This is a genomic window from Clostridium amazonense, from assembly GCF_056431285.1.
The window spans coordinates 1-57,130 of sequence record NZ_JBWKMH010000018.1 but is presented as its reverse complement, the minus strand read 5'-3'; the positions used below and the strand labels follow the sequence as shown (position 1 = coordinate 57,130).

Genomic DNA, 57,130 nt, shown 5'->3' with positions numbered 1-57,130 from the left:
GCCGCTAATCCATTCCCGAAGGAACTTCATCGCTCGACTTGCATGTGTTAGGCACGCCGCCAGCGTTCGTCCTGAGCCAGGATCAAACTCTCAATTTAAAAAGTTTGAAACTTGTATCTCAAGTTTTGCTGACTATAATAGTCAATTTTACATCTTTCGATGTGATCTTCTAACTTAATAGAATCTCAATGAATTAACTGGTTTTACCTATATATTATCTGTTTAATTTTCAAAGACCAATGTGTCATCATCACCTGACGACTTTTCCTATTTTACTAGATTTAAACTTTCTTGTCAACATTTTTTTTAATGTTTTTTGAAGTTTATTTCTACATCGTTTGGCTTCAATTACTTGTTTGCCTCAGCGACAAGATTTATTATATACAATCTACTTTTCTATTTCTATTATTTTGTCACTATTTATAAAAATTATACACGTTATCCTTTTATTTTTTCTTATTTTCTTCTATTTATATTTAATGATACTCTAGGCATAGTGTAAATTATAAAAGTATCAAAAACTAATAATTAATATTTCTTAATTAACTATGTTATAAAATTATTTAAATATATTTTTAAATTTAAATGAGCTATTTAAAAACTTACTTTAATTAGTTAGTTCTTAAATAGCTCATTTTTAACCTAAAAGTTAAAATGAAAATTTAAATTCTGGTATTCCTATTGTATATGGACCTATCTCATTAGCATTAAAATATACATACACATTAGATTCATCCACATAAAAATTAGTTTCATTTTCTATATTTTTTTTAACTTCTCTTTTATAATATTTACTATTATTTTGTATACTCTTATTTACTTCCTCTTCTATTCTTTTTATATTTTTATCTGAAACTACATCTTTAAGTTCTAATAATCTGTTATTTTTCAAATCTATATTATATGTTTTTTGAGTTTCTAAAGAATACTCTCCCCCTATATATTCTTGACTTTTTATTGTTAAGCTTAGTATGTTGCCTTTACTTGTTACATTGTAATCTGATTTAAATTTGTATTTTTTTATATCATAATTATTTTCATTTGCATATTTAAAATCATCAATACTTGTTGATATAATACATTCCTTGTTTTTCTCTAATTCATCTTTTATTTTCTTATTTAAACTATTTTGAAACTTAGAATTCTTCATTCCTGTAACTTCAGGTATGTTTAAATTATATTCATAAGTTTTTTCACAAACATTCTGATTTATTTTTTTTATGTTTACTGTATCTTCAGCTAAAGCAACGTTAAAAAATCCAAGGTTACAGATTAAAGTTATAGAGACTATTGCTATAACTTTATATATTTTTTTCCTCATAATTATCACCTACCCTACATTTGAATATATATATCTTATCATTATATTCCCAAAAAATAACAATTATTCTGTATTCTAAAAAAATTTTTTTCTTACATTTCCTTTGCAATATTGACATGTACTACAGATTTTATTCCTAAATCGCACTTAACTTAGTATTTTTATATTTTTTAATGTCTTTTAAGATAAAAAAATACTATTAAGTATCTATTTAAAAATAAATGCTTAATAGTATTTTAACTTACAATATATTTTATTTAAGTCTCCAAGTAGTTCCTTCTTTACTATCTAGAATTTCAATATTCATTTCTAAAAGCTTATTTCTTATTTCATCAGCTTTTTGATAATCTTTATTTTTTCTTGCTTCATTTCTATCTACAATTAGACTATTTACAAGTTCAACATCTACACTTGATAAATCCTTTTCCACTACCATTAAATCTAATGATAAGACTTTATCAAATTCTTCTACTAAAAATCTTTTTTCCTTATTGTTTAATTCATCGGATTTTAATACATCTAAAAGTACAGTAAATGCATTAGGTATATTTAAATCATCGCTTATTTGCTTTTTGAAATTTTCTCTATATTCTTCTATATTGCTTTGTCTTATTTCTAATGACTCATCAACATTTTCTAATACAGCTGCTACTCTCTTTTTAAGTGCTCTAAATGATTTTCTAGCATCGTCTAAGTTTTCAAAAGTAAATAATAATTGTTTTCTATATCTTGATTGTAGTATAAAGTATCTATAATCTAATGCTGTAAATCCTTCTTCTTCTAGTCTTTTTATAGTTAAAAAATCACCTTTTGATTTTGACATTTTACCATCATTTAAAACTAAAAATTCAGCATGCATCCAATAGTTAACCCATTTTTCTCCAGTGTATGCTTCTGATTGTGCAATTTCATTAGTATGATGAACTGGAATATGATCTATTCCACCACAGTGTATATCTATCTTCTTTCCTAAATATTTCATTGACATTGTAGAACATTCTAAATGCCAACCTGGAAATCCTCTTCCCCATGGTGAATCCCATTGCATTATTTGATTTTTAAATTTTGAATTAGTAAACCATAGAACGAAATCTAAAGGATTTTTCTTATTAGCATCTACTTCTATTCTACTTCCTGCTTCTAATTCATCTATACTTAAATTAGCTAATTTAGTATAGTCTTTAAATTTATCTATTTCAAAATATACATTTCCGTTTGCTTCATATGTATATCCTTTTTCCTCTAAAACTTGAATGAATTTTATCATCTCTTCTATATGGTCAGTTGCTCTACATACAACTGTTGGTCTTTTTATGTTAAGCTTTCTACAATCATCCATAAATGCATCTTCATAAAATCTAGCAATTTCCCATACTGTCTTTTTCTCTCTTGATGCACCTAATGCCATTTTATCTTCGCCTTCATCACCATCTGATTGAAGATGACCTACATCTGTTATATTCATTACATGTTTTACTTTATATCCAACATATTCTAATGACTTCTTTAAAACATCTTCAAATATATAAGTTTTTAAATTTCCTATATGAGCGTAATTATATACTGTTGGTCCACAAGTATACATACCTACTTTATCTTGAACTACTGGAATGAACTCATCTTTATTTCTTGTCATAGTATTGTATACATAAAACTTCATTGTCAACTCTCCTTTTTACAAATTTTTCAATTTTAAATTATACTTAGGCATAATCAAGAAAATAATATGATTATACCTTATATTCCATAAAGATACATAAACATAAAATTTATTTATTAACTATAAAATATACTATATTATACTTTAAATTTCATAAAAATAAATACTAAATTTTAGATTATTATATAAAATTTAATTATTTATATTAAATTTAAACTTTTAAATATAAATTTTCTTATAAACTCTGAACACGAAATGCATAATTCAGAATATTTATTTTAATCATTTTATAAAACAAATATACCCTTATACTTTTTATTACATCTTTATTCATATTAGTCCTATTATTTGCTTCCATGTGCCTTAACTATTTAAATTGTATCATATTGAGATAAATTTACAATAATTAATCTCAATTTATGATATTTTATTCCATATGTTATTACTAAATTTACATAATTTTAATTTTAAAAAGCATTATTAGTCACCTAATAATGCCTTTATATTATTAAACTAATTTTACAATCCATTCTATCAAACTTTTAAACCACTCTTCATTTGATAAATCATCTTTTTTAAAATATTTTTTACCTACTAAATTGGAATATAAAAATATTTTTTCTTCATCCAACTTATTTTCTTCTCCTAACGTAAGTAGGATAATGTTTTTTCCTTTTAAATTATTTACTAAAGAACTGTTTTCCATCTTAAAATATGATTTATAAAACCATATTGGTAATATTACTATCACATTAGTTTTCCCTTCCAATAAAGATTTCTCAACACCTTCAATTTGTAAATTATCACTATAAAATTTAAGATATTTATCCTTTGGTTTATCTACACTATGCACATTTCTTATAGCTTTTGACTCACACTTAATACTATTTTCCAATACTTTTGACATTTTCATTAATATGCTATTATCATAAAATATTATTAAAGTATCCAAAACATCACCTCAGAATTTATTTATAAACTAAATGTGATAAAACTAAATATTCCTATATTATTATTTATATGCTTTTTTAGATTAAATAGTAATAAATAAAATAAAAACACATCACTTTTTTAAGTTAATGTGTTTTTATTTATAGGTTTCTAATTTAACCTTAAATCTTATTCAATTTCAAAGTTCAATTTTTAAATTAAAATACATCTAACTTTAAACTCAAACTTACATTTGTATTTGAATAAGTCTAAATGAATTTTTATCTTCCTATATATCCAAATTATTTATTATTTTTAATTCTATTTGGCTTAGCTTTAGGCTTAATTACTTTATTGTTGCTCTTGTTATACTTATCATAGTACTTGTTATTTGATTCACCTTGTTCCATACCCTTCATAAATCCACATAAATCCATAAACCATAAGAATAGTATGATAAATATAAGTGGAATTACATATCTTGAAACAATCATCGGCATGGTTGGCCATAGTAAATTCGGTACTAAAAACACAGTAAATGCTAGTACTAAAACTATCCATTTGCTGACTTTTATCTTTTGAAGTACATATGTTCTTAATGCAATATAAGCGAACAAAGCAAGAATAGAATAAAGTAGTATTTCTAATATAAGTTTAACTATATGCATATATTACTCCCTCTTTCTTCTTTTATTATGCAATAATTCCATTATATAATCTTATTAACCAACTAACAAGTTTTATTTTTAAAATCACCTTAAATTGTATAAGGAATAATTTATTATTTATTGGTAATAATTAAACTATACTATTTTAAGGAGGTTTAAAAAATGAAATTTTTAGATACAATCGTACTTATATTAGTTGTAATTGGTGCAGTAAATTGGGGATTAGTAGCACTATTCCAATTCGATTTAGTGGCTGCACTATTCTCAGGTTCTAGTGTATTTGGTTCAATAAGTATGGTAAGTAGAATTATTTATGGATTAGTAGGCCTAGCTGGAATATATGCTCTTACATTCTTCAGTAAAATACATAATGAAAGAGATATCTAATATTCCAAAATCACTTTTCAATACTAAATACTATAAAATTAACAAAAAATAAAGCTAAATTTAATTTGGCTTTATTTTTGTATTTTATTTTTCTTTTGTAACTAAAAATTATAGCACATTGGTATCTGACTTTTATTTGGATATAGTTAAAAACATTATCTAATAATACCCTTTGCTAAGCAAATTAATTGAAAACAATATAAAAACGTAGTTTTTAGGTATTTCTATTCATAAATATTAAGAACAAAGTGAATAATATTAACCATCATTGTTAATTGTTAATTGCTAACTGTTAATTGGTTCCAAACATAATAATGGACTTAATTGTAATATAGGTAGTGTCATTTGATAAAGCTATTATTTTTGATTTAAACTTGGAACACTATATTTCATCATAAGGAGTAAACCTAATTTGTACTAATGCACTTTGACTGGTTTTTCTTAAAACTAAAGTACTTATATTTACATTATCATTTTTTATATCACTCATTATTTCACTTATATCTTCATCTAATTCTTTTACTACCTGATTTTCACTATTTGTTATTACAAACTTTTTAGACTTTTTCGATATTTTTAAGTTATCCCACTGTGCTATGCCTTTTACGTTGTCTATTTCAAAAGTTAATCCTCTTTCAACTAATACCTTTTTTAAACTTTTAAATGTAGTTTCTAACTTTTCTTTTTTTTCTACAATGCTATTTATTTCTTTCTTTTCATTTTCAATTCTTTTTTCAGTTTTTTCTATATCTTTTTCTATTTTTTCTTTTTCACATTCAAGTTCTTTTATATGCTTATTTATTTTTCTTAAATATTTTTTACTACTTAACATAAAATTCTTGCCTTTCATATACAAATTTATATACAATTATTGTTGAGGTGATATGATTATGAATGAAATCAACAAAATCTTAGATAAACTTTGTGATTTAACAATCGATTCCACCAAACAAATATGTAAGTCTATACTTAAATATTATAATAGAATTAAATTTGATTTCAACAAACAAAATACTATAAAAAAAATGTATGAACCATCAATTGAAAAAAGATTAACTGCAAATGAAGCTTTATTAGAGAAATTAAAAAAGCTTAAGAATGAAGAAAATACTCTTTCATCCACTATTAAAGGGTATCAAAAAGAAGTATCTACTCTTGATCGTAAAATACATTTAATTCAAGACATATTAAATCCTAAGAAATCTGATATTTAATTTATATTTTTTATTTATGAAATTATAAAGTCTTTATAATTTGCACAATAATTGATAATACTATTACTATCAATTATTAGTGAGGTGAATATTTTGATTGATAATTTTAAAATTAACAACAGCTATTGCAATTTATACAATGGTCAATGGATTTCATGTGAAAATAAAATACCTATATACTCTCCAATAAATAATAAATTTATTGGAGATATTCCTGCTTTTTCTAAATCCGATGTAGATAACTCCATACTTAATTCTAATGAAAGTCAAAAATCTTGGTGTAATGTACCTATTCATGAAAAATGTGAAATATTATATAAAACAGCAGATATTATAGATGAAAATATAGACATATTAACTGAAACATTAATATTAGAAATAGCTAAAGATAAGCTTTCTTGTATTTCTGAAGTTAAAAGAACTGCAGATTTTATTAGATATACTGCAGATATCGCAAAAGATTTAGAAGGCAAAACTATTTCTGCTGATAGTTTTTCTGGATTTTCAAAAAACAAGCTTGCTTTTGTAACTCGTGTTCCTCTTGGAACTATTTTGTGTATTTCTCCATTTAACTACCCAATTAATTTATCAGCATCCAAAATTGCTCCTGCACTTGTTATTGGAAATACTGTTATCCTAAAACCACCAACTCAAGGTTCTATAAGTGCATTATATCTTGCAAAATGTTTTAATGATGCTGGTCTTCCTAAAGGTGTACTTAATACCGTTACTGGTAAAGGCAGTGAAATTGGCGATTATTTAGTAACCCATAAAAATATAGACTTTATAAACTTTACAGGTTCAACTAATACAGGCAGTCACATTTCAAGCATTTCTACAATGACTCCTACTTTATTAGAACTAGGTGGAAAAGATGCAGCCATAGTTTTAGAAGATGCTAATATAGAAAAAACAGCTAAGGAAATAGTTTCTGGTGCTTTCAGTTATTCTGGACAAAGATGCACTGCTATTAAAAGAGTATTAGTTTTAGATACAATTGCTAATGAACTATGTTCTGAGATATTAAAAAATCTAAATAAACTAAAAATTGGTAGTCCATACGATGATTCAACAATAACTCCTCTTATAGATTCTAAAGCTGCCGATTTTGTTATGGATTTAATTTCAGATGCATTAAATAAGGGTGCTTCTTTATTAATTGGAAATAAACGAGATGATAACTTAGTATATCCTACATTACTAGACAATGTATCTTTAGATATGAGAATTGCATGGGAGGAACCTTTTGGTCCTGTTTTACCAATTATAAGAGTAAAATCTATAGATGAAGCTATTGAAATAGCTAACAAATCTGAGTATGGTTTACAATCTTCTATTTTTACAGACAATATCAATGATGCATTTTATATAGCAAGCAAACTCGAAGTTGGTTCTGTACAAATAAATAGTAAAACCGAAAGAGGACCAGATCATTTTCCTTTTGGAGGTATAAAAGCCTCTGGAATGGGAACCCAAGGAATAAAGTATAGTATTGAAGCTATGAGCAGATTAAAAACAGTTATTTTTACATATAATGATTAATAATAAAAAAACATTAAGAAATAGTTATTTTTATTTCTTAATGTTTTTCTATATACTCTATTTAAGTTCACTTTTTATTATTTCATAACATGTTTCTGACAAGTTATTTTGTTCCTCTTTAGATAATTCACTAATATATATTGGTTTATGGAATGTACAAACACAATCTCTATTATCCTTTTTAGCTTCTTTATATCCTTCATAAATTTTATATGTACCATCAATAGTTATAGGTATTATTGGAACATTCGCCTTTATTGCCATTTTTACACTACCTTTTTTAAACTCCTTTATAGGTCCACCTTGACTCCTTGTACCTTCTGGAAATATAAACATTGATTGTCCCTTTTTTAAGTTTTCAGTTCCTTGCAAAATGGATTTTATTCCTTCTCTTGGATTAGTTCTATTTAAAAACACACAGCCTATGCCTTTGCACCAGTAAGATAAAACTGGAACTTTCTCTAATTCTTGTTTTGCTACTGCTCCTACAGGTTTATTTATGGCACTAATTAATAATGGTATATCTACTACACTTTGATGATTTGCAACATATAAGCATGGTCCATCTATATTATTTTCTTTACCATTTATTATTACATTTAGCCCTGTAGCTTTAAGTAAAAGTCTTGCCCATGCATTAGCCTTATGATGACAATACTTCTGAAATTCTTCTTCTGACTTTTTCTTTATACTTTGTGCCTTAGGCATAAGAACCAACGAACAAAGAGTATATATTACAGATTTAAACATAAATAAAAATTTTCTCATATTTAACACCTTCTTTAACTATTATTTGCATCCATAAGGTTTTCAGTCATATTTTTAGTTTATACTTTTATTATTTGATAATTTAAGGTTTGAATCTAATCACTAGATTTGTATTTGAAACCACTTAAAAATTAAAAGTTATATTTAATGTAACCAAAATTTAAAGTTTTCAACTGAAATATGAATAACTTAAAGTTTAAACTTGTTTCCTTATAATTATATCAATATTTTTAGAAAAGTCCATAAAAACGCCCTATACTTAAATATAACTATAGGGTTTCAAGTTCAAAGTTTAAATAATGCCATTATCAAGTGATATTATTAAGCTTACAGTTTATTCTATAATCATGTTTGGAATCAATTAACAATTAAAGATTAACAATGCTGGTTAATATTATTCACTTCGTTCTTAATATTTATGAATAGAAATACCTAAAAACTACGTTTTTATATTGTTTTCAATTAATTTGCTGTGCAAATTTAATAAAAAATCATTGTTTAAAATTGGATCTCAAATTTTTACATTCACTTTCAATTTTCAATTAAATTAATTAGAATTCTAAACTGAAACATGAATAACTTAAAGTTTTAACTTAGATTCTCATATTTTGTTTAAATTAATATTTTTAGTAAATACTAGTATAAAAAGGAGTTATATATAAATGTCTAAATGTCTATTTAAAAGATACAAGTATCTTTTGGTTTTAGCACTATTTTGTGTAACTTTCATTTTATTAATACCCAAATATAATAACACTATAAATGATGAACTTAAAATACATTATATAAATGTAGGTCAAGGTGATGGTATTTTAATTCAACATAATGGGTCAAATATTCTTATAGATGGTGGACCTATTGATAGCTCTAATATGCTTATAGATTATCTTACTAAAAACAATGTAAAAAAACTAGACTATATAATAGCTACTCATCCTCATGATGACCATATTGGCTCATTACCATATGTTCTTAACTACATAAAAGTTGATAATTTTCTAGCACCTAAAATAACATCTAACACTCCAACATTTGTAAATCTGACGAAAAAACTTAAATATAACAACTTAAAAATAACTCCTATTTCTGCACCTAAAACTGTTAATTTAGATGAAAATTTAACATTAAACTTTATATCACCCAAAGAAATTTCATATGATAATATAAATAATTACTCCATTGTACTCAAATTAAATTATCATAATTTTTCTTTTTTATTTACAGGAGATGCAGAAAAGGAAATAGAAAATTTTTTAACTTCATCTAATATAGATTTAAATTCTACTGTTTTAAAAATAGGCCATCACGGAAGTAAAACTTCTTCAACTGAAAATTTTATATCTAAAGTAAATCCTAAAATAGCTATAATTTCTTGTGGCATGGGTAACGACTATGGGCATCCTCATAAAGATGTCCTGAAGAGATTAAATAATCATAATGTAAAAACATATAGAACTGATAAAGATGGAACAGTTCTTGTAAAATGCAACAAAACTAATTTAAAAGTATTACTAGAAAAATAACTTTTAACTACTGTAAAATTCTTAATAACCATTAGTATATTTTATAGGGTTCCAAGTTCAAATTTAAAATAATAGCTTCATCAAATGATACTACTAAAATTACATGTTATTCCTATTTTTTATATTTGAAACCAATTAAGAACTAAGAGTGAAAAGTGAATAGTTATGGTATATATTACTCACTTTGTTCCTAATATCTAAAAATAGAAACACATAAAAACTAGTTTTTATGTGTTGTTTAAATAATTTTAAAACTGAGATTTCAGTTTTATCCTTAATTTATAATTGTTGATCGCTAATTGTTAATTTTATACAACACTTTAAATTTCTCTTTTTCAATTTAAACAAGCATAATTGTATTTTTCAACTTGTTTCCCAAACTTATATCTTTTTAGTAAGTTTTAAAAATTAAAATAAACAAAACTATAGACACAATAATTCTATATATAGCAAAAGATTTCATAGGCTTTTTCTTTAAATAATTAATAAACTTTTCAACAACAACTAATGCAACCACAAACGCAACTAAAAAGCCTATTACTAAAACTAATATTTCCCCACTAGAAAACATTCCAAAGTTTTTGTATAATTTTAGACCAGTCGCACCTACCATTATAGGTATTGCTAAAAAAAATGAAAACTCTGTAGCTGCTACTGTAGATACTCCACTTGCCCATCCACCTATTATAGTTGATGATGAACGTGACATACCTGGCCATAAAGCTAAACATTGAAAAACTCCTACTCTAAATGCTTGCCTAGTGGTTAAATCATCTACATTTCTTGTAACAAACTTATTTTTAAAGTAATTCTCTGTAATTATAAGTAGTATTCCTCCCACCAAAAGTCCTATTGCTACAGTAAATGAATTAAATAAATACTTGTCTATAAAATCATCAAATAAGAATCCCATTATTGCTGCTGGTAAACATGCAACTAATATATTTTTCCAAAATGTAATTCCCTGTTTCTCCTTTTCATTTAAAACTTTTTTCTTACTTTTAGGTAAAAATATATTTATACATATATTTTTTATAAATAATATTATTCCTTTCAAAAATTGAATTATAGATTTAAATAACTTGTCCCAATACAAAACTATAATAGCTAATATTGCCCCTAATTGAATTACAACTTCAAAAACATTGCTAAAACTTCCTTTAAAATTAATTACATCTCCCACTATAATCATATGTCCAGTAGATGATACCGGTATAAACTCTGTAATTCCTTCTACTATAGCTATAATAATAGCCTTAAATATTAAAATAATATTTATATTCACTTTTCTCCCCCCAATATATTTACATAATAAAAAAAGGAAATTAATTATAATTTCCTTTTTATTATATTAACTATATTAAGCTTTTATACTTTATTCTCTATTTTCCCATCTTTTTAAGAACTATTTCTCGAATTGGATTAACTCCATCTTCTGATAATGTTATTTTAGTGCTACCTTCTACTAATGATAAATCATAATAATTTTTAACCTCATAATATTTACCACCATTTATACTTATATAGAATTTTTCTAACATAACACTATCCTTAAATGCTCCTATAGTAAATCCTACTGCTCCTTCTTTATCCTCTTTTAAATCTTTTTTAGACAAAATCATTGCAGCTTTTGTATCTTTGTTTCTATTTCCATTTATTATTTCTGGATTTAAATCAAAAACATCTCTCTTATTAACAAATATCATTGGAGATATGAATCCCTTTTGATTTTCTAGCTGTACATCATCTAAATTTTTAACATATGTTACATATGAATTACTTTTTAACTCTCTATATTTATTGCTATCTATAGGCATAGTATACATATTAAAATACTTCTTCATATCTTTTTTGTATTTTTTTACTTGTTTTTCATTTTTTAATCCAACAATGTTTACTTTATCTAGCCCATTTTCTATTATTTCTACTGCACTTAAAGGTACATCATCTAATGTCATATAACATTTGTTTCCCGCATCTATCATTACCCATTTAGCATGTACTTTACTCCAAACCTCTATAACTTTATAACTTTGACTTGGATCTGGTTTTACAGTATTAGCTGTAAGATATGTTCCTTTTCTTACAAATACATCTAATGTTGATAAAGTCTCTTCTAGTACAATTGAATACCCTTCATCTGAAAGAGCCTTACTATTTTCTAACTTTTCCATAATCTCATCAGTTGTTTTTCCAACTTCCATAGCACTTACATTAAATTCAGCTTTTTCATTTACCCAATCAATAATAGCCATAGCTTTCTCAATTTCATTTCCTGCTGAACCTATAACTTCATTTAATTTATATTTTTCTTTTAAATTTTTTTGATAATCATTTTTTCCATCCATATAGTAAAATCTTATATTATTACCTTCATAAATATTATCAAAACTTTCTACCTTAACTTTATAATCATGTTTATATTCTCCAAATTTTCCACTATTACCAATAACATATATTGCTATACAAACAGCTATAACTAATACTCCTAATAAAACTTTTTTGCCGCCCTCACGTTTACTCATATTATCCTCCTAATCTAATGTTTATTTATACATATGTTTTATCGCCCTAAATGGGAATTAATTAATATTATATATAAAATTTAATTAATTTGTTCACTATAATTTCACAACTTAACAATAAATATTATATAATAAAAAAGCCAAAATATCACACAGATTTTTCTATGTGATATTTTGGTTTTAAGAGGCTCTTATTAATAATTTTTGGTAACAATAAGTATAGACATAGGAATTTCTTTGCCAATTATAGAAATTCCATCTATATTTAAATTTACAAATTGTGAGTTTTGTAAATTAATTATAGCTTAACACTTTTGCTTTTGGACCTGCTGAAGCTATATCTTCACTTACTTCTTTAAATTTCTTAAAGTTTTCATTGAATTTATTAGCAAGTTCAATTGCTTTTTCATCATATTTATTTCCATCACTCCAAGTATTTTTTGGATTTAATATTTCACTTGGAACGTCTTTTATACTTTGTGGAATTAAAACTTTAAATATTTCATGTTCTTCATATTCTGCATTTCTAAGTTCTCCATTTAATGCAGCTTTTACCATAGCTCTAGTGTATTTTAAATCCATTCTCTTTCCAACGCCATATTCTCCACCAGACCATCCAGTGTTAACTAAATAAACTTCTGTGTTGTGTTTAACTATTTTTTCACCTAATAATTTTGCATAAACTGCTGGATTCATAAGCATAAATGGCTCACCAAAGCATGCTGAGAATGTAGCTTTAGGTGATGTTATTCCTCTTTCTGTACCTGCAAGCTTACTAGTGTATCCAGACATAAAGTGATACATTGCTTCTTCCTTAGTAAGCTTAGATATTGGAGGTATAACTCCAAATGCATCTGCTGTTAAGAATATTACAGTGTTTGGATTTTGTCCTACTCCACTTAATTCTGCATTTTCTATATATTCAACAGGATATGCTCCTCTTGTATTTTCTGTTAATCTATCATCATCAAAGTTTGGAACTCTGTTTTCATCTAAAATTACATTTTCAAGTACTGCACCAAATTTAAGTGCATTAAATATTTGTGATTCTTTTTCTTTATCTAATCTTATAGTTTTTGCGTAGCATCCACCTTCAAAGTTAAATACTCCTTTATCACTCCAACCATGCTCATCATCACCTATTAAATTTCTATCTGGATCTGCTGATAATGTTGTTTTTCCTGTTCCAGAAAGTCCAAAGAATACTGCTGTATCTCCATCTTTTCCTATATTAGCAGAACAGTGCATTGGGAATACTCCTTTTTGTGGTAATAAGAAGTTCATTATTGAGAAAATAGATTTTTTAATTTCTCCTGAATATTGAGTTCCACCTATTAAAACTATTTTCTTTTCAAAATTTATTAAAACAAAAGCTTCAGAATTTATTCCATCCTCTTTAGCATCAGCTTTAAATCCTGGTGCTGCTATAACTGTAAATTCTGTTTTATGATCTTTTAATTCATCTTTTGTAGGTCTTCTAAATAATTGTGTAGCAAATAATGCTTGAGATGCATACTCACATACTACACTTATGTCCATTTTATATTCTTTATCTGCTCCTACATATCCATCAAAAACAAATAAATCTTTACTATTTAAATAATTTAATACCTTATTATAAAGTTTATTAAATCCTTCTTCTTCTATTGATAAGTTTGTATCATTCCAATTTACTAATGATTTTGTACTTTCTTGTTTAACTATAAATCTATCTTTAGGTGATCTTCCTGTATACTTTCCTGTTTCAACTACAAATGCACCATTTGCATCTAATTTTCCTTCGTTTTTCTTTATTGCAAATTCTACTAGTTCACAAGGCTTTAAGTTTGTATAAACCTTTTCTGTTGTTTTAATTTTTAAACTTTCCATTAAATCCGTATTCATTAATTCTCCCCCAATAAATTTAATTTAAATAATATCTCATAATAAAACAAATTCAAATTTATTGCAACTGAATTTATTTTATTTTAGTAATCTAAGGTTAATAATTTACATTCAGTATGTTTTTTGTAATTTCTACATTAATAGTATAACACTTTTTAATAAAAAGTACAGTATATTTTAAATTTTTTTCTTTAAAAATGTTACACTTTATTTTACTTTTAGATATTAATTTAAAATTTAATAGTTATATATCTATTTTATTACATTTATTCTATAATTATTATTTTAATTACTTTTATTACATTTTTCAATATTTTTTCTATTATCTTACATGAAAATGCAAAAAATAATAGAAAAGCTCATAAAATTCTTTTCTATTATTTTAAAATATATATTATACTACTTCTTCAATTCTATTTAATAATTTTTTTTGAGTCTTATTTAAAATAAGACTAGCACAATAGTTGTTAGTTGGTTTTCCAAAATCTACACCATCATTTTCATATCTTGGAATAACATGAAAACTAATATGTCCTAAATCATTGTATATTCCACCATGCTGACAAATAGTTATTCCATCTGGTTCAAATACCGTTTTTACTAAATTGCTCATTTGCTTCAACGTTATAGAAAGTGAAGCTAACTCTTCATCTTTTAAATCGCAAAAATCTTCAACATGTCTTTTTGGCATAACTAACAAATGTCCCTCATTAAAAGGAGCTTTATTTAATATTACACTAAAAAAATCATTGTCATAAATTCTGTAAACATCTACATTTTCTTTATTGGCTAATTTACATCCTAAACACATAATTTTATCACCACACCCTATAATTTTGTTATGAAAACATATTTTTTAAGAATCGACTTAATTTTTTATTTTTGTGCTATCTTGTACTTTTATAATTTTTTATGTTTCTATTTTACATTAATTACTAATGTTTTTCCATAACTTTTAAATTAGTAGGAATAGTAATAATTTTCTATAAATTCAGAAATAATATTTGCGTCTATTTTTTTATGATATATGGTTCAAAGTTTAAATAACACATTTAATCAATTGAAAAACTTTTTTCTTTGAATATCACCATTCTCATTTAATATTTGAATAATTTCATTTTTCAGCTTGTAACCCTATATATAGGGATCCAATTTAAAACTTTAAGCTATTCATGTTTCATTTGAGAAAGTGCTATACAAAATTAACAATTGACAATTTAGGAACAAAGAGATTAATATCTACCATAACTATTTACTTTTAACTCTTAGTTCTTAATTGGTTTCAATCATGATACCAGAGTAAACCATAAGCTTAATAGTATCATTTGATAAAAGCTTACTTTAAATTTGAGCTTGAAACCCTATACTTATTTACAACATACAATTTTTCATCACTTTAAAATAGGCAAGAATCAAATTCTTGCCTAAATTTATATTTATAACTCTAATAGTTTTATATACTTTTCAACTTCTAAAGCTTTATCTTTCAAAATCGCTTTAATAAACATTCTAAAAAATCTTTTATCATCAACTTCATCCAAAATTATAGAATTATGTGTTTTATTCCATAAATTATTTTTATCTACTATACACATACCTTCAGCTATTCCTTCTGTTACTATATCTGTATAACATTCAAACCCATTACATATTTCTCTATCTATAAAATATGCTACTGCTAAAGGATCATTAACTACAGAACCTAATACTTTATCTGCTTTCCAATAGAAATCTCCATAAAATTTAGTTATATCAACTACAGTTTTTGATAACTCTCCATCTATTTGTTTTATAAACTCTATCATATTAGGTGTTAACACTACTTTATTAGTCACATCTAATCCTATCATATGTACTTTATTTCCTAAGTTATTGAAAACATAATTAGCTGCATGTGGATCTATATAATAGTTAAATTCAGATGTAGGTGTACAATTTCCACATTCTTTAAATGTTCCCCCCATTGAAACAAACTCACTTAAATTTTCAAAAGCTTTTTTATCCTTCATTAAAGCCTTTGCTATATTAGTAAGTGGTGCTAATGATATTATTGAAACATCTTTTTCTTTATTTAAAGTATCTACTATAAAATTTACTGCTCCATTTTTTAAAATTCCATCTTGAACATTAGGTATATTCGTGTTTCCAAGTCCATCTTCACCATGAACATTTTCCGCATTTTCAAGTTTCTTTTGAAGTGGGGCATCTGAACCTAGATAAACCGGTATATGTAATGAATTAGTAAACTTTAAAGCCTTTAGTGCATTCTCACCACAAGTTTTTAAATCTACATTTCCACCAACAATTGTTATACCTAAAACCTCCAACTCATCTGAATTCAATGCTAATAAAAGTGCTAAGAAATCATCTATCCCTGGATCACAATCAATTATAACTTTTCTTTTCATACTCAAAACTCCTATAACCATCTATTTTTTTCAATTATATAAGATAATAAGATTAAATTCAAAATAATCTTTTTATCAATTGAAAAACTTTTTTCTTTTATCAAGAAACAGTAATTATTTAAATTAGTATTTCTTTTAAAATTGATTTAGAAAATCTTATTAATTTGCGTTTTATTTTTAAGACCTGAACCCAAGGACGGGTTCAGCGACTGCCTAGACAGGACGTCGATTCAGCCGTTTAGTCTTGGAAATAAAATGACAAATTTATTAGAGTTTCTTTGAAATTTTTATGAATAACGTTTTAAATAATTACTATTTCTTGGAATACCATTATTCTCATTTGATATTTTAATAATTTCATTTTTCACTTTGAAATCCTATATCATATGGCAAGCAACAAAATGATTTTTTTCTATTTCTCTAAGTTTAGGTTCACTCATTAAGCACATTTCACTAGCATATGGGCATCTTGAACTAAATCTACACCCTGAAAATTCTTCTGTATTACTCTTAACTACTCCATCAATTATTATTTTTTCTTTAATTATGGATGGATGACTTCTAGGTATAGATGAAATTAACCCTCTAGTATATGGATGTAATGAATTATCATAAACATCTTTTGAACTTCCTTTTTCAACTATAACACCTAAATACATAACCAATACTTCATCACAAAAAAATTTAACTATATTTAGGTTATGTGAAATAAATAAATATGTAAGATTTAATTCTTCTTTTAAATCTAGCATTAAATTTAAAATTTGAGATTGTATTGAAACATCTAATGCTGCTGTAGGTTCATCACATATTACAAACTTAGGATTTAATGCTAATGCTCTAGCTATACCTATTCTTTGTCTTTGACCTCCACTAAATTCATGTGGATATCTCTCTATGTACTTTTTATCTAAGCCACATAACTGTAGCATATTTTCTCCTAATTCTAATGCTTCATGCTTACTTTTTATATTATGAGCTCTTATTCCCTCTGCTATTATATCCCCAACCTTCATTTTAGGATCTAAAGATGAATATGGATCTTGAAAGATAATTTGCATATCTTTTCTTAATGCATTTAACTCTTTTTTATCTATTTTTATATTATTTTTAACATCATAAATAACTTTATCTTCAAAAGTCACCTTTCCCTCTGTAGGCTCTATAAGATTTAATATGCATTTTGCTATAGTGGACTTTCCACATCCTGATTCTCCAACTAGTCCAACAACTTTTCCTTTTTCTATATTAAAAGAAACATCATCTACAGATTTTGCATAAACATTTTTATTAGAAAATAACGATTTTTTAACTCTATAATATTTTTTTATATTCTCTACTCTAAGTAGATAATCTTTTTCCATAACATTCTCCTTTTATATACACTTTAAAAATATCCTAATATAAATGACATCTAACTTTGTGATTTGCTTTTATTTCTTTTAATTTTGGTATATCTTTTGTACATTCTTTCAAGCACTCACTACATCTATTACTAAAACTACATCCATTAGGAATTTCATCTACACTTGGAACCATTCCTCTTATAGAATACAATCTATTACCTTCTAATATATTGCTAGGTCTAGACAATATTAATCCCTTAGAATATGGATGCATAGTATTATCAAAGAATTCTAAAATAGGTGCCTCTTCAACTACATTTCCTAAATACATTACTAATACCCTATTTGCCATTTCACATACAACATCTAAATCATGAGTTATAAATATAATTGACATTTTCATTTCTTTAGCTATATCCTTTAAAAGCTCCAATATTTCATTTTGTATGGTAACATCCAATGCTGTAGTTGGTTCGTCTGCAATTAAAATCTTAGGACTCATAGCTATTGCCATTGCTATCATAACCCTTTGTCTCATTCCACCACTTAGCTCATGAGGATATTTTTTAAGCATTCCTTTTGGATTAGGTATTTTTACTTTTTCTAATAATTCAATAACTCGTTCTTTTACAGCTTTTTTTTCTAATTTTGTATGCTGTGTTATAACTTCTCCAATTTGATTTTCAACTGTCATCAAGGGATTTAATGCACTCATAGGCTCTTGAAAAATCATGCCTATATCCTTTCCCCTTATCTTGCACATTTCTTTTTCATTTAAATTTAATAAATTTTTATTATTAAATATTACTTCACCACTAACTTCTGACTCCTCTGACAATAATCCCATAATTGCAAGTGATGTTACACTTTTCCCACTACCAGACTCACCAACTAAAGATACTATTTCACCTTCATTTAATTTAAAACTCACATCATTTACAACATAGTTTAGTGAATCTTTAAATTTTATTTTTAAATTTTTAACTTCTAATATCATATCAATTCACCTACGCCTTTTCTTTTGGATCTAATATTTTTCTAAGTCCATCACCTAAAAAATTTATAGATAAAACAGAAATTATAATCATAAAACCTGGTGGCATCCAAAGCCACCATTGACTTTTAAGTGCTCTCATATTTTGAGCAGCTGTTAACATATTTCCCCAACTTGACATTGGAGACCTTACTCCCATTCCTAAAAAACTTAATGCTGACTCTATAAGTATTGCATTAGCCATGGACAAAGTACTTGCTACTAAAATAGATGGTAATACATTAGGCAAAACATGATTTTTTATTATTTGAAAATTATTTACGCCTATAGCCTTTGATGCTATTATAAATTCTCTCTCTTTTAAAGAAAGAACCTCAGCCCTAACAATTCTTGCTATATCTGTCCATGAAAGAATTGATATTATAATAATTAAATTTAGAACATTTGGACCTAGTAATGCGGCTAATGCTAGTGCTACCATAAAAAATGGAAAACACATTATTACATCTACAATTCTCATTATAATTCCATCTATAACTCCTTCAAAAAATCCTGAAATAACTCCCAAAACAACTCCTATTGATACCTGGATTATAGTTGCAAATATACCAACACAAAGTGAAACTCTACCTCCATAAATAAGTCGTGTAAAAACATCCCTACCAATTTCATCTGTACCTAATAAGTGCTCACTATTAGGCTTTGATGCTATGTTATATAAATCTATTGAATCACTATTATATTTAGTTAATAAAGGAGCTAATATAGATATTAAAACTAATATAAATAAAATAATTGCTCCTATCATAGCTAATTTATTTTTCTTAAATTTATTTATCATATCTTTTCTCCTACTTATACTTTATTCTTGGATCTATAACTGCATATAAAATATCTGCAAGCAAGTTAGAAAGTAATATAATTATTGAAAGTATCATTAAAATTCCCATTATTAGAGGATAGTCTCTATTTAATACTGCATCATAATTAAGTCTTCCTATGCCTGGCCAAACAAATATAGTTTCTGTAAGTAATGCACCTGAAAAAATAAATGGTATCTGCATACATATTATTGTAACTAATGGTATCAGTGCATTTTTTACTCCATGCTTTAAAATAGATTTCTTCTTTGTTAATCCCTTAGCTTTTGCAGTTCGTATATAATCCTTATCTAATACTTCTAACATAGATGACCTTGTGTATCTTACAAATGCTGCACTTTGAAGCAATGCAAGAACTAGCCCTGGAAGTATCATATGTTTTAAAACATCTAATGCATTTTTTATTCCAGTATAATCTTCACCTAAAGTTTTCATACCTGACACTGGCAAAATAGGAAAATCAAATGCAAATATTTTTATTAAAAGTAACCCAAAGAAAAATGCAGGAATAGATATGCCTATAAATGAAAATACAGTAGTAACATAATCAAATAATGTATTTTTCTTTATAGCTGAAATAATTCCTATAATAATTCCCAAAATAGTACTTATTATTAATGCAAAAGACGATAACAATACAGTATTCCAGATTCTACTATTTATAACTTGTAAAACTGGTTGTCCATATTGAATTGAATATCCAAGATCACCTCTTAATGCCCTTGAAATCCATTTTATATATTTTATATGAATTGGGTCATAATATCCTATCTTAGTTAACATCTCTTTAATTACTTCTGGCGGTACTGTTGGATCAATCATGCTAGTATAAGGATTACCTGGCTGCATATGTACAAGAGAAAATATTATTACTGAAACTCCAAACAACACTCCTATAGCTATTAAAATTCTTTTAAATATATATTTAGTCATCACATCACCTCTTTTTAACTTTGTAAATCTCCAAACATCCTAAAACCTTAAAAAAGGTGATTTTTAAAATCACCTTTTCTATTTTTATTCTTCTATATACCAATTTTCTACGTCTATAAAATCTCCATGTGCTATTGGTTTATAATTTTTTAATTTTGAATTAGTTGCTTTTGTTACATCTTGATCATATAAATATACCCAAGGTAACTCATCATTCATTATCTTTGCAAATTCACCATAGATCTTTTTACGCTCTTCTGTGTCAAAAGTTTTTAATCCATCTTCTATAAGTTTATCTGCCTCTTTATTTTTAAATGCTGAAATATTCCATGCAGAATTTCCTTTTTCATCTGATGAAGAAGTTGAGTGCCAAAATGCCATTGGATTTGGCTCTGACCCTGGAGTATTAGCCATTAAATATAAATCAAATTCATGATTTGCAACTACCTTTTCCATAAGTGCTTGGAATTCCATACTTTCAAGTTCTATATCAACACCTATCTTTTTAAGACTTTCTTTAATTATAGGTGCTGTTTGCTCTCTTAATTTATTTCCAGTAGGATAATATAAAGTAGCTTTTAATTCTTTTCCACTTTTATCTTCAACAATTCCATTTCCATTTTTATCTTCATAACCAGCTTCTTTTATTAGTTTTTTTGCTTCTTTTACATTGTAATCATAACCATTTAAAGTTTTTTCATCTGGATATGCCCAGCTTGTAGTAAGCATTGGTGTGTTTACAATTGTTCCACGACCTTCTAGAAGCTTATCAACCATTGTTTTTCTATCAATAGCATACATAAATGCTTTTCTTAAATTCTTATCTTTAAATTTTTCTTCTCTCAAATTAAATCCCATGTATTGGAACATACTATTAGGATACGATATTATACTTTTATCCTTAGCTTTTATTTCATCTAAATCTTGATTTTTTAAATTAGAAACATCAACTATATCAACAGTTCCATTTAATAGCTCAATTTGTGCTGTATCTTCATTTGTAACTTTAAATATGAATTTATTAGTCTTTGGCTTTCCACCATAGTACTCATCAAATCCCTCTAATTGAACATCTTGTCCTTCATTAAAAGTTACAACTTTATATGGACCAGATCCAACTGGCTTACTTAATAAATCTTTCTTTTCTTTCCAAGTAGCAACAGGCACACCTTCCCATATATGTTTAGGAACTATTCCTGTACCCCCTATTATAGAAAGTGCAGGTGCATATGTTTCTTCAAATGTAACTTTTATAGTTTTATCATCTATTTTTTCTAAACCTTTTATACTATCAGCTTTTCCTTCATGATAATCTTTTGCACCAACTACTTTTTCAACATTTCCAAATCTTGAACCTGGATAATCTTTATTTGCAATTGTAGTAAATGTAAATATAATATCATCTGCTGTTATTGCTTCACCATCATGCCATTTTAAATTATCTCTTAATTTAAATGTTATGCTTAAATTATCCTTAGATATTTCATAACTTTCAGCTAAATCTGGCTCAGGATTTAAATTTTCATCAAACTCAAGTAGTGATGAATATGTAAGAGCTATAACTGAATCATCATAAGATGTATCACTCAATAATGGATTAAAAACTCCTGTTGGTGAACTTGTAAGTGCATAAACTATTTTATCTTTCACTTTTCCCGATTCAGTTGTTACTGTTTTTTCAGAATCTTTTGCATTATTGTTAGCTCCACATCCAATTAACATAGTTGCTGGTATTAATGCCGCTAAAACTAATGCTACTATTTTTCTCTTTTTCATTTTTGTCCCCCTTATTTATACAATTAAATACTTGCCTCTTTTCCTTGTTCATTATCACAAAATTAACATTTTATATCAATTACTATAAAAATTAACTATAGTAACTTATGTAATCATTCACAATTTAAATAGTATTTATATTCAGTAAATTCAACAAAAAAAAGACTATAATATAGTCTTTTTTTAAATACGGACGAAATAGAAATCGTTATACCATATAAAAATAGTATAAAAAGAAGTACTTTTCTTATTTGTACTCCCATATAAAAACAATTTTTATTTTTATATGGCAATATAAATTTCATAAATATTCTGATTATACTCTATATATAGGGTTCCAAATTTAAAGTAATGTATTTCTCAAATGATAGTACTAATCTTATAGTTTATTCTATTATCATGTTTGGAACCAATTAACAATTAACAGTTAGCAATTAACAATGATGGTTGATATTAATCACTTCGCTTTTAATATCTAAAAATAGAAATATAAAAAACTAGTTTTTTATATGTTTTAACTAATTTGCTTAGCAAATTATCATAAAAATTGATTTTTAAAACTGATACTTCAGTTTTATCCTTCATTGTTAATTGTTCATCGTTAATTGTTAATTTTGTATAACATTTTAAACTTCTCTTTCTCAACTGAAACATGAATAACTTAAAGTTTCAACTTGGATTCCTATAAGCATTTAAAATCCAATTTTCACCTTAACTGTCCATTGTCAATTCTTAAAATATAGATTAATAGCTTATTTTATATTTTTTGCTAAAATTCCTGCACCTATAGCACCTGCATAATGTGCAAGTTCATGTGTTTCTACTTTTGCATTTAATTTTTCACCTAAGCTTTTAACTATATATGGAGCTTTACTTAATCCCCCAGTAAGATAGTATTTATTTTCACTTGAAAATTTATTACAAAGTGAAGCTACTTTGCTTACTATAGAATCTATAACTGCAAAAGCTATATTTTCTTTTGCTTCTCCACTTCCTATAAGACTTATAACTTCTGATTCAGCAAAAACAGTACACATAGAGCTTATAGTAACTCCACTTCCATTTTCGGCTAAATCACAAAGTTCTTTTATATCTACCCCTAAAACATTTGCCATAATCTCTAGAAATCTTCCTGTTCCTGCAGAACACTTGTCATTCATTAAAAAATTACTTATCATTCCATTTTGTAATGATATAACTTTAGTGTCTTGTCCACCTATGTCAATTACTGTAGCATCACCATTCATAAGATAATGCGCACCCTTACCATGGCAAGTAATTTCTGTTATAGATTTATCTGCATAAGGAACTGAAACTCTACCATAACCTGTGGCAACTACTTTTCGATTTTCTTTCATAATTCCCTTTGACTCTAATAATTCTTCTATTTCATTTGCCGTTTCCTTGCTACTCCATCCAGTTTTCATAAGTATAGTATCTTGTAAATTATCTTCATCAAATATTGCAACTTTTGTTGCTGTAGAACCTATATCAATACCTATATAATACATTGCTTTACTCCCTTTTTAACTTTAGTTATGAAAACTACAGCATTTCAATAAATGCACTTATTCTAGTTTTTATTTGACCTATGTCAGCTTTTGAATAATCTGTTTCCAAGCTCATATATGGAATAGCTTTTTCATTTATAACAAAATCTCTAACTCTTTTTGTTTCTATATTGTAAGTATGACAAGCTTGAAGTGTTAAATCTACTACTCCCTCGATTTTATATTCATCTATAAGAGTATTTAAAAGTTCCATTCTTCCGTCATTTGGTGCCATTACAGAACAAGGTATACTTAAATATTTTTCTGCTAAAGCTTCCATTGGATCTTTACTTTCATCAACTAGCATTGCCTTTTCTTTAACTCCACCACAGTTTTCATAGCATACAACTACGCCACCATTTTCTTCTATTGTTTTAACAACTTTATCTACAGTTCCCCCCATTGGACAACCTGTAACTAAAATTCTTTTTGCATTCTTATCAACTTTAGTTCCATTTTTCTCATAATCAGCTTTTAAGTCATCTATCATTCTTCTTATATTATTATTTTGCTCTTTTTTATCGAAACTAAAGCCTGTACCTTCTAAAACTTTATACATTTCATAACCACTAATTGCTGGTGGCACTAATTTTCCTAATGAATAAAATTCTTGAAGTAAAAGTCTTTCTTCATTTTTTAATTTTATAGCTTTTCTTAAATCTTCATCACTAATTGTTACATCAAATTCTTTTTCTAACTTTTCTTTTAAGAAAATCATTTCATTTTTCCAAACTTTTAATCCATGTTCTCTATCTTGTGCTTGTGGTAACTGCATTACATGCATAGGTTTTATCTTTCCTAAATACTCATACATTTTCTTTTTACCATCACAAGTAGTTTCTCCAACTAATAAATCTGAAAAATATGTATATGGACACTTCTCAGTTAATGCAAAACCATAACTTGATTTTATTAAAGGACATAAATTTTTAGGCAAATCCCTCTCTGCATCTGGAATTGGTTCTTCACTCATTCCACAAAGACTTACTGGAACTGCACCTGATGCATAAATTATTTCACAAGGTGTATATGTACAAAATACTCCTACTACTTTCTTACCTTGTTCTTTTAAGTCTTTAACTTTTATAAAACCATTTTTTCTTGCTTCACTAAACTCATTAAAAATACTTGGAAAGTCGCTCATATTATCCTCCAAAACTCCTTTAAAATTTCACTATGTATAAATTAATTTTTTATAAAAAATTAAAAGTATACAAATTCCTTTTTCTTATACTTTTAATGCTATATTATTTATAACAATTTATCTATTATTATTAATTATTCAAATAAGTAACATTGATTCATTTGAATAATTAATTGAAATAAAAATTCAAACTAATTTTCTAGTTTGAATTTTTTAATATTATAATGTTATTATTTGTTCTACCCCTGCTGACTCTAAAGTTGCATAAAGTATTGGAAAACAACCTATCGCTGCTCCCTCTATTAATTTTTCATCAATATTTCTTTCAATTGCGCATTTATCACAAGCTAATAATATTAACCCTTTTTCATCGTGAAGCTTTTGAAGTTTTTTTCCTATTTCACTATCTTTCTCTAACATATATGTATTATCGAAAAGAAAAAACATACCCATAACTTCTGCACCATGAATTCCTTGTTCCATTTGTGGAATAATCATATCATTTAATATTGTTCTTGTGTTTTGTGAACTAATCACATAAGCAACCTTCATCATAAATCTCTCTCCTTATTCATTTAAAATATTTATCTAAAATCAAATAATTCTCTAGACACTTCTATTGCATCTGTAACATGCAACTTAAAAATATTATCAATATTTATATTCATATTACTTGTCCAAATATCAAAATCTTTCTCCGTACAGAAGAAATTCATGATATTTCAACAAGTAGTTCCCCAATCAGTATGTTTATTTAAATCTACATGCAATGCATGTAATGTCTTAGGATAATACTCACTAATCTCTCCATTTGTAATTTTTACATATACATCTTCTGAAGTATTACTACATTTAGATTTTACTAATACATTTTGGTGAAATGTAAATGCACATCCCATAGCATCAATTGCACACATAGCATAAAACTCTCTTCCATCATTCAATTTCACATGATGATTTGTTGCAACTGCTGAAACTGGATACGCAAATATTACATTTTTATTTTCATCTACTACTATTCCATTTTCTTTTATTAAATTATTTATATGATTTAATAAATCTAAGTCTTGAATTTCTTTAAGAGCTTCTAAATCATCTTCTATATTAAATGCTCTTTTATTATTAATAATAAAATTCATTATCTCTTTTCTAATTTTATTTTCTATATTACTGTATTGGTCACATTTATTTTTTACTTCTAATTTTTTAGCTATTTCGTTCATCCTTTACCTCTATCTATTAATCTTCTTTTGTAGCTGCAACTTCTTCATATCCTAGAGCTGTAGTTAATACTTTTGTTAAATTTTCTTTATATTTATTATAGATTTCACATTCTCTATCTCTTGGTCTAGGCAAATCAATTTTTAAATCTTCTATTATTTTTCCTTTATCCGTTGACATTACTATAACTCTATCACTCATATAAACAGCTTCATCCACATCATGAGTAACCATTATTGCTGTTATTTTATCCTTTAAAAATATATTTTCTAATTCTTCTTGTAATATTTTTCTCATTTGAAAATCAACAGCACCTAATGGCTCATCAAGTAATAAAACTTCTGGTTTACATGCAAGTGCTCTTATCACTGCAGTTCTTTGTTTCATTCCACCAGATAATTGGCTTGGATATAATTTTTCTTTTCCTTCTAATTTAGATATGCTTAATAATTCTTTTAGCCTTTTTTCTCTATCTTCTTTAGGTACTTTCTGCTGTTTCATAGGATATAATATATTTTTCTCTACAGTCATCCATGGGAATAACGCATAGTTCTGAAATATAAAACCTCTATCAACGCCTGGTCCATCAACTTTCTTATTTTCTACAAATATATTTCCACTATCAGCTTTCTTGAAACCTGATATAATAGTTAAAAGTGTAGTTTTACCACATCCTGATGGTCCTAATAAAGATACAAATTCGCCTTCATTCACTTCAAAACTTATATTTTTTAAAACTTCATTTACCTTTTTATTATTTCTAAATGATTTACTTACATTATCTATTTTTATCTTCATTGTTCGTTAGTCCTCCATCTAGAAAGATATTTATTTAATAGATTCAATAATCTATCAATAACAAAGCCTACTATAGCTGCAAATATCATAAGTGCAATTAATCTATCTGTTTGCATCATTGTTTGAGAATTTACCATTAAAAAGCCAAGACCTTGGCTTGTTGCTATAAACTCCGCTCAAATTACAGACATCCATCCACTACTTATTGCAATTCTTGCTCCTGTTAATATATCAGGAAGAGTTGCTGGTACTATTATATCTTTAAGTATACTTAGCTTACTTGCACCCATAGATTTTGCTGCATTATAATAATCCTTTGAAATTCCTCTTACGCCTTGTATTGTATTTAGTATTACTGGAAATACACCTGTAAATGCAATTAAAAATATAGTTGGACCATCACCTATACCAAACCATACAATTGTAAGTGGAACCCATGCCATTACAGGTATTTGTCTTATAGAATCTACAAGTCCACCTATAAGTTTATTAGCAAATTCTGATATTCCCATTACAAAACCTAATGGTACACCTATAACCATAGCCCATAAAAATCCCTTTAACACACGCCCTAAAGTTATAGTTATATTTAATATAACTTCCATATCTGTTACACATAAAAAAAACTGCTTTATAGTATCACTAGCCTTAGGCATTATTAATGCATTGTTTTTTGATGTGGCATAGATTTCCCATATAATTATCAAAAATGCTAATATAGTAACTTTATATATAATTTCTTTTTTACTGTTTCCTGAAAACTTTATTCTTTTAGCTTTAACATTTTCATATTTAGCATCTTCCATTCTTTTCTCCTCCTCTCATTCACATAATCTTTTTTCCGATTTTCACTTATTGATTGTAGAAAGTTATCTTCTTTTTGTAAAAAATCTATAGTACTATCATAAGCACTTATAAATCTTTTAAATTCTTCTTTATCTTTAATTTCCTTTTTTACTATTATAGAAAAAGTATTATAGTCTTCACCTATGTCTATAATTTTTCTTTCTCCAATTACCTCTAAAGATTTAAGATAATCTATAACAATTCCCCCAACATCACCTTTTTCCATAGCATATGGAAGTGACTTGCTTGGTAATTCTACAATTTCAAATGTTTCTTTAAACATTTTTTTAGCAATATCTTTTTCATAACTACGACCTTCTGATACTCCTATTTTTTTAATCTTTTCATTTTTCATAACAACTAAATTAGAATTTTGAATTACAGGTGATACTATTTCAAATCTATTATCACTTTTTACAAATTCATTAGCTTTAGAAGAACATATTATTGCTAAATCTATAGCGTCTGAACTCAGCGCTAATTGTGTACTATTGCCTCAACAATCTTGAAAAGTATACATTTCTATACTTTCCAATTCTATATTATCTTCCCCATACTCTTTTGCCACTTTAGACATTATTACTTGTGGTATTCCGTCTGTTACACCTATTTTTAGAGCTTTTCTAATATTGTCCTTACTATTAAATTTTGAGCATAGAATAAAACCTATGCTCAAAATAATTATTATAAGTAATATAAATCTAATTTTTACCTTCAATTTCTTTTGCCTTTGCCATCCAAGCATCATAGCTCATTCCTACTGGGAATATCTTGTCTACTTTTTCTTTTATAAACGTATCAAATTCATCTGCTCCACATTCTTTTAATAATGAATTATCTATTAACGCTTTTTTGTCTACATTTTCGTAATCCCCATGCTCTACATTTTCCTTTAATCTCTTATCTACAGCACTTTCATTAACTTTCCAAGTTATAGTTCTACCTTCTTCAACAGTCTTTTTATATACTGTTAATAGTGCTACTTCTTTTGGTACTGAATAATTCTTTGCAAATATTTCTGCTGATTCTATTGGATGTGTATATAAATATTCAATAGATTTTGTATGTGCTAAAACTAATCTTTTTGCAACTTCTTCATGTTCCTTCATAAAGTTAGTATTTAGTGCAAAAACACAACATATTGTAGTCTCACCATCAACACTATCAAATATTTTCATTATCTTTCCTGTTTTTTCATATTCAGCCATGGAGCCCCATGGATCACATGCTGTATATCCTTTTATTTGTCCTGTTTTTAGTGCCATGTATGCATTTTGATCACTATCAAAATTTATACCTTCATAATTTTTACCTTCTACAGGAATATTCATTTCTTTAGCCATTTGTCTCCATGACCAACTTTTTTCAGGCTCTGTTCCTATACCTAATTTTTGTCCAATTAAATCTTTTGGCTCTTTTACATCATTAGATACAACTAAATAATATGAACCTCCATCATGATTATTTGCTGCTATTGTTATAGGTGTTCCTTTATTTATTCCACGAGTTACATTTTGGAATGATATGTATCCTGCATCCATTTGACCTGCTGACATAGCTTGTGGAACTTTACCATTACCAGTTACTTCAACATTTAATCCTAATGCTTCATATATTCCTGCATCTTTTCCTATACATGCTGCAGTCATATGATCGCAGTTATAATATCCTAATTTAACAGTGTAATCATCCTCTAATTTAGGAAGTTTCATATCCTTTATTGACTGAATTACTTCTGTTTCTGATGCTGAACTACTCTGAACCGCCTTAGAATTATTATTTTTATCATTACCACTTCCACAACCTACTAACCCAGTTGTAACTCCAACTATGCAAAGCACAGTTAATAATCTTCTAACCTTTTTACTCATAAAATCCTTCTCCTTATTATTAATTTATTTTTCATATATTAAATTTAAATCTAAACATTTCATACATTGTTTATCTACATTAACAACAGGAATCCATACCTTCTCCAAATAAATCTACAATTTTCATATTTTCAATTCTAAAAATTGCATATCCTATATTTCCTCTTTTTGAACCAGATACTATAAACTCCATTTCATCTTTATTGTCTATATTTTTAAGTTTAATACTTTGATCTTCTATTGGTGCTGGTACAATATTTGTGTACTTAACGCCATCTCCACTATCAACTAAAACAACCATTCTAGTTTCCTTTTCTTCTTTAAAAATTACAATTAAATCTTCAATATTATCATTTGTCAAATCAGCAGCTTCACATAAAATTACTTTTCTTTCTGGAAATTCATTCTTAAAAACTTTTAAAAGTTTATTTTCATTATATTTTGAAAGAACTTCATTTTCTTTTTCTGCTTGTCCTTCACATCCAAGTAAAAATATTGTGAATATTATTATAAATATTCCTAAAAACTTTTTCATAAATATCATCTTTGCTCCATTAACTTAATTATTTTTAACTGTTCTTCTATTAATTAAAAACTTATTAAAACTTTTATAAAATGATTTTAATGCAAATAGAAATATTATAAGAGAACATAAATATTTTAGCCACATTGGGGCTATAAACATAAATTTATTTGCAGTAGTTATAGAATTATTTACTCCATCAAAATTTAATACTGGTGTAAAGTTTGGCATAAGCATAATATTTGTTATATACCCAACAATTAATGAAATTCCAACAACTACAGTAGAATATATAATTGCAGTTCTTTTTCCTATTATTTTATAAAGACTTATAAGTTCTGGTAAATTTGTTGCAGCTCCTGCCATTAAGAATGTTATTGCAATTCCTGGTGCTGCACCACTTGCAACTAATGCTGCTATAAACGGTATATGTCCTACTGCACATACATACATAAATGCCGCTAAAATAGTAACTCCACCTAAAGATATAACAGTTGGTTCTCCTAAATACTTTTGTATAAATTCTTGTGGAACTACATTAAATATAATAGATGCTAGTACCATACCTAAAATAACATACTTACTTACAACTAAGGCTAGATCATTTAATGACCAACTCATACCTATTTTTATTTTTTCTAAAAAAGTTTTTTCATCTTTCACTAAAACTCTTCTTTCTATTTCTTCTTCAATTCCTGGAGCTTTTAGTTCATTACCTCCAAAGGTATTTCCTATAATTCCAATTATAATAGGAGCTAAAAATCCTGTTATAACATAAATTATTGTAATTTCTTTTCCTAAAAGTCCATAACATAATATAACTGCTACTGGATTTATCATTGGTGTTGATGTCATAAATGCTAATGTCGGTCCAAGATAAGCACCTGAATAATACATGCTTATACCTAATGGAATTACTCCACAACTACAAATTGGTAAAAGCATTCCTGATATAGTGCTTTTTATTAATGAACTTATCTTTTTATTTCCTAAAATTTTTTGAAATTTTTCTGGTGATAAGATTTCATGTAGAAAACCCGCTAGTACAAAACTAAAAACTAGCCATACTGATGCTCCATTTAAAATAGTCAATGATGACCAAAATAAATCTTTTAAAAATTCTAAAATAATCATTAAATATTCCCCACAATACTCATAAAAGTTTTTTCAACAGTAGATTTATTAACATTATCTATAACTTTTTTTTCATCTACTATTAAAACACTTTTATTAAACATTCCATATTTTCTTATATAATCGAAGTCTTTTCCCGCTTTATATATTTTAACGTCTACATGATCTTTATATTTTTTTCCTAACTCTTCAACGAAGGGTGTAAGTGTATCACATCATGCACATACATTTATAAATTCAATTAAATTCTTCTTCATTAATATTACCTCCTATTTCTTGTAATCCATGAACCATTTTACATTGTTCAACATATTTTTACTATAATTATTGTTTTTACTGATAAAAGACAAAATACTATTTGTAATTTAAATACATAATTGTATAATTATTTGAATTGCAATTCAAATTAAATTTTATTATATTTTTATATAAATAATAGAGGCTATAGATAAATTCCATATCTATAGCCTCTAATTTAATATTTTAATTTACTTATATATTCTTTTATAACACTTTCAGAGTTTTTAAGTTTTTTCTTTTCATTCTCTTCCATTTCTAGTTCAATAATTCTTTCTACACCATCTTTTCCTATTATACTTGGTACACCCATGTATATATCCTCAACCTCATATTCACCTTCTATTAATGTAGATACTGGAATAACTTTTTTCTCATCATGGAATATAGATTTTAATATTCCAACTACAGTTGAACCTATTCCATAATAAGTGCTACCTTTTCCATTTATTATCTCCCAACCAGCTTTAGCAGTTTCTTCTACAATTCCTTCTAACTCTTCTTCTGTAAATTTCTTTTTACTCTCTGTAAATTTAAAGAAAGATTCACCTGCAACTGTTACTCTTGACCATGGAACCATTTGTGAATCTCCATGTTCACCTAATGCAAATGCTTGTATAGATCTTGTGTCTATTCCTCCTAATTTTTCTGAAATAATAGACTTAAGTCTAGCAGTATCTAGAGCTGTTCCTGTACCAATTACTTTATTTTTAGAGAATCCTGATAGCTTCCATATATAATATGAAATTATATCTACTGGATTAGATGCAACTATAAAAAATCCATTAAATCCACTATTAATTATAGGATTAACTATAGACTTGCAAATTTTTGCACTTACATCTAAAGTATCTAACCTTGTTTGTCCTTCTTTTGGAGCAGGTCCCGCTGTTATAACTACAGCATCCACATCTTTACAATCTTCATAAGATCCTACTCTAACTTTTGTTCTTAGTGACATATATTCTACAGCATGCATTAAATCTAATGCCTCACTTTTAGCTCTATCTTTATTTATATCTATCATTATAACTTCTTCACATACACATTGATTAATTAAAGCATAAGCACAACTAGAACCTACTAATCCAGTTCCTACTATAGCTACTTTTCTAGATTTTATTGACATATCCATCTCTCTCTTTCTAAAATACTAAAATTATATATGCATATACAATTTGTTAATTTTTTATCAATCTATTTGAAAAAATTTTTCCCATTTTAAAATTAATTTATTTATATAATACACCTTAAATTCATATTTGTTAATACATTATCTTATTTTCGCAATTTTGTTAATATTTTTTCACAATAAATGCCAATAAAACTGTGAAATTTATACTTAAATATAATTATTTTTTTAACAATCTTTTTTATATCATTTTATGGCTAAGCTTTAATTAAATAGTCATGAATTGATATAAAAAAGTAGGTGTATTCCTGTTATACACCTACTTTTCTATTTAGCTTTTTTCTTTTCTGAATATGCTATTAATTTTTCTATAAAAACTTCTGTTGCTCTTGATTTCATTATATCCCTTGGTAATATATACGAAAAATGTCTCTTATATTCACCATCTAATTCTACTACAGAAAGTTCATCATTTTTAACACCATCTTCTGTAACATAATTAGATATTAATGTTATTCCTAAATTGTTTTTTACAGCTTCTTTTATTGCACAATTACTACCTAAAACCATCATACTTTTAGGTGTTATTTCTTTAGTGGTTAAAAACATGTCTAAATACTCTCTAGTTCCTGAACCACGCTCTCTTGCTATCCAGTTTTGTTTTTGTAAATTGTCATAAGAAAATTTTTGTTTAGTAAGTTCATGATTAAATGATGTCATTATTACCATTCTATCTTCTAAAAAATATTTTTGTTTAAAATCTACTGAAGGAGCTACCCCTTCAATTAAACCTATATCGAGCTTCATACTCTTTATTTTTTCACAAATATTTGCAGTATTCTCTATTATAACTTCAAATTCAACTTCAGGATATTCTTTTGAAAACTGAGCTAAAAATGTTGGCAAAAAATACTCACCTATAGTAAAACTTGCTCCTACCTTTAAATGTCCCTTCACAGTTTTAGATATATTTTTAAGTTCATCTTTAGTATTATCTATAAGCTTTAATATTTCTTTTGCTCTTTTGTAAAGTAAATATCCATCTTCTGTTATAGATATACTCTTTTGCTTTATAGATCGTGTTATAAGCTTAGCATTAAAATACTCTTCTAAATTTTTTATATGTACACTTACACTTGGTTGCGATAAATTTATACTTTCACCTGCCTTTGTAAAATTTTCATATTCTACAACAGCTATAAAAGTCTTTAACTCTTCTAACATCTTTACCTCCAAAACTTTATTATATGGTTCCAATTTCAAATCAAAAATAATATATTTGTGAAATGATACTATTAGCATTACAGTTTATTCCTATTTTTATATTTGGAACCAAGTAAGAAGTAAGAGTGAATAGTGAAAAGTTATGGTTGATATTACTCACTTTGTTCCTAATATTTTAAAATAGAAATACTTAAAAACTACGTTTTTATATTGTTTTCAATTAATTTGCTGCGCAAATTTAATAAAAAATCATTATTTAAAATTTAGAATTACAATTCTAAACTTAAACATCAATAACTTAAAGTTTCAACTTGGATTCCTATATAGGGTATTATATAGGGAAACAAGCTCGAATTCAAAACTATTTTTTCAGTTGTAAATATATTGCTTTCAAAAGAAATACTTATTATAAAATGATTCCGAGCTAGTCTCACTATTAAGAGTATCCAAGTTCAAATTTTAAATAACATCTTTCTCAAATGATATTATTAAGCTTACAGTTTATTTCTATTTTTATATTTGGAACCAAGTAAGAGTTAAGAGTGAAAAGTGAAAAGTTATAGTTGATATTACTCACTTCGCTTTTAATATCTAAAAATAGAAATGCTTAAAAACTACGTTTTTATATTGTTTTCAATTAATTTGCTTAGTAAATTTAATAAAAAATCATTATTTAAAATTGGAAGTCCAATTTTTACATTCACTTTCAATTTTCCATTAAATTAATTAGAATTCTCAACTGAAATAAAAATAATTTCATTTTTTAAATTGTTTCCTTATAAACTTTATAAATTTTTAGCAATATTATATCCTTTAGTAAGATAATCATTCATTATATTTTCTGGAACCATATTTCCTCCTGTTGCCCAAACAATATGCGTACTACTTTCCATAATATTAGTAAGATTTCTTGCATTTATATATTCATGTCCTTCTGGTGATTGATTTAATTTTATTGGACCTATAAAACCAGTTAATGCTGAAGGTTCTAACCTTAATTCTTCTACTTCATTTGCATAAAATAATAACTTATATAATTGCGAATCATCTACAGTATAAATTCCACTTATTTCTTTTTCTAAAATCTTCCCTACAAATCCAGATGGCTTTCCTACTGCTAATCCATCTGCATCTGTTATATTGTCTATGCCATATCTTTTTACATTCACTTTATCATGCATTCCAGTCATAAGTCCTAAAAGCATACAAGGTGAATGAGTTGGTTCTGCAAAAAAGCAATGCACATTTTCCTTAAATATTCTTTTTAATCCGAAAGTTATTCCACCTGGTGCTCCCCCTACACCACAAGGTAAATATACAAACAATGGATGATTGCTATCTACTTTTATATTTTTTTCTTCTAATTGATTTTTCAACCTTAATGCAGCTACTGAATATCCTAAAAATAAATCTCTAGAATTTTCATCATCTACGAAATGACTATTTTTATGCTTTTTAAATTCATTTCTTGCAAACCTTACTGTAGTGCTATAATCACCATCATGTTCTACAACTTTAGCTCCGATATTTCTTAGTAAATCTTTTTTCCACTTCTTTGCATCCTTAGACATATGAACTCTTACATTAAATCCAAACTTTTTAGAAATAATGCCAATACTTAATCCTAAATTTCCTGTAGATGCTACTACAATACTAAACTTTGAAAAAAATTTCTTAAACTCATCATTATTAAGTTTTTTATAATTATCCTCAATACTAATCATATTTCTTTCCAAAACTAAGCTTTCTGCATATTTTAAAACTTCATAAATTCCACCTCTAGCTTTTATAGAACCAGATATAGGCAAATTATTATCACATTTACAGTATAATTCACCTTTAATTTTAACTTCATATAGCTCCTCTAGCTTACTCTTCATTTTATCTATTTTTATAAGAGTAGATTCTATTATTCCTTTGCTATTTTTAGTTTCTGGAAAAGCTTCTTCTATAAATGGTGCAAATCTTTCAAACCTTCTTTCAGCATCTAAAATCTCTTCTAAACTAATTTCTAGATTTTTATAATCATCATTATATTTATCATTACACCAAAACACTTCGTTCATACTTATTAAATTATTGAATTTTGCACATTTGTTATTTATATTATCCATTTTAAAACTATTCAAACTCACCATAAAAATACCACCCTACCTTAGTCTTTATTACTATTTTATTCTGTGAATGTAGTTATAAACCCTCCATTAAAAGAAAATTTTTACCATTTAGAAATATTTAATATTTTGTTAAAAAGTATATTTTTACTATTTTTTTATTTTACATTGACATTAAAACGACTTTCTTCATAATATAAAACATAAAAGATTTTAATATATTAATAATAGAATTATAGGCTTAAGGGGTGATGTTATGACCGCCGAAATAGCTATTATGAATAAACGAGCCATAGCTCTAGCTGCTGATAGTGCTGTTACTATAGGAGATAGAACAAAATTTTATAATACTGCAAATAAATTATTTATGTTATCCAAATATGAACCTCTTGGTATCATGATTTACAATAATGCAGAGTTTATGGGAATTCCTTGGGATATAATAATAAAAAATTATCGTTGTCATCTTGGTGATTCAAAAAAAGATTACCTTATTGAATATGGAGATAACTTTATAAATAAATTGAAAGAAAATGAGTACAAATTTGAAACTTATGAAAAAAAATATTATATTCAAATGGTTTTGCCTTTAATAAATGAAATAAGCAAAAAAATTGAAGATGAATATTTTAATTTAGCAGAAAAACTTGATAGAAAGCTTAACCATGATGAAGTTTCAAAAATAGCTAATAATATTATAGATTTATATTTTGATAAAATATATAATGCTAAAGATTTAGATGATATTCCTGAAAATCTAACTTGCAGCATAGAATCAACCTATTCTGACCTATGCAAAAAATACATTGGCGAGTTAGTTGGAACTGATATTATGGATAATGAACATTTAGATAAACTTATTTCAACTTGTAATTTAATATTTCAAAAAGATATATTTTTAGGTAATTATACTGGTGTTGTTATATCTGGATTTGGAGATAAAGATAACTTTCCATCTCTTGTCTGTTATAAGATTTCTGGTTTCATAAAAAACTTTTTAAAATATAAAGTTGATATTTATGAAAATGTAACACTAGAAATGGATCAATGTATAATTCCATTTGCTCAAGTTGATATAGTTAATACTTTTTTAAGAGGAATTAGTTTAGACTATTTAAATATAATACAAAACTCCTTCGACAAATATATATTAGGCTTTATAGATAATTTAGATAAAGACATATTAAAAGAAGATGATAAAAAATGTATTAAAACTGAATTAAATTTACGTTGGGAAAAAGTCTTAGATGATATAATGAAACATTCTCAAAAGGAATATTTAGTCCCTGTACTAAAAGCAATACGCTATCTTCCTATAGATGATTTATCTTCCATGGCTGAATCCCTAGTTAATTTAACTTCATTTAAACGTCAGGTTGCAGTAGATGAGAAATCTTCTACTGTTGGTGGTCCCGTTGATGTTGCTGTTATATCTAAATGTGATGGATTCATTTGGATAAAACGAAAACATTACTTTAAACCTGAATATAACTATCATTTTTTTCAAAATTATTATAAAAAAATGCCAGATAATTGCAAGGAGGAATATACTGATGATTAAAAAATCTACTCAAGATTACTATTTAAGATATTTAAAAAAACTTTCTATGTTAAATAGAAAAAATGATAAGCCCTTTATAAATGATTTTTCTAATAAACCTAAAATAATTGATGAAATTATAAAAAAATACTAATATAAAAAATTGGCTATATAAGAATTAAATTTTACAAATTTATTCTTATATAGCCCTTTCTATAGGGTTCCAAGCTGAAATTTAAAGTAATCTTTTTATCAAATGATTCTTTTAAGCTTATAGTTTATTCTTATATCATGTTTGGAACCAAGTAAAAAGTAAGAGTAAAAAGTGAATAGTTATGGTTGATATTACTCACTTTGTTCTTAATATCTAAAGATAGAAATACCTAAAAACTACGTTTTTATATTGTGTTTAAATAATTTGCTTTGCAAATCATTATAAAAATTGATTTTAAAAAACTGAGACTTCAGTTTTATCCTTCATTGTTAATTGTTCATCGTTAATTGTTAATTTTGTATAACACTTTAATTGCTTTTATATATTTAAATATTTTAAATTCATTCATTAACCAATAAAATAATAAGATATTATACATAGTACAAATAAGATAATTGTATCTATATACATCACCCCTTATTCTAATATCAGGTTTAAATTTAATATTTTAGTTTATACACATTTATATAACCTTTTTAAGTTCTAAGAAAACTCCAGGTAAATGTATAAATAGTCTATTATCATCTTTTACTAATGATAAAACACTATTTCCATTTTCATCTGTAATCTGAATTTGGTTAACAGTATTTCCATTTAATCCAACTACATCATTAGAAAGTTTATATCCATTTAAATATTCTTCTACACTCATTTGATTTTCCTTATAAATTGGATTTTTTAAAACTTTCATTTCATTAGCACGTTTTTCTTGAAAATAATTAGCATTTTCATTAGTAAATTCTACTGTTTTACCTATAAAAGCTTTAACATCATCTTCGCTATATATTCCAATTCCAGCAAAAATATATTTATCAATTTGCCATTTTCCCATATAATTTTTTTCATTTTCTTTTTTTATATCATTATTTTCGTTAGAAGTTACTTCATTTGAATTTGTATTATCAATTTTTTCATCATTGGAATCTTTTTTCTGTTCTTCATTTTCCTTATTATCACTTGCTTCAATAGTATTTTTACTATCTTTTTGTTTATTATTTAAAGAATTTTTTTCCTTATTATTTTCTTTTATTTTCTTACTTTCAGTAACATTATTTTTTTCCTTATTAGTTTTTATACCATTTTTATTGCTATTATCCTTGCTACATCCAACAAAAACAAGCATAAAACTTAAGCATAAAATTAAAATTAATTGTTTTTTCATAAATACACCTCATACCATTTCTTTATATTTATTTCATATTTTCCATTTTATATTGTATCAAAATTATTATAGAAATGCTACGAAAGCCTATTATAGGGTTCCAAGCTGAAATTTTAAATAATAAATCTATTAGAGTTTCTTTGAAATTTTTATGAATAACATTTTAAATAATTCCTTTTTCTTGGAATACTACTATTTTCATTTAATATTTGAATAATTTCATTTTTCAACTTATATTCCTATAAAATATAAAACAAGCTTTATTATTAAATCTAATAAAGCTTGTTTTATTGATTATAAAAATTATTTTTTAATTTTTAATTATTCTCCTAAGAAGATTTTCATATCTTCATCTACAGTTGTTATTCCTGCTATTCCAAAAGTTTCAATTAAAACATTAGCAACATTTGGTGATAAGAATGCTGGAAGTGTTGGTCCTAAATGAATATTCTTAACTCCTAAATGTAATAATGCTAATAATACAATAACAGCTTTTTGCTCATACCATGCAATGTTATAGCATATTGGTAATTCATTTATATCATTTAACTCAAATACCTCTTTTAATTTTAATGCAATTAATGCAAGTGAATATGAATCGTTACATTGTCCTGCATCTAAAACTCTAGGTATTCCATTTATATCTCCAAGATTTAATTTATTATATTTATATTTTGCACATCCAGCAGTTAAAATTACTGTATCTTTTGGTAATCTCTCTGCAAACTCTGTATAGTAATTTCTTGATTTAGCTCTTCCATCACAACCTGCCATTACAAAGAATTTTTTAATTGCTCCAGTTTTTACAGCTTCTACAACTTTATCTGCTAAACTAAATACTTGCTCATGTGCAAATCCACCTATTATTTCACCATTTTCTATTTCTGTTGGTGCTTTACATCTTTTTGCATGTTCAATAATTTCGCTAAAATCTTTAACTCCATTTTTATCTGCTTTAATATGTTTTAAATCTTCATGACCTACAACACCAGTTGTGTAAACTCTATCTTTGTAAGACTCTTTTGGCATTACTAAGCAATTTGTTGTCATTAATATAGGTCCATTAAACTTTTCAAACTCTTCACCTTGTTTCCACCATGCATTTCCATAGTTACCAACTAAGTTTGAGTATTTCTTTAATTTTGGATAGTAATGTGCTGGTAACATTTCACTATGTGTATACACATCTACTCCTGTGCCCTCTGTTTGCTTTAATAATGCTTCTATATCTTTTAAATCATGTCCGCTAATTAATATTCCTGGGTTAGATTTAACTCCAATATTTACTTTGGTAACTTCTGGATTACCATAACTTTCAGTATTTGCTTTATCTAATAAAGCCATACCATCAACGCCAAACTTTCCAGTTTCTAATGTAATTCCAATAAGTTCATCTATTGTTAAATCATCATTTACAGTAGATGCTAAAGCTCTGTCCATAAATCTACTTATTTCATCATTATCATATCCTAAATGATTAGCATGCTTCATATAAGCACATAACCCCTTAATACCATAAGTAATCATCTCTCTTAAAGATCTTATATCTTCATTTTCAGTTGATAAAACGCCTACTTTTTCTGACTTTGCCATCATTTCAGTTTCATCTTCACTATACCAAATTGCAGCTTCAGCTAAATTTTCTAAATCACCGTTATTTGATTTAACCTTTTCCTTTAATCCTTCTCTTAATCTTAATCCTTCTGATACTTTATTAATAAAGAATTTCTTATCCCAATTTGCATTAGTTATAGTTGCAAATAATGACTCTATTATAAACTTGTCTACTTCTTTATCATTAACATTAACAGCATTTGCTCTTTCATTAACTACTGCTATTCCCTTAACTACATAAACTAATAAATCTTGTAACTTAGCTAATGTATCATCCTTTCCACAAACTCCTTTTATAGTACAACCCTTACATCCTGCTGTTTCTTGACATTGATAACAAAACATACTCATAACTTACTTCCTCCTAATAATATATAATTAATTGTTCATTAACTTAATAAATTTTCTTTTTAAAATATTTCCGTGGAAATACTGAATCACTTCATGAACTTATTATAAATTAACCCATATATTATTTCGGTAACGTAAGTTACTATTAATTATTTATTTCAATTTATTAGTTAAATGAATTTTTCCCCATAATTACTTCTTAAATATTTTTCAAATTATTTTTTAATTATCTAAAGAAAATAATCTTTAATTCAAATTTATTTCTTCAATTGCAATTATATTCTTTTCAAAAACATTGTCTATTTAAAATTTCTTGCTTATTAAATTTACTCTTAATTTAATTCACTAATAGCCGTTTAATATTGGAAATAAAATAGCAAATTAATTAGAGTTTCTTTGAAATTTTTATAAATAACGATTTAAATAATTCCTGTTTTTTTACTAACATTATTCATGTTTCAGTTGAGAAAAAGTAATTTGAGGTGTTATACAAAATTAACAATTAAGGATAAAACTGGAGTATCAATTTTTTAAATCAAATTTTATGATAATTTGATTAGCAAATTAGTTAAAACATATAAAAAAACTAGTTTTTTTATATTTCTATTTTTAGATATTAAAAGCAAAGCGAGTAATATTCACCATAACTATTCACTTTTCACTCTTAGTTCTTAATTGGTTTCACCCATGATATCAGAATAAACTGTAAGCTAAATACTATCATTTGAGAAATACATTACTTTAAATTTGAACTTTGAACCCTATATTACAAAATAAAGTTAAGTATCTTTTAAATTTATGTACTTTTTACATGTAATTGTAAACTTTTTGAAAATTCCCATTTTCATTTTGTTGTTTTTTGCTTTTTTTACCTATATAGAGATTGAAGCAGTAGCTTTTAAATTACTTTTAGGGGGTTTTATTATGTTTTCAGTTTCAAATATTAATCAAGTTTATTGTAAAGAGATGGGATTGTCACTAGATGACTTACTTATTTTAGATTATTTTAAAAAGGGAATTGATAATGATGAGTTTATTTGTAAGATTATTGATAATGAAAAATACTATTGGCTAAATTATGGTGATGTTATAAATACATTTCCTATACTTAATATAAAAAAGGATACACTTTATAGAAAACTAAAAAAACTTTGCAAAGCTAACATTCTAAAACATAAAACTTTAAAATCTGGAGGTACATACTCCTTTTATGCCTTGAGCAATGAATTTCATAATATTTTTATAAATGTTAAAGAAAAAACTAAAACAGAATGTAGCCCAAAAACTGCTACATCTAATTGTGATGCTAAAAATTCTAAAGAAAAAGACTTTAAAAATATCCTAAATGATATTCTTACGTCTAAAACAACTAGCCCAATTGACGACTTTTCTGTATTGGATTTATTTTCATATGATGATGAAAACACATCCATAGGTATAGATTTTTTATCCAAGGCTAAGGATTTTTTCACGTCCCTCCTTGGATTAAACTCCTTAGCTAAATATATATTTAATATATTAAATAAAATAACTTCGTTATTTTATAATTTATCTAAATCTAAAGATTTAGATATTAACTCTATAAATAGAGTTAATAATAATAACAACTTAAATACTAATAATTGTAATTTAGATATGGATTTTAATTACAATACCTCTAAGGATTTAAATACTGATACTTGTGAAAATGAACTTTATAGTTATTATAATGATTGTGGTTTTTCTCCTTTAACTAATGTTACTAAATCTATAATTGACTCACTATCAAAAAACTATGGTGATGAAACTTTGAAAAATGCTATGACTGAAGCTGTTAAGAATAATGTTTTAAACCTTAACTACGTAGAAGGCATTCTTAAAAACTGGAAAAACAAAACACAAAAACCTACTATAGATAACTTTGAAAATAAATTATACAAAAAGGAAAAAGACAGCTTCAATAACTTTGAACAACGAAAATATGACTTTGAACAACTTGAAAAAGACCTTTTAGGTTGGTAGAAAATAAAGTTTTCTATATAGTTCACATTAAAATTTTAAATACCCTATCTATTAATTTAGAATTCATATATTTTTTATCAAGAAACAGAAATTATTTAAATAAGTATTTCTTTAAAAATTGATTTAGAAAATCTTATTAATTTGTGTTTTATTTTCAAGACCTGAACCCAAGGACGGGTTCAGCGAATGCCTAGACAGGACGTCGATTCATCCGTTTAGTCTTGGAAATAAAATAGCAAATTTAGTAGAGTTTCTTTGAAATTTTTATAAATAACGTTTTAAATAATTACTGCTTCTTGGAATATTATTATTATTTAATCTTTAAATACTTTAAAAACTAAATGAACCCTAAAAATTATTTATTATTACTAAAGTATTCTTCTATACATTCTCTTGCAGTATCTACAACTATGTCTATTTCTTCTTTTGTTATTATGTATGGTGGCATAAAATATATAACATTTCCAAGTGGTCTTAGAAGCACGCCTTTTTTTAGTGCAAGCTGATAAATTTTATATCCTATTCTATCTTGCCATGGGAAAGCTTCTTTAGTTTCTTTATTTTTAACAAGTTCTATAGCACCAATCATTCCAAGTTGTCTATAGTCACCTACATATTCTATATCTAACAATGTGCTTTCTATTTTTTCTTTTAAATACTTAGATTTTTTATCTATTGTATCTAAAATATTTTCTTCTTCAAATATCTTTAAAGTTTCTACTGCTACAGCACAACCTAATGGATTTCCTGAATAACTATGGCTATGTAAAAATGCTTTCATTGTTTCATAATCATCATAAAAAGCATCATATATTTTATCTGTAGTTAAAACTAATGACATTGGCATATATCCTGCTGTAAGACCTTTTGATACAGTCATTATATCTGGTGAAATACCTGCATGTTCACAGGCAAACATTTTTCCAGTTCGTCCAAAACCAACTGCAATTTCATCAGCAATTAAATTTATATCATATTCATCACATAACTTTTTTAACTTTTTCAAATAATTTGGTGAATACATCTTCATGCCAGCAGCACCTTGAATCATTGGCTCTATTATTACAGCTGTAATTTCTTCATGGTTTTCTTTAATAGCTTTTTCCATACTTTCAAAACATTCAGCATTACAAGTTTCTCTATTTTTATTGTATGGACACCTGTAACAATCTGGTCCATTAACTTTTATTGTCTCTATTAATAATGGCTTGTACATAGAACTAAATAAATCAACACCACCAACTGATAATGCTCCCATAGTTTCACCATGATATGCATCACTAATTGCTATAAACTTAGTCTTTTTCTTTTTACCAACTTGCATATGATATTGAAAACTTAACTTTAATGCTATTTCCACTGCTGATGAACCATTGTCACCAAACAAAACCTTTTTCATTCCCTTTGGTGCAACTTTTATAATTCTCTCACATAATTCTATTGCTTTTTCGTGGCTAAACCCTGCAAAAATAACATGTTCAAGTGTACTAGCTTGATTATATAATGCTTTATTTATTCTATCATTACTATGTCCAAATAAATTTACCCACCATGATGAAACAGCATCTATATACTTATTTCCATCTACATCTTCTAAATAAACACCCTTTCCATTTTTTATAACAATAGGTGGCAATTTTTCATAGTCCTTCATTTGAGAACATGGATGCCATATATATTCTAAATCTTTCTTTTGTAATTCATTCATATTATTCACTCCTAAAAAAACTTTTCTATATCTTGTTTTTGAATTTTATCAAAATATACTTTTATATCATCTATATCTAAACTTTCTAATTTATCTACAACTAGATAATTATCTATTTTGCTATTTTTTAATATGATTTTTATATTATCATCTTCATAAAAATTATTTGAATATCCATTAAACACAATACCATTGATTTTTATATTTTTAGATTTTAAATATTCTATAGTAAGTAATGTATGATTAATTGAACCTACTTTTGTACTTGCAACTACCACAACTGAACTATTTAAATCTCTTATTAAATCACACATATAATATTCATCTCTAATTATTGGAACTATACACCCTCCAGCCCCTTCAACTACTACATAATCATATTTATTTTTCAACTTACCATATTCTTTAATAATTTTTTCTTTACATATTTTTACATCATCCATTTCAGCTGCTAAATGTGGTGATACAGCTTCACCTAACGCATAAGTGTTCATATCTTTTTTCTTTTCATCATTAAATTTACAAAGTTTATTTACAAACTCTACATCACAAATATAAAACTTACCATTTTCCATACACCCACTTTGTACAGGCTTGTAAGAAATTACATTAGAATCCTTTAACTTATATGTAAATAATCCATTTATAAAAGTCTTTCCAACATCAGTATCAGTTCCAACAATAAATAATGATTTCATTTAAACACTTCCTAATCTAAATATTTTCTATAATTTTTAAATTTTCACTTTCTATCATTTTCTTATCACTCTCAATAGTGCTTCCTATAGTTGTTAAAAAATTTCCTGTAAGAGCTCCATTTATACCTGCTTTTAATCCTAATCTTTGATTTTCCTTTAATTGCATTCTACCGCCTGCATATCTTATTACTATCTTTGGATTTATATATCTAAACACAGCCATAGTTTTTATAAGTTCAATTGGATTTTCCTTTTCATTACTTTCAAAAGGTGTTCCCTTAATAGGTGTTAATATATTTAAAGGAATTGAATTTACACCTAATTCTTTTAGTTCAAAAGCCATCTTAACTCTTTCTTCTCTACTTTCTCCAAGACCTAAAATTCCTCCTGAACATATCTTAAGACCTGCCTTTTTTACATTTTTAATAGTATTTATTCTATCTTCATAACTATGTGTGCTACATATATTTTTGTAAAAATTCTCGCAACTTTCTATATTGTGATGATACATTTCAACACCAGATTCTTTTAACTTTATTGCCTGTTCATATGTAATAATTCCATGAGATGCACACAAATGAAGTTTAGTTTCTTTTTTTAACCTTTTATATATTTTAAGCAATTTTTCAAATTCACTTCCATTGATTATTCCTCTACCACTTGAAACTAAAGAAAACTTATTTGCTCCTTCCATTTCATTAATTTTAGCTTCCTTTAAAACTTCCTCTTCATCTAATAATGAAAATTCATCTATTCCTGTTTTATAATGAATTGACTGAGCACAATACTTGCAATCTTCACTACATCTTCCACTTTTTACATTCATAATTGTACAAAGATCTACTATGTCCCCATTAAATTTTTTTCTTATTTCATTAGCACCAACAAAAAGTTCCTCTAAAGCTTCTTTATTTTCCGCTTCTATATTTATTACTTCTAAAGCTTCTTCTAGATTAATATCTTGTCCACTTAAAATTTTATGTTTTAATTCCCTTATTTTATTTTTCATAACTTACCTCTCTATTTTTGTAAACTTTTATTGTTTACCCAGTTTACAAAAATAGTTTACTATTTTTTTATAACTTGGTCAATATAGGATACATACGTAAAATAATTATATTTAACATATAAAAACTTCAAATTTCTATATAAATACAAAATAGTTATCTTAACATTTAAGATAACTATTTTGTGTAAAATTTACTCTATTTTAAATTCATCTATAATATCATAGATATTATTAGCTAACTTTTTCAAATTTTGAGATGATACATTTAATTCCTCTATTTTTTCAGCTTGATTATTTGTAGATGCCGTAACCTCTTCTGTAGAAGCTGCTGCTTCTTCTGATACTGCTGAAACATTTTGTATTTTTTCAATAAATAAATTTTTTGATTCATCTATTTTTATTAAATTTTCATTTACTTTAATAATAAAATTATTTAAATTTTTTATAGCTTCATTTATATCATTAAAAATTTTAAATGTTCCATCTACATTATTAGAAGTTTCTTCTATACTTTCTTTGGATTTTTTAATTTCTAATATAACCATATCTATATCATTTATATTTACATTTATTATGTTTTCTATTTCATTTGCCGATATTTTTGATTGTTCAGCTAATTTTCTTATTTCATCTGCAACAACAGAGAATCCTCTTCCTGCTTCTCCAGCTCTAGCAGCTTCTATACTTGCATTTAACGCAAGCAAATTAGTTTGATCTGTTATAGATTTCATAGTATCAATTATACTATTTATTTTTTTAGAATTTTCATGTAATACTTTAGATTTTTCTACCACATTACATATAGAAACATCACTTTCTTTTTGTATATTATTTAATTCAACAATAGTATTTTTCCCTATTTGAGTTTTCTCTTCAACATTATTAGAAATATTTTTAACTTCTTCTGAAGATTTTGTAGCTTCATTTAATTGATTTCCTAATTCTAAAGATAATTCAACACTTTCTTCTAATGAATTAGCTTGCTCTATAGTTCCATTAGATAACTGTGACATTGCTTCTGCTATGTTATTTATAACTTCTTTAAATTCATTTACTATTGAATTTACTTCTTCTGATTCTCTAGCTAATTCCTTTGATGTATTTCCTGCCACATCTAAAATTTTCACTATATCATCTATCATAAGATTGGTACACTCAGAGATATCACTAAATTCTTGTGTGATTATATTATTAGTATCTATTCTTCTAGTAAAATTTTTATTTTTACATTCTATTAAAACATTGGTTATTCTAGTGCATATTTGTTCAATTCTCTTTGAAAATAAAACAATTATTGTCCCTATAATTATTAACAATACTAATATCATTATTAATGGACTTATTATATTTTTTATACTTAATGAATATATTTCCTCTTCATCTATAAATCCATATGTTGTATAACCAACATTATCATTTTTTATTTTTTCAACAACATACTTTTTATCATTTAATTTAACTATTCCCTCTTTTTCTATACCTTTTAATGCTTTTCCAAATTGTTGTTCACTAACAGTTTTGGATAAAAACTCCTTATTACTACTAGCTATTATATTTTCATCATTATATGCCATAAATGTAAATCCATTTTCTCCGATTTCGCACTTTGACACTATTTCTGAAAGTTTATCTAATTGAATATCTATTGCTAATACACCAATTAATTTCTTATCTTCACTTAATACTTTTCTGGATATTGTTATTATATCTGTTGATGTAAATGCATCTAAATATGGTGGTGTAACCAAAGTTGTATCCTGTTCTTTTGCCTTTATATACCATTCCCTTGTGGTTGGATCATAATTATCATCCAATCCATTATTAGGATATAACAATGTTTGCTTATTTTCTCCCCCCATATAAACAGATGATATATTAATATTAGATTCTTTTAAAGTTTTGAACACTTTTAATGTGTTTTCATTATTAATATTACTATTAAATGCTTCTCTAATATATGGTGTTTCTGATAATACCTCTATAAATTCTCTATTTTTTATGACTAATGATTCAATTTCTTTTTCAACACCCTTAAGTTTTTTATATGTTTCATTTACGAATAATTCTTTAGCCGTTTTGTATTCCGATTTAATAAGATTAATACCTAATATAGCTATTGGAATTATACTTGCTATTAAAACAATAATAATCAATTCATTTTTTAATTTTAAACTTTTCCTTTTCCCCATACTTCTCCCCCCATCAACAACCCTTTTGTTTAAATTTTCTGTATTTTATTTTTAGTCCCATCTATTTTAAATGAGACTTATTTTACTTTTTTAATTGGGTTTTATTTATTAAACTTTCCTCTATTAATTCACTTTTGCTAAATCCATTTCTAAAGTACCTTATTTGTTTATATTTTACACCATTCATTGTAAAATCCAAAACATCTATTCTATCACCTTTATAAACTACAGGTTCTTTTTTTTCTTTTAAATATACACTTAGCTCCATAAATCTTCTTCAATCTCCTTTTAATGACATTATATTTATAATTTATGTTTTTTTCGTGCTTAAATTATACCATAACTATAAATATTTATATATATTTCTTAATCTATTTATAGGTTTTCAATTTTTAAATACCATCTTTATCAAATGATACTACTATTACATTTTAGTCTTCTTTTTATATTGGGAATTAATTATGATGGATATCTTCAAGGATTGAAATCCCCGCTACACTGTTTTATTTGTACTTCAAATAAAATTAATATAATATTTATCCATAAAAAATTCATGTTGGAGAATGAATTCCCCACTATAATATTCTTACTAACCATAGTTTTAATATTAACCATAACTTTCAATTTTCAATTGTAAACTGGTTCCAAATATAACTATATTAACAAACTGTAATGTCGCTAGTATCAATTGAAAAACTTTTTCTTTCATCAAGAAACATGAATAAAAATTCAAACTTAGAATTCTATGTAATTTGAAATATTTTATTGATATACTATAATATATAACTTTTATTTAAATTTATGGGGGATATTGTAATGAATATATTATTTATTAATGGTAACATACATTCTTTAGATGAGAATAATTCTACTTATGAAGTATTAGGTATTAAAGATAATACTATTTCTTTTCTTGGACATAAAAGTGACATAAAAAATGTTCAGCATGAATATGAAAAAATTATTAATCTTGATAATAAAGTTATGTTACCTAGTTTTAATGACAGTCATATGCATCTTTTAGGTTATGGATACTTTAAATCAAAACTAAATTTATCTAACTGCACATCTATAGATGATTTAATTACTGAATCTAAAAATTATATTATATATAATAAATTAAATAAAAATGATATGCTTATTGGCCGTGGTTGGAACCAAGATAATTTTAAAGAAAAAAGAATTCCTACAAGGTTAGATTTAGATAAAATATCTACTGAAATTCCAATAATCCTTAAAAGAGCTTGTGGCCATATATCTATTTGTAATTCAAAAGCTATAGAGCTTTTAAAAACTACTAATGAATGTTTAGAAAATAATCATATTAACTTAGAAAAAGGACTTTTTTCCGAAGATGGACTTAATTTACTTAATAGCATTATAAAAAATCCTTCTTTAGAAGAATTGAAAAAAATGATTTTACTCACTTGTAATGAACTATTAGAAAATGGTATAACCTCAGTACAAAGTGATGATTTTTGTGCATTGCCAATTCGAGATTGTGATATTGTTTTGAAAGCTTTCAGTGAACTTTCATTAGAAAACAAACTACCTGTAAGAGTTTATGAACAATGTTTATTCGAAAACATTTCAGAATTTAAAATGTATCTTAATAATAATAAAATTAAATTTCATAGTGGAAACAATTTCTTTAAAATCGGTCCATTAAAATTACTTTTAGATGGTGCTTTAGGTGGTAGAACTGCTCTACTAAATACACCTTATGAAGATGATAAAAATAATTTAGGAATTGCAAATTTAGATAAATATACTTTAGATGAATTCATTAAACTTTCTAATGACAACAATATGCAAGTAGCTGTTCATGCCATTGGTGATAAAGCCATAGACTTGGTTTTAGATTCCTATGAGAAATTTTCTGAAACTTCTAATCCACTACGTCATGGTATTGTTCATTGTCAACTTACAACTAAAAATTCTTTAAATAAGATGAAAAAATTAAATACTCTTGCATATATACAGCCAATATTTCTTCACTATGATTTACACATAGTTGAAAATAGAATTGGCACAGAAAAAGCAAAAGACACCTATGCCTTTAATACAATGAATAACATGGGCATTTCTATATCTAGTGGTTCAGATTGCCCCGTAGAACATTTTAATGTTATGAATGGTATTCACTGTGCTGTTAACCGTACAGATCTTCAAAATTATCCTAAAAACGGTTGGCTGCCAAATGAAAAACTATCTGTTTTAGATGCCCTAAAATCATACACCATAAATGGTGCATATAGCTCTTTTGAAGAAAATATAAAAGGCACACTAGAAACAGGTAAACTTGCTGATATGGTTGTATTAGATAAAGACATCTTTTCTATAGAAAGTAATAAAATAAAAAATATCAACATCCTAATGACTATAGTTGATGGAGAAATTAAAGTAAATAAACTTATATAAAATATAAAAGCATGAACATAAAAATTCATGCTTTTATTTATAATTTTAATCTTTTTTCTTAGCAAATATATGTTTTATGCCTTCAACAAAACCTTCTGTTCTATTCTCATAAATTTCTTCATTTACAACTTTTTTATTTAATTCCTCTGCTATTTCATTTTGTTTTATAAATTCAAAAATTTTAAATATTGGCTGAAACATTTCCATAGTATTATCATATCCTAATTTCATTCTCTTTTTAGCACTTTCTATAGTGAAGTCTAATGTTCCATCCAGTACTCCTTCTTCTATTTCTGATGGAGTAATTTCAATTATATTAGTATTAGGATACATTTTTTTATTTACTGGAGTTTCTTTAGACAGATGTATTATTATTATAATGTCACATCCTTCTCCATAAACTGGTTGTATTGGAATATTATCAACTATACCTCCATCTAAATATTTAGTACATTCTATTTCTTCACATTCATATATCATTGGTAATGCTGAAGTTGCAAGTAATATTTTTTTTATATCTTCTGGTTCATAATCATTAACTTTAAAATATTTTGGCATTAATGATGGTACCTCTGTGCATGCAGCATAACAAACCATTTTATTTTCCTTTATTTTATTAAAATCTAAAACTTCCATTATCTCATCAAGACCTTCTCTTGAAATATTTCCACCTGATATCATCTTTGGCATATGTTTTTTTATAAAATTAATATTCTTTAATCCTAATGATATAAGGAAACTTTTCTTATTTAAATCTTTTTCATCTATAGGTAAAATCTTTTCACGAGTTATAGTCCCCCATATACTTTCTGATAACTCCAAATCATCCTGCATTAAAAGCATTGCATTAAGAGCACCAATAGAAGTACCTGCCAAAACACTTATATATTTATCTATCTTCAATTCTTTCAAAGCTTTAAAAGCACCTATTTGATATGCCCCCTTAGCTCCACCACCTGCTAAAACTAATCCTATCTTCATCTAATTGCCACCCTTCCCTTTAAATGCTACACTGTGGTTCCAAGTTAATATTTTAGTTTATACATTGAACCCTTTAATATATTATACCAAAAATAATCCATATTTTTTAAATTTTTCTGATTATTTTTAAATAAAATTCTCATTTTTTGTTTAATTTTTTGTAAATATTTATTTATTTAACTTTTTATGAACTATTTTTTAAATTTCTCTTGAAGATTTTTATATAAGTATTATAATTATAAATGGTTTGTAAAAAAGCACGTGCTTTTAAAAATAAAATATTTTAGATTATAAATTTAGCAATTATTTTATTTAATATTTAAAGAAAACATAATTGTTTTTTTTCCGTGTCTAAATATATTTGTTTTTTATGCACTATTAAAATTTAATAGGAGGGATTTTTAATGACTAAACCTAAAATTTTTGATTTAGTTAATGACAAGTCATTTTCTAAAGAGCAACTTTTCAAAGATGTAATTGCTGGAATAATTGTTGCTATTATTGCATTACCTCTTTCGGTGGCTCTTGGAATTTCTTCTGGTGTAAGTCCAGAAAAAGGATTAATTACGGCTATTATAGCTGGATTCTTCATTTCATTTCTTGGTGGAAGTAAAGTTCAAATTGGTGGACCTACTGGAGCCTTTGTTGTAATTGTTTATGGAATAATAGCAGAACATGGAGTAGATGGTTTAATAATTGCAACTTTCATGGCTGGAATTATCCTTATATTATTTGGTATTTGTAAACTTGGTTCACTTATAAAATTTATTCCTTATCCAATAACCGTTGGATTTACTTCAGGAATTGCTGTAACTTTATTTACAACTCAAATAAAAGATTTTTTAGGACTTTCAATTGATAAAGTACCTTCTGAGTTTATACCTAAGGTTGTTTCATTTATATCAAATATAAATACTACTAGTTTAATTACTTTATTAGTTGGTGTTTTTTCTCTTGCTATAATACTTTTATGGCCTAAGATTAATAAAACTATACCAGGTTCTTTAGTTGCACTAATAATTGCAACTTCAGTAGTATATATATTTGATTTGCCTGTAGCAACAATTGGAAGTCAATTTGGAGAAATAAGCTCTAAGATTCCAATGCCAACTATTCCTAAAATAGATTTTGGCACTGTAACTAAGCTTATACAACCAGCATTTACAATTGCTATACTTGCTGGAATAGAATCATTACTATCAGCTGTTGTTTCTGATAAAATGATTGATGATAAACATGATTCTAACATGGAACTTATTGCTCAAGGTGTTGGTAACATAGGCTCTGCATTATTTGGAGGTATTCCTGCAACTGGTGCAATTGCTAGAACTGCTGCTAACGTAAAAAATGGTGGTAGAAGTCCTATTTCAGGAATTGTACATGCTTTAACATTACTTTTAATAATGAAAGTATTCATGCCTCTAGCAAAATTCATTCCTTTAACTACCCTAGCTGCAATCCTCATGGTTGTTTCTTATAATATGGGTGAATGGAAAGAAATGAAAGAAATGATTAAAGCACCTAAAAGTGATTTAATAGTACTTTTAGCAACATTCTTCTTAACAGTTATCTTTGATCTTGTAATAGCAATAGAAGCCGGAATGCTTATTGCAATGTGTCTATTCATTAGAAGAATGACTGTTCATACAGAAGTAAATGAAGTAGTTAATCATAAAAATATCAAAGAAGATTTTAAAGATAACATTTCAATTTTTGAAATAGATGGTCCTCTTTTCTTTGCTGTAACAGACACTTTAAATGATTCAATTTTAACAGAATCATTAAATAAAATATTAATATTAAAAATGAACAACACTAAAGTTATGGATATAAGTGCTTATAATGCACTAGAATCAATAGAAAAATTCTGTTCTAAAAATAATATAAAACTTATATTATGCGGAATTCAACCTCAGCCATTTAAAATTTTAAATAATATGGGCATGGTTAAAAGATTTAAAGAAAGTTATATAACTAATTGTATAGATGATGCAATTGATTTAGCTAATTCTATTATGCTTGAAAAAAACTCTATTGCATAATATTAAAAAGGAACTAAGAAAAAACTTAGTTCCTTTTTTAATACTTTAACCACCTAATGTAACATCTTGTTTATCATACCATTGTAGTGCCTGATAAAAATGTTCTGGTTTAAACTCTGGCCAATAATCATCAATAATATAAAAATCTGAATATACTGATTGAACTGGTAAAAATCCACTTAACCGTCTTCTACCACCCCATCTAATTATAAGATCTATCCTTGATATATCTTTAGATTTTATATTGTTATCTACATTCTTTTTACTTACATCTCCACTTTTTAATTCATTTAAATCCCATTCCCAACCATAATTCACTAAAAAATTAACCTTCATTCCACCCTTGCCAAACACTTTTCTTTGTGTGTACGGCACTAACTCTTTTGGAAACACCTTAGAATCTTTATTTCCTATAACTAATAACTCTGCATCTTCCTTTGATAATATTTTTACTGCGTTTATACACGCCTCTGTAAAAGCCTTTTTTTGATTATCTGGTCTTTTAGCATTATCTGTCGTGAAACCATAGTATGTTATTTCATCAATTCCAGCATTTTTACAAAGATTAAAAAGACTTAATCCCGGCTCTATTCCACTATCATATCCTTTTTCCTTGCTTAAACCATTTGCCATAGCCCATCTTCTATTTCCATCTGGTATAATTCCTATGTGCTTCGGAAGTCTCATAAACTCACCTCTAAATTCTCATAAATATTTTAATAATCATAAAAATATTGTTTCCATAATTTAATTATTTTATTTCTATTTTTTATGAAAATTTTAGATTTTCTTATAACACTTCTAAATTCATCTCTTCATTACCTTATTAAAATTCCATTGTCCAATTGTAAATAATACTATAGAATATAAAATTGGCTTTATTCCTACTAGAAATATATCTTTAAAATTTAACAACTGGGCATTAAAGTAAAAAACATTTAAAAATCCAAAATATTTTTTAGCTGTAAGTATGCTCACTATATTGTATATTACCAAAACAACTATGGATATACCCGAATTAGAAGTCAATGACATAATAAGAAATCCTAAAGCACAAAAAAATACTCCTTCTACTAAAAGCTGAATATATAGTGATAAGAATATCTCTTGTTTAATTAAACTTTGAACTATTAATAAATAAAATACTATAGATATTGCATACACAAAAAAGAATGTTAAAACTCTTTTTATTCCAAGGCTGCTTCTCTTTACTGGATAAGTAAAAATCACTTCATTTCCACCTTTTTCCAATGAATCATAAAATAAAAATATACTTATCCATCCTGCTGTCATTGGTATAAAAGTTTCAGAAATGTTTATTACACTAGTAAGTATATGCTCTTCATTTAAATGTCCTATAATAAAAATTATAGATATAAAACTTATTATTATTGGGAAAAATGCATTTATTCCTAAACTTTTAAAATCAAAAATAAATTTTTTTTCAAATACATCCTTACTATTCATTTGCATCTCTCCCTGCAACATAAAGATAAGCATCTTCTAAAGATGGTGATACTACTTTTGCATTTTTAGGTATAAATTCATTTTCATTTTTAATTAAAAATCTAATATTATATTCATCTATAAATGTTTTACTACTTATTATTCTAACTCTACTTGAAATATCATTAAATTCCTCTCTATTTACATCAACTTCGTAAATATGACCTTTTGCTTTCTCTAGGAAATCTATAACATTTCCACTAAATAATAAGCTACCTTTTTTTAATATCCCAATTTCATTACAAGTGTTTTCAATATCTTCTACTATGTGTGTTGATATTATAATTATCCTATCTTTACTTATATCTCTTAGTAAATTTCTAAACTTAATTCTATTTTCAGGATCTAATCCTGCTGTAGGCTCATCTACAACTAAAATTTTAGGATTTCCTAAAATGGCTTGAGCTATCCCTACTCTTCTTAACATACCACCAGACAATTGTTTTATTTTCTTATTCTTGTCGGAATATAAATTAACCTTATTTAAAACACTACTAACTTCTTCTTTTGCATTATCCACATTTTTTAAAATTGCCATATGCTCTAGTGCTTCATAAACTTTTAAATTTTTATAAATTGAAAAATGCTGAGGTAAATATCCAATAATCTTTCTAACTTCATCGCCATTTTGCCACTTAATATCATTATAAGTTATACTTCCTTCTTCAATTGGAAGAAGTGTAGTTATAGTCCTCATAAGTGTTGTTTTTCCTGCACCATTAGGCCCTAAAAGCCCAAACATACCATTATTAATTTTAAAACTAACATTATCTAAAGCTTTTAACTCTCCATACCTCTTGCTTATATTATTAATCTCAAGACCCATCTCTATCTCTCCTTCCCCTTATCTAGGACTCCAATCTGAACCTTTAAGCTATTCATGTTTCAACCTAAAATTTTAACTGTAAATTTCAATCTATATTTTTTAAAATTGACAATGGACAACTGACAGTGGACAGCTCATAGGCCCCTATAGAAATGTAGACTCATAATTCAAATGGAATTATACTAGGATTAATGAATGGAGGGGTGCATTATGAGTGAAAATTTTATTAGAAAATATACTGAAGAAGAACGAGT

Annotated in this window: 51 protein-coding genes and 1 rRNA gene; 9 read left to right on the top strand and 43 right to left on the bottom strand. The window is 26.1% G+C overall.

Going from position 1 to position 57,130, the window contains the following annotated elements; all coding sequences use genetic code 11:
- The 5 genes from AC07E4_RS08185 to AC07E4_RS08165 form a co-directional block, all read right to left on the bottom strand.
- Positions 1-98: ribosomal RNA gene (locus AC07E4_RS08185) — 16S ribosomal RNA — on the bottom strand; the annotation flags it as partial.
- Between the two features lie 551 nt (positions 99-649).
- Positions 650-1,321 carry a DUF3298 and DUF4163 domain-containing protein gene (locus tag AC07E4_RS08180; protein WP_040327702.1) on the bottom strand — a complete coding sequence of 224 codons (672 nt, stop codon included), beginning with the start codon at positions 1,319-1,321 and terminating at the stop codon, positions 650-652.
- Between the two features lie 253 nt (positions 1,322-1,574).
- Positions 1,575-2,981, bottom strand: coding sequence for a cysteine--tRNA ligase (gene cysS, locus AC07E4_RS08175; RefSeq protein ID WP_040327704.1), 1,407 nt, complete (start codon positions 2,979-2,981; stop codon positions 1,575-1,577).
- Positions 2,982-3,489: 508 nt separating this feature from the next.
- Entirely contained in the window at positions 3,490-3,933 is a 444-nt protein-coding gene (locus AC07E4_RS08170; RefSeq protein ID WP_478216100.1) for a hypothetical protein, read from the bottom strand.
- A 280-nt stretch (positions 3,934-4,213) separates the two neighbouring features.
- Positions 4,214-4,579, bottom strand: coding sequence for a hypothetical protein (locus AC07E4_RS08165; RefSeq protein WP_040327706.1), 366 nt, complete (start codon positions 4,577-4,579; stop codon positions 4,214-4,216).
- Between the two features lie 162 nt (positions 4,580-4,741).
- Here AC07E4_RS08165 and AC07E4_RS08160 point away from each other — a divergent pair, with 162 nt between their 5' ends.
- On the top strand, positions 4,742-4,966 hold the full coding sequence (locus tag AC07E4_RS08160) for a DUF378 domain-containing protein (RefSeq protein ID WP_040327707.1): 225 nt from the start codon (positions 4,742-4,744) through the stop codon (positions 4,964-4,966).
- Positions 4,967-5,348: 382 nt separating this feature from the next.
- On the opposite strand, the gene AC07E4_RS08155 is transcribed toward AC07E4_RS08160, so the two are convergent.
- The gene (locus AC07E4_RS08155; RefSeq protein WP_478216099.1) at positions 5,349-5,798 is read right to left on the bottom strand and encodes a hypothetical protein; all 450 of its coding nucleotides are present in this window, start codon (positions 5,796-5,798) and stop codon (positions 5,349-5,351) included.
- Between the two features lie 58 nt (positions 5,799-5,856).
- On the opposite strand from AC07E4_RS08155, the gene AC07E4_RS08150 reads away from it, so the two are divergent.
- Positions 5,857-6,180 (top strand): hypothetical protein, encoded by a 324-nt coding sequence (locus AC07E4_RS08150; RefSeq protein ID WP_040327709.1) that lies wholly within the window; start codon positions 5,857-5,859, stop codon positions 6,178-6,180.
- 93 nt (positions 6,181-6,273) lie between these two features.
- Positions 6,274-7,722: an NADP-dependent glyceraldehyde-3-phosphate dehydrogenase gene (locus AC07E4_RS08145; RefSeq protein WP_040327711.1), complete on the top strand. Its 1,449-nt coding sequence runs from the start codon at positions 6,274-6,276 to the stop codon at positions 7,720-7,722.
- Between the two features lie 57 nt (positions 7,723-7,779).
- Here AC07E4_RS08145 and AC07E4_RS08140 read toward each other — a convergent pair whose 3' ends face one another.
- Entirely contained in the window at positions 7,780-8,490 is a 711-nt protein-coding gene (locus AC07E4_RS08140; RefSeq protein ID WP_040327712.1) for a lysophospholipid acyltransferase family protein, read from the bottom strand.
- A 662-nt stretch (positions 8,491-9,152) separates the two neighbouring features.
- On the opposite strand from AC07E4_RS08140, the gene AC07E4_RS08135 reads away from it, so the two are divergent.
- The gene (locus tag AC07E4_RS08135; RefSeq protein ID WP_040327714.1) at positions 9,153-10,013 is read left to right on the top strand and encodes a ComEC/Rec2 family competence protein; all 861 of its coding nucleotides are present in this window, start codon (positions 9,153-9,155) and stop codon (positions 10,011-10,013) included.
- 391 nt (positions 10,014-10,404) lie between these two features.
- Here AC07E4_RS08135 and AC07E4_RS08130 read toward each other — a convergent pair whose 3' ends face one another.
- The 25 genes from AC07E4_RS08130 to AC07E4_RS08010 form a co-directional block, all read right to left on the bottom strand.
- A complete protein-coding gene (locus AC07E4_RS08130) occupies positions 10,405-11,298 on the bottom strand; it encodes an undecaprenyl-diphosphate phosphatase (RefSeq protein WP_430830836.1) in 894 nt (297 codons plus the stop codon).
- Between the two features lie 97 nt (positions 11,299-11,395).
- Positions 11,396-12,538, bottom strand: coding sequence for a hypothetical protein (locus AC07E4_RS08125; protein ID WP_040327717.1), 1,143 nt, complete (start codon positions 12,536-12,538; stop codon positions 11,396-11,398).
- 294 nt (positions 12,539-12,832) lie between these two features.
- Positions 12,833-14,422 (bottom strand): phosphoenolpyruvate carboxykinase (ATP), encoded by a 1,590-nt coding sequence (pckA, locus tag AC07E4_RS08120; RefSeq protein WP_478216098.1) that lies wholly within the window; start codon positions 14,420-14,422, stop codon positions 12,833-12,835.
- 394 nt (positions 14,423-14,816) lie between these two features.
- On the bottom strand, positions 14,817-15,233 hold the full coding sequence (locus AC07E4_RS08115; protein WP_051540171.1) for an HIT family protein: 417 nt from the start codon (positions 15,231-15,233) through the stop codon (positions 14,817-14,819).
- Between the two features lie 625 nt (positions 15,234-15,858).
- Positions 15,859-16,830 (bottom strand): nucleoside hydrolase, encoded by a 972-nt coding sequence (locus tag AC07E4_RS08110; RefSeq protein WP_478216097.1) that lies wholly within the window; start codon positions 16,828-16,830, stop codon positions 15,859-15,861.
- Positions 16,831-17,207: 377 nt separating this feature from the next.
- Positions 17,208-18,194, bottom strand: coding sequence for an ABC transporter ATP-binding protein (locus tag AC07E4_RS08105; protein WP_040327722.1), 987 nt, complete (start codon positions 18,192-18,194; stop codon positions 17,208-17,210).
- Positions 18,195-18,228: 34 nt separating this feature from the next.
- Positions 18,229-19,173, bottom strand: a complete 945-nt coding sequence (locus AC07E4_RS08100; protein WP_430830838.1) for an ABC transporter ATP-binding protein — start codon at positions 19,171-19,173, stop codon at positions 18,229-18,231.
- Positions 19,174-19,183: 10 nt separating this feature from the next.
- Positions 19,184-20,011: an oligopeptide ABC transporter permease gene (opp4C, locus tag AC07E4_RS08095; RefSeq protein ID WP_478216096.1), complete on the bottom strand. Its 828-nt coding sequence runs from the start codon at positions 20,009-20,011 to the stop codon at positions 19,184-19,186.
- A gap of 10 nt (positions 20,012-20,021) precedes the next feature.
- Complete coding sequence (locus tag AC07E4_RS08090; protein ID WP_040327728.1) at positions 20,022-20,984, bottom strand: ABC transporter permease; 963 nt, start codon at positions 20,982-20,984, stop codon at positions 20,022-20,024.
- Positions 20,985-21,068: 84 nt separating this feature from the next.
- On the bottom strand, positions 21,069-22,760 hold the full coding sequence (locus tag AC07E4_RS08085; RefSeq protein ID WP_478216095.1) for a peptide-binding protein: 1,692 nt from the start codon (positions 22,758-22,760) through the stop codon (positions 21,069-21,071).
- A gap of 752 nt (positions 22,761-23,512) precedes the next feature.
- Entirely contained in the window at positions 23,513-24,271 is a 759-nt protein-coding gene (locus AC07E4_RS08080; RefSeq protein ID WP_430830365.1) for an acyl-CoA dehydratase activase, read from the bottom strand.
- A 34-nt stretch (positions 24,272-24,305) separates the two neighbouring features.
- Positions 24,306-25,454, bottom strand: a complete 1,149-nt coding sequence (locus tag AC07E4_RS08075) for a double-cubane-cluster-containing anaerobic reductase (protein WP_040327734.1) — start codon at positions 25,452-25,454, stop codon at positions 24,306-24,308.
- Between the two features lie 219 nt (positions 25,455-25,673).
- Entirely contained in the window at positions 25,674-26,009 is a 336-nt protein-coding gene (gene saoD, locus AC07E4_RS08070) for a DsrE-related protein SaoD (RefSeq protein WP_242838407.1), read from the bottom strand.
- Between the two features lie 29 nt (positions 26,010-26,038).
- Complete coding sequence (gene saoL, locus AC07E4_RS08065) at positions 26,039-26,677, bottom strand: MerB-like organometallic lyase SaoL (protein ID WP_478216094.1); 639 nt, start codon at positions 26,675-26,677, stop codon at positions 26,039-26,041.
- Positions 26,678-26,693: 16 nt separating this feature from the next.
- Positions 26,694-27,473 carry an ABC transporter ATP-binding protein SaoA gene (gene saoA / locus AC07E4_RS08060; protein ID WP_040327736.1) on the bottom strand — a complete coding sequence of 260 codons (780 nt, stop codon included), beginning with the start codon at positions 27,471-27,473 and terminating at the stop codon, positions 26,694-26,696.
- Positions 27,470-28,279 (bottom strand): ABC transporter permease subunit SaoP, encoded by an 810-nt coding sequence (saoP, locus tag AC07E4_RS08055; protein WP_242838408.1) that lies wholly within the window; start codon positions 28,277-28,279, stop codon positions 27,470-27,472. The genes saoA and saoP overlap by 4 nt, the downstream gene beginning before the upstream one ends.
- Positions 28,237-28,764, bottom strand: a complete 528-nt coding sequence (gene saoB, locus AC07E4_RS08050) for an ABC transporter substrate-binding (seleno)protein SaoB (RefSeq protein ID WP_242838414.1) — start codon at positions 28,762-28,764, stop codon at positions 28,237-28,239. Before saoB ends, saoP begins: the two co-directional genes overlap by 43 nt.
- 51 nt (positions 28,765-28,815) lie before the next feature.
- Positions 28,816-29,067, bottom strand: coding sequence for a hypothetical protein (locus AC07E4_RS08045; RefSeq protein WP_478216093.1), 252 nt, complete (start codon positions 29,065-29,067; stop codon positions 28,816-28,818).
- Positions 29,021-30,190, bottom strand: coding sequence for an ABC transporter substrate-binding subunit SaoX (gene saoX, locus AC07E4_RS08040; RefSeq protein ID WP_478216092.1), 1,170 nt, complete (start codon positions 30,188-30,190; stop codon positions 29,021-29,023). The genes AC07E4_RS08045 and saoX overlap by 47 nt, the downstream gene beginning before the upstream one ends.
- Positions 30,191-30,269: 79 nt before the next feature.
- Positions 30,270-30,725, bottom strand: coding sequence for a Cys-Cys-COOH (seleno)protein SaoC (gene saoC / locus AC07E4_RS08035; RefSeq protein ID WP_040328033.1), 456 nt, complete (start codon positions 30,723-30,725; stop codon positions 30,270-30,272).
- A gap of 24 nt (positions 30,726-30,749) precedes the next feature.
- Positions 30,750-31,847, bottom strand: coding sequence for an efflux transporter SaoE (gene saoE / locus AC07E4_RS08030; RefSeq protein WP_040327746.1), 1,098 nt, complete (start codon positions 31,845-31,847; stop codon positions 30,750-30,752).
- Positions 31,847-32,104, bottom strand: a complete 258-nt coding sequence (gene saoT / locus AC07E4_RS08025) for a thioredoxin-like (seleno)protein SaoT (RefSeq protein WP_242838409.1) — start codon at positions 32,102-32,104, stop codon at positions 31,847-31,849. The genes saoE and saoT overlap by 1 nt, the downstream gene beginning before the upstream one ends.
- A gap of 218 nt (positions 32,105-32,322) precedes the next feature.
- Positions 32,323-33,273, bottom strand: a complete 951-nt coding sequence (locus tag AC07E4_RS08020) for an L-lactate dehydrogenase (RefSeq protein WP_040327748.1) — start codon at positions 33,271-33,273, stop codon at positions 32,323-32,325.
- A gap of 330 nt (positions 33,274-33,603) precedes the next feature.
- Complete coding sequence (locus tag AC07E4_RS08015) at positions 33,604-34,500, bottom strand: LysR substrate-binding domain-containing protein (protein WP_040327750.1); 897 nt, start codon at positions 34,498-34,500, stop codon at positions 33,604-33,606.
- A 785-nt stretch (positions 34,501-35,285) separates the two neighbouring features.
- Positions 35,286-36,638, bottom strand: a complete 1,353-nt coding sequence (locus AC07E4_RS08010) for a D-serine ammonia-lyase (RefSeq protein ID WP_430830360.1) — start codon at positions 36,636-36,638, stop codon at positions 35,286-35,288.
- A gap of 232 nt (positions 36,639-36,870) precedes the next feature.
- Here AC07E4_RS08010 and AC07E4_RS08005 point away from each other — a divergent pair, with 232 nt between their 5' ends.
- Positions 36,871-38,175: a hypothetical protein gene (locus AC07E4_RS08005; protein WP_478216091.1), complete on the top strand. Its 1,305-nt coding sequence runs from the start codon at positions 36,871-36,873 to the stop codon at positions 38,173-38,175.
- On the top strand, positions 38,168-38,308 hold the full coding sequence (locus tag AC07E4_RS08000) for a hypothetical protein (RefSeq protein WP_478216090.1): 141 nt from the start codon (positions 38,168-38,170) through the stop codon (positions 38,306-38,308). The genes AC07E4_RS08005 and AC07E4_RS08000 overlap by 8 nt, the downstream gene beginning before the upstream one ends.
- A gap of 523 nt (positions 38,309-38,831) precedes the next feature.
- On the opposite strand, the gene AC07E4_RS07995 is transcribed toward AC07E4_RS08000, so the two are convergent.
- Together AC07E4_RS07995 and hcp are read right to left on the bottom strand one after the other, a co-directional pair.
- Positions 38,832-39,530: a hypothetical protein gene (locus AC07E4_RS07995; protein ID WP_040327755.1), complete on the bottom strand. Its 699-nt coding sequence runs from the start codon at positions 39,528-39,530 to the stop codon at positions 38,832-38,834.
- A gap of 321 nt (positions 39,531-39,851) precedes the next feature.
- Positions 39,852-41,495 carry a hydroxylamine reductase gene (gene hcp / locus AC07E4_RS07990; RefSeq protein WP_430830358.1) on the bottom strand — a complete coding sequence of 548 codons (1,644 nt, stop codon included), beginning with the start codon at positions 41,493-41,495 and terminating at the stop codon, positions 39,852-39,854.
- A gap of 924 nt (positions 41,496-42,419) precedes the next feature.
- Here hcp and AC07E4_RS07985 point away from each other — a divergent pair.
- Positions 42,420-43,496, top strand: a complete 1,077-nt coding sequence (locus AC07E4_RS07985) for a DnaD domain protein (protein WP_478216089.1) — start codon at positions 42,420-42,422, stop codon at positions 43,494-43,496.
- Between the two features lie 355 nt (positions 43,497-43,851).
- Here the strand turns inward: AC07E4_RS07985 and bioA are convergent, their stop codons facing one another.
- The 5 genes from bioA to AC07E4_RS07960 form a co-directional block, all read right to left on the bottom strand.
- On the bottom strand, positions 43,852-45,204 hold the full coding sequence (gene bioA / locus AC07E4_RS07980) for an adenosylmethionine--8-amino-7-oxononanoate transaminase (protein WP_478216088.1): 1,353 nt from the start codon (positions 45,202-45,204) through the stop codon (positions 43,852-43,854).
- 11 nt (positions 45,205-45,215) lie between these two features.
- Complete coding sequence (gene bioD / locus AC07E4_RS07975) at positions 45,216-45,902, bottom strand: dethiobiotin synthase (protein ID WP_478216087.1); 687 nt, start codon at positions 45,900-45,902, stop codon at positions 45,216-45,218.
- A gap of 16 nt (positions 45,903-45,918) precedes the next feature.
- Positions 45,919-46,911: a biotin synthase BioB gene (gene bioB, locus AC07E4_RS07970; RefSeq protein ID WP_478216086.1), complete on the bottom strand. Its 993-nt coding sequence runs from the start codon at positions 46,909-46,911 to the stop codon at positions 45,919-45,921.
- A 191-nt stretch (positions 46,912-47,102) separates the two neighbouring features.
- Positions 47,103-49,100, bottom strand: a complete 1,998-nt coding sequence (locus tag AC07E4_RS07965) for a methyl-accepting chemotaxis protein (RefSeq protein ID WP_478216085.1) — start codon at positions 49,098-49,100, stop codon at positions 47,103-47,105.
- A gap of 82 nt (positions 49,101-49,182) precedes the next feature.
- Complete coding sequence (locus AC07E4_RS07960; RefSeq protein WP_040327765.1) at positions 49,183-49,368, bottom strand: hypothetical protein; 186 nt, start codon at positions 49,366-49,368, stop codon at positions 49,183-49,185.
- 548 nt (positions 49,369-49,916) lie between these two features.
- Between AC07E4_RS07960 and AC07E4_RS07955 the strand changes: the two genes are divergently transcribed.
- Positions 49,917-51,521: an amidohydrolase gene (locus tag AC07E4_RS07955; protein ID WP_478216084.1), complete on the top strand. Its 1,605-nt coding sequence runs from the start codon at positions 49,917-49,919 to the stop codon at positions 51,519-51,521.
- Positions 51,522-51,566: 45 nt separating this feature from the next.
- Here the strand turns inward: AC07E4_RS07955 and AC07E4_RS07950 are convergent, their stop codons facing one another.
- Complete coding sequence (locus AC07E4_RS07950; protein WP_478216083.1) at positions 51,567-52,502, bottom strand: patatin-like phospholipase family protein; 936 nt, start codon at positions 52,500-52,502, stop codon at positions 51,567-51,569.
- Positions 52,503-52,906: 404 nt separating this feature from the next.
- On the opposite strand from AC07E4_RS07950, the gene AC07E4_RS07945 reads away from it, so the two are divergent.
- Positions 52,907-54,544 carry a SulP family inorganic anion transporter gene (locus AC07E4_RS07945; protein ID WP_478216082.1) on the top strand — a complete coding sequence of 546 codons (1,638 nt, stop codon included), beginning with the start codon at positions 52,907-52,909 and terminating at the stop codon, positions 54,542-54,544.
- A 45-nt stretch (positions 54,545-54,589) separates the two neighbouring features.
- Here the strand turns inward: AC07E4_RS07945 and AC07E4_RS07940 are convergent, their stop codons facing one another.
- From AC07E4_RS07940 to AC07E4_RS07930, 3 genes are all read right to left on the bottom strand, one after another.
- Positions 54,590-55,231 carry an undecaprenyl diphosphate synthase family protein gene (locus tag AC07E4_RS07940; RefSeq protein ID WP_040327770.1) on the bottom strand — a complete coding sequence of 214 codons (642 nt, stop codon included), beginning with the start codon at positions 55,229-55,231 and terminating at the stop codon, positions 54,590-54,592.
- 120 nt (positions 55,232-55,351) lie between these two features.
- Positions 55,352-56,011, bottom strand: coding sequence for a hypothetical protein (locus tag AC07E4_RS07935; RefSeq protein ID WP_478216081.1), 660 nt, complete (start codon positions 56,009-56,011; stop codon positions 55,352-55,354).
- Positions 56,004-56,876 carry an ABC transporter ATP-binding protein gene (locus tag AC07E4_RS07930; RefSeq protein ID WP_478216080.1) on the bottom strand — a complete coding sequence of 291 codons (873 nt, stop codon included), beginning with the start codon at positions 56,874-56,876 and terminating at the stop codon, positions 56,004-56,006. The genes AC07E4_RS07935 and AC07E4_RS07930 overlap by 8 nt, the downstream gene beginning before the upstream one ends.
- Positions 56,877-57,130 lie beyond the last annotated feature (254 nt).

Bases quoted from the DNA above. Each gene is read 5' to 3' on its own strand.
- AC07E4_RS08180 (WP_040327702.1), bottom strand. From the start codon at position 1,321: ATGAGGAAAAAAATATATAAAGTTATAGCAATAGTCTCTATAACTTTA.
- cysS (WP_040327704.1), bottom strand. From the start codon at position 2,981: ATGAAGTTTTATGTATACAATACTATGACAAGAAATAAAGATGAGTTC.
- AC07E4_RS08165 (WP_040327706.1), bottom strand. From the start codon at position 4,579: ATGCATATAGTTAAACTTATATTAGAAATACTACTTTATTCTATTCTT.
- AC07E4_RS08160 (WP_040327707.1), top strand. From the start codon at position 4,742: ATGAAATTTTTAGATACAATCGTACTTATATTAGTTGTAATTGGTGCA.
- AC07E4_RS08155 (WP_478216099.1), bottom strand. From the start codon at position 5,798: ATGTTAAGTAGTAAAAAATATTTAAGAAAAATAAATAAGCATATAAAA.
- AC07E4_RS08150 (WP_040327709.1), top strand. From the start codon at position 5,857: ATGAATGAAATCAACAAAATCTTAGATAAACTTTGTGATTTAACAATC.
- AC07E4_RS08140 (WP_040327712.1), bottom strand. From the start codon at position 8,490: ATGAGAAAATTTTTATTTATGTTTAAATCTGTAATATATACTCTTTGT.
- AC07E4_RS08135 (WP_040327714.1), top strand. From the start codon at position 9,153: ATGTCTAAATGTCTATTTAAAAGATACAAGTATCTTTTGGTTTTAGCA.
- AC07E4_RS08125 (WP_040327717.1), bottom strand. From the start codon at position 12,538: ATGAGTAAACGTGAGGGCGGCAAAAAAGTTTTATTAGGAGTATTAGTT.
- pckA (WP_478216098.1), bottom strand. From the start codon at position 14,422: ATGAATACGGATTTAATGGAAAGTTTAAAAATTAAAACAACAGAAAAG.
- AC07E4_RS08115 (WP_051540171.1), bottom strand. From the start codon at position 15,233: ATGTGTTTAGGATGTAAATTAGCCAATAAAGAAAATGTAGATGTTTAC.
- AC07E4_RS08110 (WP_478216097.1), bottom strand. From the start codon at position 16,830: ATGAAAAGAAAAGTTATAATTGATTGTGATCCAGGGATAGATGATTTC.
- AC07E4_RS08105 (WP_040327722.1), bottom strand. From the start codon at position 18,194: ATGGAAAAAGATTATCTACTTAGAGTAGAGAATATAAAAAAATATTAT.
- AC07E4_RS08100 (WP_430830838.1), bottom strand. From the start codon at position 19,173: ATGATATTAGAAGTTAAAAATTTAAAAATAAAATTTAAAGATTCACTA.
- opp4C (WP_478216096.1), bottom strand. From the start codon at position 20,011: ATGATAAATAAATTTAAGAAAAATAAATTAGCTATGATAGGAGCAATT.
- AC07E4_RS08090 (WP_040327728.1), bottom strand. From the start codon at position 20,984: ATGACTAAATATATATTTAAAAGAATTTTAATAGCTATAGGAGTGTTG.
- AC07E4_RS08085 (WP_478216095.1), bottom strand. From the start codon at position 22,760: ATGAAAAAGAGAAAAATAGTAGCATTAGTTTTAGCGGCATTAATACCA.
- AC07E4_RS08080 (WP_430830365.1), bottom strand. From the start codon at position 24,271: ATGTATTATATAGGTATTGATATAGGTTCTACAGCAACAAAAGTTGCA.
- AC07E4_RS08075 (WP_040327734.1), bottom strand. From the start codon at position 25,454: ATGAGCGACTTTCCAAGTATTTTTAATGAGTTTAGTGAAGCAAGAAAA.
- saoD (WP_242838407.1), bottom strand. From the start codon at position 26,009: ATGATGAAGGTTGCTTATGTGATTAGTTCACAAAACACAAGAACAATA.
- saoA (WP_040327736.1), bottom strand. From the start codon at position 27,473: ATGAAGATAAAAATAGATAATGTAAGTAAATCATTTAGAAATAATAAA.
- AC07E4_RS08045 (WP_478216093.1), bottom strand. From the start codon at position 29,067: ATGATGCTTGGATGGCAAAGGCAAAAGAAATTGAAGGTAAAAATTAGA.
- saoX (WP_478216092.1), bottom strand. From the start codon at position 30,190: ATGAGTAAAAAGGTTAGAAGATTATTAACTGTGCTTTGCATAGTTGGA.
- saoC (WP_040328033.1), bottom strand. From the start codon at position 30,725: ATGAAAAAGTTTTTAGGAATATTTATAATAATATTCACAATATTTTTA.
- saoE (WP_040327746.1), bottom strand. From the start codon at position 31,847: ATGATTATTTTAGAATTTTTAAAAGATTTATTTTGGTCATCATTGACT.
- AC07E4_RS08020 (WP_040327748.1), bottom strand. From the start codon at position 33,273: ATGTCAATAAAATCTAGAAAAGTAGCTATAGTAGGAACTGGATTAGTA.
- AC07E4_RS08015 (WP_040327750.1), bottom strand. From the start codon at position 34,500: ATGTTAGAAGAGTTAAAGACTTTTATAGCTGTTGTAGAATATGAAAAT.
- AC07E4_RS08010 (WP_430830360.1), bottom strand. From the start codon at position 36,638: ATGGTGAGTTTGAATAGTTTTAAAATGGATAATATAAATAACAAATGT.
- AC07E4_RS08005 (WP_478216091.1), top strand. From the start codon at position 36,871: ATGACCGCCGAAATAGCTATTATGAATAAACGAGCCATAGCTCTAGCT.
- AC07E4_RS08000 (WP_478216090.1), top strand. From the start codon at position 38,168: ATGATTAAAAAATCTACTCAAGATTACTATTTAAGATATTTAAAAAAA.
- AC07E4_RS07995 (WP_040327755.1), bottom strand. From the start codon at position 39,530: ATGAAAAAACAATTAATTTTAATTTTATGCTTAAGTTTTATGCTTGTT.
- hcp (WP_430830358.1), bottom strand. From the start codon at position 41,495: ATGAGTATGTTTTGTTATCAATGTCAAGAAACAGCAGGATGTAAGGGT.
- AC07E4_RS07985 (WP_478216089.1), top strand. From the start codon at position 42,420: ATGTTTTCAGTTTCAAATATTAATCAAGTTTATTGTAAAGAGATGGGA.
- bioA (WP_478216088.1), bottom strand. From the start codon at position 45,204: ATGAATGAATTACAAAAGAAAGATTTAGAATATATATGGCATCCATGT.
- bioD (WP_478216087.1), bottom strand. From the start codon at position 45,902: ATGAAATCATTATTTATTGTTGGAACTGATACTGATGTTGGAAAGACT.
- bioB (WP_478216086.1), bottom strand. From the start codon at position 46,911: ATGAAAAATAAAATAAGGGAATTAAAACATAAAATTTTAAGTGGACAA.
- AC07E4_RS07965 (WP_478216085.1), bottom strand. From the start codon at position 49,100: ATGGGGAAAAGGAAAAGTTTAAAATTAAAAAATGAATTGATTATTATT.
- AC07E4_RS07960 (WP_040327765.1), bottom strand. From the start codon at position 49,368: ATGGAGCTAAGTGTATATTTAAAAGAAAAAAAAGAACCTGTAGTTTAT.
- AC07E4_RS07955 (WP_478216084.1), top strand. From the start codon at position 49,917: ATGAATATATTATTTATTAATGGTAACATACATTCTTTAGATGAGAAT.
- AC07E4_RS07950 (WP_478216083.1), bottom strand. From the start codon at position 52,502: ATGAAGATAGGATTAGTTTTAGCAGGTGGTGGAGCTAAGGGGGCATAT.
- AC07E4_RS07945 (WP_478216082.1), top strand. From the start codon at position 52,907: ATGACTAAACCTAAAATTTTTGATTTAGTTAATGACAAGTCATTTTCT.
- AC07E4_RS07940 (WP_040327770.1), bottom strand. From the start codon at position 55,231: ATGAGACTTCCGAAGCACATAGGAATTATACCAGATGGAAATAGAAGA.
- AC07E4_RS07935 (WP_478216081.1), bottom strand. From the start codon at position 56,011: ATGAATAGTAAGGATGTATTTGAAAAAAAATTTATTTTTGATTTTAAA.
- AC07E4_RS07930 (WP_478216080.1), bottom strand. From the start codon at position 56,876: ATGGGTCTTGAGATTAATAATATAAGCAAGAGGTATGGAGAGTTAAAA.